This is a genomic window from Ideonella livida (genome assembly GCF_010499455.1).
Classification (GTDB): domain Bacteria; phylum Pseudomonadota; class Gammaproteobacteria; order Burkholderiales; family Burkholderiaceae_C; genus Ideonella; species Ideonella livida.
In genome coordinates this window covers 1-52,495 of sequence record NZ_JAAGOH010000030.1, presented here as the reverse complement: position 1 = coordinate 52,495, position 52,495 = coordinate 1, and the positions used below count along the sequence as shown (strand labels likewise).

48 protein-coding genes are annotated in these 52,495 nt (G+C 71.8%); 25 read left to right on the top strand and 23 right to left on the bottom strand.

The annotated features are described in order from the left end of the window. Positions 1-713 precede the first annotated feature (713 nt). The gene (locus G3A44_RS18760) at positions 714-1,808 is read left to right on the top strand and encodes a GlxA family transcriptional regulator (protein WP_310734415.1); all 1,095 of its coding nucleotides are present in this window, start codon (positions 714-716) and stop codon (positions 1,806-1,808) included. A gap of 18 nt (positions 1,809-1,826) precedes the next feature. On the opposite strand, the gene G3A44_RS18755 is transcribed toward G3A44_RS18760, so the two are convergent. The 8 genes from G3A44_RS18755 to G3A44_RS18725 all read right to left on the bottom strand — a co-directional run bounded on the left by G3A44_RS18755 (position 1,827) and on the right by G3A44_RS18725 (position 8,843). Further along, a complete protein-coding gene (locus G3A44_RS18755; RefSeq protein WP_203561470.1) occupies positions 1,827-2,513 on the bottom strand; it encodes a LysR family transcriptional regulator in 687 nt (228 codons plus the stop codon). Between the two features lie 48 nt (positions 2,514-2,561). Next, complete coding sequence (locus tag G3A44_RS23985; protein WP_259373018.1) at positions 2,562-2,687, bottom strand: hypothetical protein; 126 nt, start codon at positions 2,685-2,687, stop codon at positions 2,562-2,564. Between the two features lie 109 nt (positions 2,688-2,796). Beyond that, positions 2,797-3,081: a CBU_0592 family membrane protein gene (locus G3A44_RS18750; protein WP_163459286.1), complete on the bottom strand. Its 285-nt coding sequence runs from the start codon at positions 3,079-3,081 to the stop codon at positions 2,797-2,799. Positions 3,082-3,088: 7 nt separating this feature from the next. Then, positions 3,089-4,072, bottom strand: a complete 984-nt coding sequence (locus G3A44_RS18745; RefSeq protein WP_163459285.1) for a porin — start codon at positions 4,070-4,072, stop codon at positions 3,089-3,091. Between the two features lie 77 nt (positions 4,073-4,149). After that, positions 4,150-5,409 carry a serine hydroxymethyltransferase gene (gene glyA / locus G3A44_RS18740; RefSeq protein ID WP_163459284.1) on the bottom strand — a complete coding sequence of 420 codons (1,260 nt, stop codon included), beginning with the start codon at positions 5,407-5,409 and terminating at the stop codon, positions 4,150-4,152. Positions 5,410-5,542: 133 nt separating this feature from the next. Then, the gene (locus tag G3A44_RS18735; RefSeq protein ID WP_163459283.1) at positions 5,543-6,535 is read right to left on the bottom strand and encodes a GlxA family transcriptional regulator; all 993 of its coding nucleotides are present in this window, start codon (positions 6,533-6,535) and stop codon (positions 5,543-5,545) included. A 41-nt stretch (positions 6,536-6,576) separates the two neighbouring features. Further along, positions 6,577-7,473: a dihydrodipicolinate synthase family protein gene (locus G3A44_RS18730; protein WP_163459282.1), complete on the bottom strand. Its 897-nt coding sequence runs from the start codon at positions 7,471-7,473 to the stop codon at positions 6,577-6,579. A gap of 47 nt (positions 7,474-7,520) precedes the next feature. Further along, positions 7,521-8,843 (bottom strand): NAD(P)/FAD-dependent oxidoreductase, encoded by a 1,323-nt coding sequence (locus tag G3A44_RS18725; protein WP_163459281.1) that lies wholly within the window; start codon positions 8,841-8,843, stop codon positions 7,521-7,523. A 216-nt stretch (positions 8,844-9,059) separates the two neighbouring features. Between G3A44_RS18725 and G3A44_RS18720 the strand changes: the two genes are divergently transcribed. Further along, a complete protein-coding gene (locus G3A44_RS18720; protein WP_163459280.1) occupies positions 9,060-10,187 on the top strand; it encodes an ABC transporter substrate-binding protein in 1,128 nt (375 codons plus the stop codon). A 186-nt stretch (positions 10,188-10,373) separates the two neighbouring features. Here G3A44_RS18720 and G3A44_RS18715 read toward each other — a convergent pair whose 3' ends face one another. After that, positions 10,374-11,198: an IclR family transcriptional regulator gene (locus tag G3A44_RS18715; protein ID WP_163459279.1), complete on the bottom strand. Its 825-nt coding sequence runs from the start codon at positions 11,196-11,198 to the stop codon at positions 10,374-10,376. A gap of 294 nt (positions 11,199-11,492) precedes the next feature. Here G3A44_RS18715 and G3A44_RS18710 point away from each other — a divergent pair, with 294 nt between their 5' ends. The 13 genes from G3A44_RS18710 (at position 11,493) to G3A44_RS18650 (ending at position 25,135) form a co-directional block, all read left to right on the top strand. After that, complete coding sequence (locus tag G3A44_RS18710; protein WP_163459278.1) at positions 11,493-12,335, top strand: cyclase family protein; 843 nt, start codon at positions 11,493-11,495, stop codon at positions 12,333-12,335. A gap of 15 nt (positions 12,336-12,350) precedes the next feature. Continuing rightward, the gene (locus G3A44_RS18705; RefSeq protein WP_163459277.1) at positions 12,351-12,722 is read left to right on the top strand and encodes a cupin domain-containing protein; all 372 of its coding nucleotides are present in this window, start codon (positions 12,351-12,353) and stop codon (positions 12,720-12,722) included. Further along, the gene (locus tag G3A44_RS18700) at positions 12,719-13,537 is read left to right on the top strand and encodes an SDR family NAD(P)-dependent oxidoreductase (protein ID WP_163459276.1); all 819 of its coding nucleotides are present in this window, start codon (positions 12,719-12,721) and stop codon (positions 13,535-13,537) included. The genes G3A44_RS18705 and G3A44_RS18700 overlap by 4 nt, the downstream gene beginning before the upstream one ends. 4 nt (positions 13,538-13,541) lie before the next feature. Then, positions 13,542-14,516 (top strand): 3-hydroxyacyl-CoA dehydrogenase family protein, encoded by a 975-nt coding sequence (locus tag G3A44_RS18695; RefSeq protein WP_163459275.1) that lies wholly within the window; start codon positions 13,542-13,544, stop codon positions 14,514-14,516. A 28-nt stretch (positions 14,517-14,544) separates the two neighbouring features. Continuing rightward, on the top strand, positions 14,545-15,486 hold the full coding sequence (gene kce, locus G3A44_RS18690; RefSeq protein ID WP_163459274.1) for a 3,5-dioxohexanoate:acetyl-CoA acetone transferase: 942 nt from the start codon (positions 14,545-14,547) through the stop codon (positions 15,484-15,486). A 141-nt stretch (positions 15,487-15,627) separates the two neighbouring features. Next, positions 15,628-17,010, top strand: a complete 1,383-nt coding sequence (locus G3A44_RS18685) for an outer membrane beta-barrel protein (RefSeq protein WP_163459273.1) — start codon at positions 15,628-15,630, stop codon at positions 17,008-17,010. Positions 17,011-17,028: 18 nt separating this feature from the next. After that, on the top strand, positions 17,029-18,237 hold the full coding sequence (locus G3A44_RS18680) for an amino acid ABC transporter substrate-binding protein (protein ID WP_163459272.1): 1,209 nt from the start codon (positions 17,029-17,031) through the stop codon (positions 18,235-18,237). 25 nt (positions 18,238-18,262) lie between these two features. Continuing rightward, positions 18,263-19,138: a branched-chain amino acid ABC transporter permease gene (locus G3A44_RS18675; RefSeq protein WP_163459271.1), complete on the top strand. Its 876-nt coding sequence runs from the start codon at positions 18,263-18,265 to the stop codon at positions 19,136-19,138. Then, positions 19,138-20,133, top strand: a complete 996-nt coding sequence (locus tag G3A44_RS18670; RefSeq protein ID WP_163459270.1) for a branched-chain amino acid ABC transporter permease — start codon at positions 19,138-19,140, stop codon at positions 20,131-20,133. Before G3A44_RS18675 ends, G3A44_RS18670 begins: the two co-directional genes overlap by 1 nt. Further along, a complete protein-coding gene (locus G3A44_RS18665) occupies positions 20,130-21,920 on the top strand; it encodes an ATP-binding cassette domain-containing protein (RefSeq protein ID WP_163459269.1) in 1,791 nt (596 codons plus the stop codon). The genes G3A44_RS18670 and G3A44_RS18665 overlap by 4 nt, the downstream gene beginning before the upstream one ends. 71 nt (positions 21,921-21,991) lie before the next feature. Further along, positions 21,992-22,678: a DAPG hydrolase family protein gene (locus G3A44_RS18660; protein WP_163459268.1), complete on the top strand. Its 687-nt coding sequence runs from the start codon at positions 21,992-21,994 to the stop codon at positions 22,676-22,678. 499 nt (positions 22,679-23,177) lie between these two features. Continuing rightward, positions 23,178-24,260 carry a nitroreductase family protein gene (locus G3A44_RS18655; protein WP_163459267.1) on the top strand — a complete coding sequence of 361 codons (1,083 nt, stop codon included), beginning with the start codon at positions 23,178-23,180 and terminating at the stop codon, positions 24,258-24,260. After that, a complete protein-coding gene (locus G3A44_RS18650; RefSeq protein ID WP_163459266.1) occupies positions 24,242-25,135 on the top strand; it encodes a class I SAM-dependent methyltransferase in 894 nt (297 codons plus the stop codon). The genes G3A44_RS18655 and G3A44_RS18650 overlap by 19 nt, the downstream gene beginning before the upstream one ends. 3 nt (positions 25,136-25,138) lie before the next feature. On the opposite strand, the gene G3A44_RS18645 is transcribed toward G3A44_RS18650, so the two are convergent. The 8 genes from G3A44_RS18645 to G3A44_RS18610 all read right to left on the bottom strand — a co-directional run bounded on the left by G3A44_RS18645 (position 25,139) and on the right by G3A44_RS18610 (position 36,769). Next, the gene (locus G3A44_RS18645; protein WP_163459265.1) at positions 25,139-27,457 is read right to left on the bottom strand and encodes a putative bifunctional diguanylate cyclase/phosphodiesterase; all 2,319 of its coding nucleotides are present in this window, start codon (positions 27,455-27,457) and stop codon (positions 25,139-25,141) included. A gap of 112 nt (positions 27,458-27,569) precedes the next feature. Next, the gene (locus G3A44_RS18640) at positions 27,570-28,364 is read right to left on the bottom strand and encodes a transporter substrate-binding domain-containing protein (RefSeq protein WP_163459264.1); all 795 of its coding nucleotides are present in this window, start codon (positions 28,362-28,364) and stop codon (positions 27,570-27,572) included. Further along, entirely contained in the window at positions 28,361-31,036 is a 2,676-nt protein-coding gene (gene acnA / locus G3A44_RS18635) for an aconitate hydratase AcnA (RefSeq protein WP_163459263.1), read from the bottom strand. Before acnA ends, G3A44_RS18640 begins: the two co-directional genes overlap by 4 nt. A 55-nt stretch (positions 31,037-31,091) precedes the next feature. After that, positions 31,092-32,198: a lactonase family protein gene (locus G3A44_RS18630; RefSeq protein WP_163459262.1), complete on the bottom strand. Its 1,107-nt coding sequence runs from the start codon at positions 32,196-32,198 to the stop codon at positions 31,092-31,094. A gap of 256 nt (positions 32,199-32,454) precedes the next feature. Then, positions 32,455-33,540 (bottom strand): porin, encoded by a 1,086-nt coding sequence (locus tag G3A44_RS18625; protein WP_163459261.1) that lies wholly within the window; start codon positions 33,538-33,540, stop codon positions 32,455-32,457. A 151-nt stretch (positions 33,541-33,691) separates the two neighbouring features. Further along, positions 33,692-34,684, bottom strand: coding sequence for a Bug family tripartite tricarboxylate transporter substrate binding protein (locus G3A44_RS18620; RefSeq protein WP_163459260.1), 993 nt, complete (start codon positions 34,682-34,684; stop codon positions 33,692-33,694). 19 nt (positions 34,685-34,703) lie between these two features. Beyond that, positions 34,704-35,702, bottom strand: coding sequence for a Bug family tripartite tricarboxylate transporter substrate binding protein (locus tag G3A44_RS18615; RefSeq protein ID WP_310734414.1), 999 nt, complete (start codon positions 35,700-35,702; stop codon positions 34,704-34,706). 137 nt (positions 35,703-35,839) lie between these two features. Further along, positions 35,840-36,769: a LysR substrate-binding domain-containing protein gene (locus G3A44_RS18610; protein ID WP_163459258.1), complete on the bottom strand. Its 930-nt coding sequence runs from the start codon at positions 36,767-36,769 to the stop codon at positions 35,840-35,842. Between the two features lie 230 nt (positions 36,770-36,999). On the opposite strand from G3A44_RS18610, the gene G3A44_RS18605 reads away from it, so the two are divergent. The 5 genes from G3A44_RS18605 (at position 37,000) to G3A44_RS18585 (ending at position 42,292) form a co-directional block, all read left to right on the top strand. Next, positions 37,000-37,422, top strand: coding sequence for a cupin domain-containing protein (locus tag G3A44_RS18605; protein ID WP_163459257.1), 423 nt, complete (start codon positions 37,000-37,002; stop codon positions 37,420-37,422). 77 nt (positions 37,423-37,499) lie between these two features. Continuing rightward, complete coding sequence (locus tag G3A44_RS18600; protein WP_163459256.1) at positions 37,500-38,486, top strand: Bug family tripartite tricarboxylate transporter substrate binding protein; 987 nt, start codon at positions 37,500-37,502, stop codon at positions 38,484-38,486. Between the two features lie 74 nt (positions 38,487-38,560). After that, on the top strand, positions 38,561-39,628 hold the full coding sequence (locus G3A44_RS18595; protein WP_163459255.1) for an isocitrate/isopropylmalate dehydrogenase family protein: 1,068 nt from the start codon (positions 38,561-38,563) through the stop codon (positions 39,626-39,628). Between the two features lie 89 nt (positions 39,629-39,717). Continuing rightward, a complete protein-coding gene (locus tag G3A44_RS18590; RefSeq protein WP_163459254.1) occupies positions 39,718-40,698 on the top strand; it encodes a GntR family transcriptional regulator in 981 nt (326 codons plus the stop codon). A 127-nt stretch (positions 40,699-40,825) separates the two neighbouring features. Beyond that, positions 40,826-42,292 (top strand): aldehyde dehydrogenase family protein, encoded by a 1,467-nt coding sequence (locus G3A44_RS18585; protein ID WP_239061961.1) that lies wholly within the window; start codon positions 40,826-40,828, stop codon positions 42,290-42,292. A 2-nt stretch (positions 42,293-42,294) separates the two neighbouring features. Here the strand turns inward: G3A44_RS18585 and G3A44_RS18580 are convergent, their stop codons facing one another. After that, positions 42,295-43,377, bottom strand: a complete 1,083-nt coding sequence (locus G3A44_RS18580) for a lactonase family protein (protein ID WP_163459253.1) — start codon at positions 43,375-43,377, stop codon at positions 42,295-42,297. A 178-nt stretch (positions 43,378-43,555) separates the two neighbouring features. On the opposite strand from G3A44_RS18580, the gene G3A44_RS18575 reads away from it, so the two are divergent. From G3A44_RS18575 to G3A44_RS18560, 4 genes are all read left to right on the top strand, one after another. Then, positions 43,556-44,560, top strand: coding sequence for a tripartite tricarboxylate transporter substrate binding protein (locus tag G3A44_RS18575; protein WP_310734413.1), 1,005 nt, complete (start codon positions 43,556-43,558; stop codon positions 44,558-44,560). Between the two features lie 106 nt (positions 44,561-44,666). Next, positions 44,667-45,767 carry a porin gene (locus tag G3A44_RS18570; protein ID WP_163459252.1) on the top strand — a complete coding sequence of 367 codons (1,101 nt, stop codon included), beginning with the start codon at positions 44,667-44,669 and terminating at the stop codon, positions 45,765-45,767. 82 nt (positions 45,768-45,849) lie between these two features. Continuing rightward, on the top strand, positions 45,850-46,884 hold the full coding sequence (locus G3A44_RS18565; protein WP_163459251.1) for a Bug family tripartite tricarboxylate transporter substrate binding protein: 1,035 nt from the start codon (positions 45,850-45,852) through the stop codon (positions 46,882-46,884). Positions 46,885-46,952: 68 nt separating this feature from the next. After that, positions 46,953-47,867, top strand: a complete 915-nt coding sequence (locus tag G3A44_RS18560) for an amidohydrolase family protein (protein WP_163459250.1) — start codon at positions 46,953-46,955, stop codon at positions 47,865-47,867. A 511-nt stretch (positions 47,868-48,378) separates the two neighbouring features. Here G3A44_RS18560 and G3A44_RS18555 read toward each other — a convergent pair. Next, complete coding sequence (locus G3A44_RS18555) at positions 48,379-48,738, bottom strand: DMT family transporter (protein WP_239061960.1); 360 nt, start codon at positions 48,736-48,738, stop codon at positions 48,379-48,381. Further along, positions 48,735-49,349, bottom strand: coding sequence for a TetR/AcrR family transcriptional regulator (locus tag G3A44_RS18550; RefSeq protein ID WP_163459249.1), 615 nt, complete (start codon positions 49,347-49,349; stop codon positions 48,735-48,737). The genes G3A44_RS18555 and G3A44_RS18550 overlap by 4 nt, the downstream gene beginning before the upstream one ends. Positions 49,350-49,585: 236 nt before the next feature. Between G3A44_RS18550 and G3A44_RS18545 the strand changes: the two genes are divergently transcribed. Then, a complete protein-coding gene (locus tag G3A44_RS18545) occupies positions 49,586-50,617 on the top strand; it encodes an NUDIX hydrolase (protein WP_163459248.1) in 1,032 nt (343 codons plus the stop codon). 15 nt (positions 50,618-50,632) lie between these two features. Here the strand turns inward: G3A44_RS18545 and G3A44_RS18540 are convergent, their stop codons facing one another. From G3A44_RS18540 to G3A44_RS18530, 3 genes are all read right to left on the bottom strand, one after another. After that, entirely contained in the window at positions 50,633-51,310 is a 678-nt protein-coding gene (locus tag G3A44_RS18540) for an arylsulfatase (protein WP_163459247.1), read from the bottom strand. A 7-nt stretch (positions 51,311-51,317) separates the two neighbouring features. Beyond that, the gene (locus tag G3A44_RS18535) at positions 51,318-52,046 is read right to left on the bottom strand and encodes a class II aldolase/adducin family protein (protein ID WP_163459246.1); all 729 of its coding nucleotides are present in this window, start codon (positions 52,044-52,046) and stop codon (positions 51,318-51,320) included. Then, positions 52,043-52,495 (bottom strand): nucleotide-binding domain containing protein (locus tag G3A44_RS18530; protein ID WP_310734412.1); only part of this gene is annotated, 453 nt, incomplete at its 5' end. The genes G3A44_RS18530 and G3A44_RS18535, both read right to left, overlap by 4 nt.

The following is a 52,495-nucleotide window of genomic DNA, read 5'->3' as shown; positions in this document are numbered from 1 at the left end:
CCCGGGCCACCGGCACCGCCGCGCCCGCCCGGCAGGCCGGGCAGGTCGTGCATGGCGCGCCCGCCGAGCAGGCCCGCGCCCTGCTGGCCCACCTGCGCGGCCTGGCCCTGGTGCCTGGCGGCGCGGGCGGCTGAAACCCTGGGGGGATATTCCTCCCATACCCGTCAATCTCCCTTTGATCAGGCCGGTCCGGCACGCTGCGGCGTGCTGGACTGGCCTTTTTTCGTCCGGGTTTTGGACATGCGCGTAATCACCGGGTTGCAGGTTTTTGAAACTGTTGTGAAATAGGGCACTGAAAAGGCACTGTGTTGGTGCCGCATGCACCGGGTCCTGGCCGGTCAAACCCCGGTGTGCACGGTTTCAAGCGGGGTTTTGCGCCAGGGGCCGGCCGGCTGGCCCCACCGGCCCCGCGGGCCGGGCGCCGCCCGGTCGCAAGGCTTGGCACAGGTTCTGCTTTCCATCGTTCAAGTCCTGTCGGCGGCGCCCCTGTGCGCCCCCGGCAGACGCGCAGCACGAGCGTTCTGATGACCCCATGGCCAGGCCTGTTCCCGTCCCCCGCGCCGCGATGGCGCGGCGCGCGCGCACGGGGGTCGGCCGCCGGGGTCCGGACCTTGCCCGCCTTACCTGCCGTCGAGGTGTAGTCCATGGTTTCGTCGTCCCACGTCCATCCCCAGGTTCGCCATATTGGGTTTCTCCTTCTGGAGAATTATTCGATGATCGCCTTTGCCAATGCGGTGGAGGTGCTGCGCATGGCCAATCTCACCAGCCGGCGCGAGCTCTATACCTGGACCGTGGCCCATGTGGAGGGACGACAAACCCCGGCCAGCAACGGCCTGGTTTTGGCCGGGGCCGCCGAGCTGGCGGCGCTGGACCGCTGCGACATGGTGTTTGTCTGCGGCGGGGTCGAGGTGCAGAAGGCCATCTCCGACACCGTGGTGGCCGACCTGCGCCGGCGTGACGGCCTGGGCCAGACCCTGGGCGGCCTGTGCACCGGCACCCACGCGCTGGCCGTGGCCGGCGTGCTCGACGGCTACCGCTGCGCCGTGCATTGGGAAAATCTCACCGCCCTGCGGGAGTCCTATCCCCATGTGGATTTTGCGCAGGAGGTGTTTGTGATCGACCGCCGGCGCATCACCGCCTCGGGTGGGGTGGCGCCCCTGCACATGATGCTGCACCTGGTGCGCCTGCATCACGGCCACAAACTCGCCTTGGCCATTTCCGAGCAGTTCATCGTGGACCGGCTGCGCGACCAGTCCGACCAGCAAAAGCTGCCCCAGCCCGAATTTGTCGGGCCGGGTTATGAGCACCTGGTCGAGGCGGTGGAGCTGATGGCCGCCAATGTGGAGGAGCCGCTGCCGCTCTCAGAGATCGCCGAGGCCGCGGGCATCTCGCTGCGGCAGCTGGAGCGCCTGTTCCACCGCTACTACCAGGTCACGCCGGCGCAGCACTACCTCTCGCTGCGCCTGCGCCGGGCGCGGGAGCTGCTGTCGCACACCAGCGCACCCATCATGCAGATCACGGTGGCCTGCGGCTTCCAGACCGCCTCGCACTTCTGCAAGGCCTACCGGGCGTTGTTTGGTCACTCGCCCAGTGAACACCGCCGCCAGGGCGGCGGCCAGGGCGCGGTGCATGTGGGCAAGGGCCGCAGCCGCACGCCGGCCGAGCGGGGCGGCCTCATCGAGCTGGGCGAACGGCGTGAGGCCCCCGTGCCCGCCCCGGTGCCGATGCCCATGCCCATGCCGATGCCGATGCCCATGATTCCGCTGGCCGACATGGCGCGCGGGGCGGCCATGTACGCCTGGGCCTGAGGCCGTGGGCCGGGCGGGTCAGCCTGTGGGCTGGCTCAGCCGCCCGGCCAGCCACTCCACGAAGATGTCGCGCATGGGGTGGGTCTTGCGGCGGGTTGGCAGCAGCAGGTTGTAGCGTCCCTCGGGGAAGACGCTGGCCTGGCCCAGCCGCACCAGAGAACCGTCTGCCAGGTGGTTCTGCACCAGCAGGTGCCAGCCCAGCGCCACGCCGTGTCCGGCGCGTGCGGCCTGCAGCACCTTGGTGTAGTGGTTGAAGCGCAGCGCCGGTTCGGCGTGGCGTGGGGTCAGGCCGGCGCGGTCGAACCAGTCGGCCCAGGTGTACCCGCTGCGGTCCGGAATGTCCTGGCCGATCAGCTCACAGCGCCCGTCGTCAAAGGGCGGAACGCCAAAGCGCACCAGCGCATCCACCTCGCCGGCGGCCAGATTCAGTCGCGCGTCTTGCGAGACGATGCGGATCTGCGCTGAGGGGTAGCGCTCGCGGAACTCGGCGATGCTGGCAAAGCTCAGGGCCAGCGACGCCGCCAACATCTGGCAGGCGGGCGTGGGCTCGACCGCGCGGTGGCGACGCACGAACAGCACCGTGCCGAGCTCGCGCTCCAGCAGTGCGATTTGGCGACTGATCGCTGCCTGGGTGACGCCGCAGCTCCTGCGCGGCTGCAGTGAAGCCGCGGTAGTGCACCGCGGCCTCCAGCACCCGCAGGGCATTCAGAGAGGGGAGATGGCGCAGACGGGTCATGCGGCAACAGGCCCGCTTCAGCGGTCGGGAGATCGAGCGCTGAACACGCCGGCGGCGGCGATGAGCGCGCCGCCGGCCACGCTCCAGGCGTCGGGCACCTCACCCAACAGCAGCAGGCCGCCCACGGCCGAGCAAGCCGCCACGGCCGCCAGGATCAGGGCGGTGTCCGGGGTGGGCAGGGTCCGGTCGCTCAGGACCAGGGCGGCCGATACGGTGGCAAAACCCAGGCCGCTGGTCAGCCGGCGGCGCGGCTCACGGCCGGGGCTGCGCCGTGGGGGCGGCCTCAGGCCGGCCGGCGCTGCCGGGCCGGTCGCGGCGCCACCAGCCCACCACCGTGAGCAGGAACCAAAAGGCCTGCGACAGCGCCGAGGCCAGGTTGAAGTCCTGGCTCAGCGAGATCAGCAGGCACACCGGCCCGATCAGGTTGAGCGAGGTCACCAGGTGGCTGCTGGGCGGGTGCCGCAGCACCTGCACACAAAAGTAGGCCACCATGTAGACGGCCACGCCCAGCAGCCCGATGAGGTCGGTGATCGCCATGCGTGACTTAGAACGAGTAGGCCACGCCCACGCCGTAGACGGTGGCGCTGTCGCTGGTGAAGGTCTTGCGGGCGGCGTCGCCATAGACCGTGGTGCGGGCGTTGACGGCATACGAGACCCCGGTGCCGATCACACGGGCGGCGCGCACCTCGTCCACCTTCACTTCACCCCAGCCGGCTTTGAGCGTGGTGGCGCCCAGGCTGTATTCCAGGCCGGCCGTGAGGGACTTGGCCTTGGCGCTGCCGGCTTCGCTGACGTTGTAGGCCACCATCACCGCCACCGGGGCCAGGTTCAGGCGGGCACCGGCGAAGGAGTCGGTGTCGTCGGCGCTGTTGCGGCTGCGGGCCAGCATGAAGGCGGTGCGCTCGTGGTTGAAGTTCAGCGACACGCCCAGGGGCCGGGTCTTGGCGGTCTGGGCCTTCTCGGGCGAGGTGCTCAGGTGCACGGTGAAGCCGTCCAGGCTGGGCGAGTCGTAGAACACGCCGCTGTTGAGGCGGCCGTATTCGGCCGAGCCGCTGTTGCCGGTGGGGTCGGAGGCGTAGTGGTAGTGCCAGGTCTCCCAGGCGGGCGAGGCCACGCGGTCGAAGTTGCCCCAGGGGTCGAACTGCCAGTCCTGGCTGTTGACGGCGTCCAGGCGGCGGCCGGCCTGCACCGAGCCGAAGGCGCCCTTCAGGCCCACGGTGGACTCGCCGTGCCAGAAGGGCTTGCTGGCCGATTCCTGGCTGCCGTCGTCCGGGTTGAAGCGGTGGCTGAGCTTGAAGGTGGCCTTCAGGCCGTCACCCAGGTCTTGGCTGCCGCTGAAGGCGATGTGGCTGCGCTGGACCGGGCCCAGGTTCCAGCGCTGGTCGGCGCTGCTGCGGTACAGCCCCAGGTCGATCATGCCGGAGAGGGTCAGGCTGGCGGGCTCGGCGGCCTGGGCGAAGGGGGCGGTCAGGGCCGCGAGGGCCAGGGCCAGGGCCAGGACACGGTGTTGGCGAGGGCTTGCTTGCACGAGGGAACTCCTAGGAGGGCAGGACAGCGTGACGGCCCGACCGCCGGGGCGGGCGGGGCCGGATCCGGGTGTTGCGGTCACCCGTAGACCGGAAAGTCGTGGACCAGGTTGGCGACCTGGTGGCGCACCGCGCTGAGGGTGGCCGGGTCTTGCGGCCGGTCCAGCAGGTCGGCGATCAGGTGGCCCACCAGGCGGGCCTGTTCCTCGCGGAAGCCCCGCGTGGTCATGGCCGGCGAGCCCAGGCGCACGCCGCTGGTGACCATGGGCTTCTCGGGGTCCTGCGGGATGGCGTTTTTGTTGACCGTGATGTGGGCCTGGCCCAGCAGGGCTTCGGCAGCCTTGCCGGTCAGGCCCTTGGCGCGCAGGTCCACCAGCATCAGGTGGCTCTCGGTGCGGCCGGAGACGATGCGCAGGCCGCGCTCGGTCAGGGTCTGGGCCAGGGCGGCGGCGTTGGCCAGCACCTGGCGCTGGTACTGGCGGAACTCCGGCGACAGCGCCTCTTTGAAGGCCACCGCCTTGGCGGCGATGACATGCATCAGCGGGCCGCCCTGCAGGCCGGGGAAGACGGCGCTGTTGATGGCCTTCTCATGTTCCGGCCGGCACAGGATGATGCCGCCGCGCGGGCCGCGCAGGCTCTTGTGCGTGGTGCTGGTGACGATGTCGGCGTGCGGGATGGGGTTGGGGTAGACGCCCGCCGCGATCAGGCCGGCGTAGTGCGCCATGTCCACCATCAGCAAGGCGCCCACGTCCTTGGCCACCTTGGCAAAGCGCTCGAAATCGATGCGCAGGGCGTAGGCCGAAGCGCCGGCGATGATCAGCTTGGGGCGGGATTCGTGCGCCTTGCGCTCCATCTCGTCGTAGTCGATCTCTTCCTTCTCGTTCAGGCCATAGCTGACCACGTTGAACCACTTGCCGCTCATGTTGAGCGCCATGCCGTGGCTGAGGTGGCCGCCTTCGGCCAGGTTCATGCCCATGAAGGTGTCACCGGGCTTCATCAGCGCCATGAACACGGCCTCGTTGGCCTGGGCGCCGGAGTGCGGCTGCACGTTGGCGGCCCAGCCGTGCTGGTCGGCGCCAAAGAGCTGCTTGACGCGGTCGATGGCCATCTGCTCGGCCAGGTCCACGAACTCGCAGCCGCCGTAGTAGCGCCGGCCGGGGTAGCCCTCGGCGTACTTGTTGGTGAGCTGGCTGCCCTGGGCGGCCAGCACCGCCGGCGAGGTGTAGTTCTCGCTGGCGATCAGCTCGATGTGCTGTTCCTGGCGCTGGTGTTCCTGCTGCACGACGGCCCAGAGATCGGGGTCGACGGCCTTGAGGGTCTGCTTGCTGTAGCTGAACATGATGGGAGGACTCCGTGGAGGCGGTGGGGGAATGGCCTCATGTTGTCGGGGCAGGCGCGGCGGCGCGGGGCCGTTTGCGTCAGGAAGCAGGCCGGTCGAGACATGTCCGGACCCGGCCTGGGGGGCTGCCCGCTCAGTTCATGGCGCGGGCCTGGCGCAGCTGGCGCGGGCTGAGCTGGAGCGACTTGCGCACAAAGCGCGAGAAGCTCGCCCCGTCCTGGAAGCCGCACTCGAAGCTCACCTCGGTGACGTCCAGGTCGGTGTTCTGCAGCAGCCAGCGCGCGCGCTCCAGCCGCAGCTTGCTGCGGTATTCCGCCGGGCTCAGGCCCACGTCCTGCTGGAAGCGGCGCTCCAGCTGGCGCCGGCTGATGCCCAGCGGCTCGCACAGCTGCTCGATGGGGGCCGGTGCGTGCAGCTGTTGCTCGATGAGCAGCATGGCCTTGCGCACCACGGTGTCGCGCGAGCCCACCGAGACCACCTGTTCGGGCTGCAGCGTGCGCGAGGGCAGGGGCTGCTCCTCGATCATGATGCGCAGGGCTTTGACGGCGCTGGCGCGGTTGATGCGCCGCTCGATGATGTGCGCGGCCAGGTGGACCACGCTGGTGCCGCCGGCGCAGGTCAGGCGGTCGCGGTCGACCACGAACATCTGGTTGGTGATCAGGCTGGCGCCGGGGAACTCGGCGCGGAACTCCTCTTGGTGGAACCAGCTCACGCAGGCCACGTAGCCGTCCATCAGGCCGGCCCGGGCCAGCACGAAGGAGCCGGTGCACAGGCCCACCAGCTGCACGCCGGCGGCGGCGGCCTCGCGCAGGAAGGCGGTGAGCCGGGCCGGCACGCGCTGGCCGCCGTGCAGCAGGCCACCCACCACCACGAGGTAGTCGTAGCGGCCCGGCGACTCCAGCGGTGCGGTGGGTGCCACCGAGGCCCCGCAGCTGGAGACCACCGGCCCCTGGGCGGTGTCCAGGATGTCCCAGCGGGCCAGCAGCGCGCGGCTGCGGTCGCCTTCGTCGGCGGCCAGGCGCAGCGCGTCGACGAAGCCCGCGAAGGCGGTCAGCGTGAAGCGCGGCGCCAGCACAAAGCCCACGCGCAGCCGGGGCGGGGTGGCGTCGGGACACGGCGGTCTCATGGCGGGATCTCCTGGCGACGGGCCCGGGGCGGTGTGCCGGCTCAGCCGGTGATGGCGGCCACGTCGCGGCGCAGCGTGGCCACGACCTGGGCCAGGTGGTCCTGCTCGGCGGCCGTCAGGGCCTGCAGCGGCCGGCGCACGCCACCGGCCTTGAGCCCGACCAGGGTGCAGCCGTGCTTGATGGACTGCACGAACTTGCCGCCTTCGAGCGCGTCCATCAGCGGCATCATCGCCGCCATGAGGCGGCGGCCCTTGTCGAAGTCGCGCTCCAGCACGCAGGCGCGGTAGAGGGCCACATGCTCGCGCGGGACGAAGTTGGAGCCGGCGCACACCCAGCTGCGCGCGCCCCAGGCGAAGAACTCCAGCGCCTGGTCGTCCCAGCCGCAGGACAGGGCGATCTGCGGGTGGCGGCAGGCCAGGCGGTGCACCCGGCCCATGTCGCCCGAGCTTTCCTTGATGGCCGCCACGTTGGCGCAGCCGGCGATGGCGTCGAAGTACTCGTCTTCCATGTGCACGCCCATGCGCGCCGGGTAGTTGTAGAGCATGATCGGCAGGCCCGCGGCGGCGTCCACCGCCAGGGTGTGGGCGGCGTTCTCGGCGGCGGTGGGCAGGGCATAGGGCGGCGAGCCCACCAAGATGGCGTCGGCGCCCAGCTCGCGGGCGGCGCGGGCATAGGCCACCGACTCCTCGGTGCGGATGGCGCCGGTGCCCACCACCAGCGGCAGGCGGCCGGCCAGCACCGCATGGGCGCGGCGGGCCAGGGCGATGCGCTCCTCAGCGGTCTGCGCGTAGTACTCGCCGGTGGAGCCGCCGATGACGATGCCGTGCACGCCAGCCTCCACCAGCGATTCCAGCACCTGGTCAAAGGCGTCCAGGTCCAGGGCGCCGTTGGCGTCCAGCGGGGAGATGGCGGGGGTGTAGATGCCTTCGAATTGCATGGTTTGGATTCCTGAGGTCAAGGGGGAGGAAGGGGCGCGGGGCGGGCTCAGCATTCGCGGCCGGCGCGCTGCTGGCCCCACATCAGGCTGAGGTTCACGCCCAGGGAGAGGAAGGGCTGCGGCGGGTTGCGGTTGGGGCCGTCGGCGCCCAGGAGGAAGTCGATGAGGCCGCCGCGCTCGCCGGCCAGCCAGTCGGCCAGCAGCTTGCCGGTGGCCGTGCCCCGGGTCACGCCCAGGCCGTTGCAGCACAGCGCACCCGAGACACCCGGGCGCAGCGCGCCGAACTGCGACTGGTGGTTGCGCGCCAGGCTCAGGGCGCCGCCCCAGGTGTAGTCGAACGTCACCTCCGGCAGCATCGGAAAGCGCTGCGCGAAGGAATGCAGGTGGCGGTGCACAAAGCGCGCCGCATGCCGCGGCCGCGAGCGGCCGTCGGGGTTGAAGCTGAAGCTGTTGCGGATCAGCAGGCGCTGGTCCACCGTGCGCCGCACCGTGGTGCCGAAGGGGTCCGCCGGGATCACGCCCCAGCAGCGGTGGCCCCCCAGGCGGGCCTGCTCGGCAGGGGTCAGCGGGCGGGTCAGGCTGGCATAGGTGAACACCGGCAGCATCGCCCCGGGCAGGAAGCCGAAGCTCATGCCGAAGGCGTTGTTGGTCAGCACCAGATGCTGCGCGGTGAGGCTGCCGCCGGCGTGGCGCAGCACGGTGGCGCCGCTGCCGTACTCCACCCCGGTGATGGGCGTGTGCTCGTACAGCGTCACGTTGGGCGGCAGGCTGTCGGCCAGGCCCTTGACCAGCGCCGCCGGCTGCACCAGCACCGTGCCGGGGGTGAACAGCGCCTGGCGGTAGAAGCGCGTGCCCAGGTGCTCGGGCAGCTGCTGGCCGCCGATCATCTCGTAGGGCTGGCCCAGCTTGTCCAGGCCGCGCCGGTAGGCCTCCAGCACCGCCACGCCGCGGTCCTCCACCGCCGCCTGGTACTTGCCCACGGCGCGCATCTGGCAGTCGATGCCGTGGCGCTCCACCCACGCCTTGAGCAGCGACTGGCCGGTCAGGTTCAGGCGCAGCACCGTCTTGGCGGTCTCGATGTCCCCGATGTAGTCCTCCGCGCCGATGTCGTGCGGCAGGTCGATGGCAAAGCCGGCGTTGCGGCCCGAGGAGCCCCAGCCCACCTCCTGCGCCTCCACCAGCACCACCTCCTGGTCGGGAAAGTGCAGGGCCAGCTGGCGTGCGGCGGCCAGGCCGGTGAAGCCCGCGCCCACCACCACCCAGGGCGCATGGCTGTGACCGGTGTGGGCAGGCCGGGCCTGGCGCTTGGGGCTGAGGTGGAACCAGCCGCAGGTGGCGTCGTCAGCGGGCAGGGAGGTGACAGCGGGCATGGGGTCGTTTCAGGCTGTGCGGGCAGCCCCGCCGAAGGGCGGTGGGCGGCCGCCCGGAGAAGGGGTGTCCGTCAATGTCTACAAACAATAGACATATTGTATTTAAAATGGACGACGGGTGTGCAAGCCCCTGATGACCCCTGCAAACCCTTGCACGCAACGCCTGTCCCGCCGCCCCTGCCGCCGGCGGTGCCCGCCCGCAAGAAAGGACGTCCCATGACCCTCCTGTCGCCGCAGCCCCTTGGGGCCTGCGTCCGCCGGCGCCGCCCTGGCGCCACCCTGCTGGGCTTGGCCCTGGCCCTGGCCGGCCTGGCGCCCGGCGCGGCCCGGGCCGCGGGCGAGGCCGCCGCCGACCTCACCTTCACCTCCTGGGGAGGCAACTTCGCCCAGGCGCAGATGAGCACCGTGGTGCAGCCCTACATGGCCAAGACCGGCCTGAAGGTGCAGATGGCCGAGTACGCCGGCGGCCTGGCGCAGCTGCGCCAGCAGCGCGCCGCCGGGCGGGCAGAGTGGGACGTGGTGGACCTGACCATGACCGACGCCCTGGCCGCCTGCAAGGAGGGCCTGCTCGAGCGCCTGGACCCCGCGCAGCTGGCGCCCGGCCTGGGGGGCGAGAAGCCGCAGGACGACTACATGCCCGGCGGGCTGACCGACTGCCTGGCCGGCACCATCGTCTGGTCCACGGTCATGGTCTACAAGCGCCAGGCCCGCACCGAGCGCGACCCAAACTCCATCGCCGACCTGTTCGACGTGCAGCGCTTCCCCGGCAAGCGCGGCCTGCTGCGCTCCCCCGAGGGCAATCTGGAGTGGGCCCTGCTGGCCGACGGCGTGCCGGTGGACAAGGTCTATGCCGTCCTGTCCACGCCCGAGGGGGTCAACCGGGCCCTGCGCAAGCTCGACACGCTGCGCCCGCACATCCGCTGGTGGGACACGCCCATGACCCCGCTGCAGTGGCTGGCCGACGGCGAGGTGGTCATGGCCAGCACCTACAACGGCCGCGCCTACGGCGCCATGCTCAAGGGCGCGCGGTCCCTGCGCTTCATGTGGGACGGGCAACTGCTCAACATCGCCGGCCTGGGCATCGTCAAGGGCACCCGGCGGCCCGACGTGGCCCGGGACTTCGTGCGCTTTGCCACCCGCCCCGACGTCATGGCGGCCATGGCACCGCTGATGGCCTATGGCCCCACCCGCACATCGGCCAGCACGCTGATCGACCCGGTGCTGGCCCACCTGCTGCCCAGCGCCCCCTGGTACCGCAAGCGCTCGATCCAGGTGGATGCGGCCTGGTGGGCGCAGCACGGCGACGCGCTGCGCCAGCGTTTTGAGGCCTGGCTGGCGCGCTGAGCGCCACAAGCGCCTGCAGCGCTTGTGGCGGATGCCGCGCCTGCTGCGCCGGCCATCGGCGGACGCCGTGTTCCCCTGAACCCTGCCCGGGAGGGCAGGCGCAGGTGGCGGCCATTTCAGAGGACGCGAAGGACGGGCGCCGGCGGGGCGCCACCTGCCGCGGTCTTCACCCGCCGGCGCGGGGTCTCAGCGCCCGTTGAGCTGCTGCTGCAGGCGTCCGCCCAGGCTGAGCAGCAGCTCACTCACCTGCCCGCGCATGGCCTCAAAGCGCTGGGTGGGCACGGGCACCGAGAGCGCGGCCATCTCACCGCCGGGCAGCACCAGGGCGGTGGCCAGGGCGCAGATGCCCAGGGAGTTTTCCTCCAGGTCGGTGCCCAGGCCGGTCTCGCGCACGCGGGCCAACTCGGCCTCCAGCACCGGCCAGGCGGTGAGGGTGTGCGCCGTCAGGCGCAGCAGCTTCAGGCGCGGCCGCAGGTTGGCCAGGGCGCCCGGCTCCAGGGCCGCCAGCATGGCCTTGCCCGGGGCGGTGGCGTGCAGCGTGAAGGACACGCCAATGGCCGATTCGGCCCGCAGGCGGTGAACGCCGGCGATCTGGTCCACGAAGACCAGCTTGTCTCCGTCCAGCACCGAGAGGTCCACCGTCTCGCCGCACAGGCGAGAAATCTCCTGCAGCGTGGGCCGGGCGATCTCGGCGATCTCAAAGCGCGTGGCCGCAGCCAGGGCCAGCAAGGCCGGGCCTAGGCGCACGCCGCGCGTGGGCGAGGCGGCAATCACCAGGTTCTCTTCGTCCAGCGCGTCCACGATGCGCTGCACCGTGGAGCGCGGCAGCTTGAGCAGCTTGGCCAGCTCGCCCAGTGACAGGCCGGCCGGATGGTCTTTGAGCGCGCGCAGCACGGCCGCGGCGCGGGCGATCACCTGAATGCCGCCCTTGTCGGGCGTGGCGCGGCCCTCGTCGGGGCGCTTGTCGTCGTCGGGGCCGCTGGGGGTGGCGGTGGAGTCCTCGGCCTTCATGGGTTTTGGGGCACTTTTCTGCGATGGGGTCTGGCGCCGGGCGCGGTGCCGCGCGGCATGTCGGCCGCAGTGTGCCAGCCCATCGGCCCGGTCGGCCCGGGTGGGTTTCCACCAGTGCGCAAGGTGGTTTTCTTCCCACACACTCCGCTCCCAATGAATCGCATTGCGATACAGCTGTACCGAATAACGATACAGCAAACGCGGCGAATCAGACCCACATCGGCTTCCGCCCCGCAGGCGGCGGCCATCCCCGTTCGGCCGCTCGCCTGGGCGGCACCCTGCAAGGAGCGCGACATGACCCTCGATATCCGCGGTACGCAGTACCAGGAGAACCTCAACAACGACATGGGGCTGGAGTTCTATGACCTGAGCCACCCCTGGGGCCTGGGCCAGCCTTGCTGGCCTTACTTCGAGGACGTGAAGATCGAGCGTCTGCACTCCATGGCCAAGAGCGGCGTGCTCACGCAGCGCATCACCACCGTGATGCATTCGGGCACCCACATTGACGCGCCGGCGCATGTGGTCGAAGGCACCGCCTTCATGGACGAGGTGCCGCTGCCGCACTTCTTCGGCACCGGCGTGGTGGTGAGCATTCCCAAGGGCAAGTGGGAGGTGATCACCGCCGAGGACCTGGAGAAGGCCAGCCCGCAGATCCGGGAGGGCGACATCGTCATCGTCAACACCGGCTGGCACAAGACGTATGGCGACAACCGCCAGTACTACGCCTACTCCCCCGGCTTCTACAAGGGCGCGGGCGAGTGGTTTGCCAAGAAGAAGGTCAAGATGATCGGCACCGACACCCAGGCGCTGGACCATCCGCTGGGCACGGCCATTGGCCCGCACGGCCCGGGCTGGCCCCACGGCCTGCTGCCGGACGTGAACCGCGAGTACGAGCGCGAGACCGGCCGCAAGGTGATCGAGGACTTTCCCGAGTGGGAGCCCTGCCACCAGGCGATCCTGAAGGCCGGTATCTGCGGCATTGAGAACGTGGGCGGCGACATCGACAAGGTCACCGGCATGCGCGTCACCTTTGCCGCCTTCCCGTGGCGCTGGAAGCAGGGCGACGGCTGCATCGTGCGCCTGGTGGCCATCGTCGACCGCCAGGGCGGCTACCGCCTGGCCAACGGCCAGGACTGAAGCCAAGGCGCCGCCATGCACATCAAGCGATTTGGTCAGGCGGCCCCTTACGAGGCGCCAAACCACTACGACATGCGGGCCCTGCGCCTGCAGGGCTTCGAGGCCGGTGGTCCCGGGCAGTTCTGGGTGGGCCTGTCCCACCTGCTGCCCGGTGGGGGCGCCGGCCCCGACAGCTCGGCCCTGGAGAAGGTGTACGTGGTGCTGGCCGGTGCGGTGAACCTGAAGACCGCTGGCGAGGAGGCCGTGCTGGGCCCCCTGGACAGTGTCTGCATCCCGCCCGGCGAGGTGCGCGAGATGCGCAACCACGGCAACGAGGTGGCCACCCTGCTGGTGGTCATGCCGTACCCGCCCGGGGGCGCGCCCCAGGGCCAGGAGAAGCGTTCATGAGCACTGCCGAGACTTCAACCCAATGGCTGCGCCAGCCCCAGGACCTGTTCAGCGTGCGGGGCAAGGTGGCCGTGGTCACCGGCGCCTCGGGTGCCTTTGGCAGCCTGGCGGCCCAGGTGCTGGCCGGCGCCGGCGCCCGCCTGCTGCTGGCCGCCGGCAATGCCGCCGCGCTGGAGGCCACCGCCGCCGCCTGTCGCGACCTGGGCGCCCAGGTGGTCACCGTGGCGCGCCGGCCCAGCACCGACGCCGACTGCGCCGCCATCATGGACGCCGCGCTGGAGGCCTGGAACGCGCTGGACATCCTGGTGGTGGCCTCGGGCCTGAACGACCCGTGCCCCATCATCGACATGCCCCTGGCGCGCTTTGAGGGCGTGATGGAAGGCAACGTCACCAGCCCCTGGCTGCTGTGCCGCGCCTTTGGCCAGCGGGTGGTGCCGCGTGGCACCGGCGGCAAGGTGGTGCTCACCTCCTCGGCCCGGGGCAAGTTGGGCCACCCGGCCGGCTACAGCGCCTACTGCGCCAGCAAGGCCGCCACCGATGGGCTGACCCGCGCCCTGGGCTGCGAGTGGGGCCGGCACGGCATCACCGTCAACGCCATCGCGCCCACCGTGTTCCGCTCGCCGCTCACCGCCTGGATGTTCGAGGACACCGAGAAGGCGCGCACCGTGCGCGAGGGCTTCCTCTCCCGCGTGCCGCTGGGCCGCTTGGGCGAGCCGGAAGACCTGGCCGGCCCGCTGCTCTTCCTGTGTTCGCGGGCCAGCGACTTCCACACCGGCCACACCGTCTATGCCGACGGTGGCTACACCGCGGGCTGACGCCATGGCTGATCTTGCACACATCGCCGTCGTGGGCGCGGGCCTCATGGGCCACGGCATCGCCCAGGTCTTCGCCGTGGCCGGGCACCCCGTCACGGTGACCGACCCCAGCGCCGAGGCCCTGGCCTCGCTGCGCGGGCGCATTGCCGCCAACCTGATCGACCTGGGTCAGGACGCCGCCGCCGCCCAGCAGGTGGCCCAGCGGGTGACGCCCCTGGCCGACCTGGCCCCGGCGGTGGCCCGGGCCGACGTGGTCTTCGAGGCCGGGCCGGAGAACCTGGGCTTCAAGCAGCGGCTCTTTGCCGAGCTGGAAGCCCTGTGCCCGGCCCACACCCTGCTGGCCAGCAACACCTCGGTCATCCCCATCACCGCCATCATGCAGGGCCTGAAGACCGGCCACCGCGCCCTGGGCACCCACTGGTGGAACCCGCCCTACCTGGTGCCGCTGGTGGAGGTCATCCGCACGCCCGAGACCGACCCGGCGCTGGCCCAGCGCATGGCCGACCTGCTGGCCGCCGTGGGCAAGACGCCGGCCCTGGTGGCCAAGGACGTGCCGGGTTTCATCGGCAACCGCCTGCAGCATGCCCTGTGGCGCGAGGCCGTGGCCCTGGTGGCCGACGGTGTGTGCGACGCCGCCACCGTGGACACGGTGGTCAAGGCCAGCTTTGGCCGGCGCCTGCCGGTGCTGGGCCCGCTGGAGAACGCCGACCTGGTGGGCGTGGACCTGACCCAGGCCATCCACCAGACCGTGCTGGCCGACCTGAACCGCGACACCGCCCCCAACGCCTACCTGCAGCAGCTCATGGACCAGGGCCGCCTGGGCATGAAGACGGGCCAAGGCTTTCGCGCCTGGACGCCCGGCGAACAGGCTGCCTTGCGCGCCCGGGTGCTGGCGCACCTCAAGGCCATGAACGCGGCTGAAGCCGCAGCCGAGAGGGTGGCCGAACACCCTGCTGACGTCACAGCCCCGCCCCGCTGATCCTCCCCCTACCCAGGAGCACGCCCCCATGGCACGCCCAGCCCAGAAGGTGATCATCACCTGCGCCGTCACCGGCGCCATCCACACGCCCAGCATGTCGCCGCACCTGCCGCTGACGCCCGCCCAGATCGCCGAGCAGGCCATCGAAGCGGCCCAGGCCGGCGCCGCCATCCTGCACCTGCATGCCCGAGACCCCGCCGACGGCCGCCCCAGCGCCGATCCCGAGGTCTTCGCCCAGTTCCTGCCGGCCATCCGCGCGGCCACCGACGCGGTCATCAACATCACCAGCGGCGGCAGCACCAAGATGACCCTGGCCGAGCGCCTGGCCCCGCCGCTGCGCTTCAAGCCCGAGATGGCCTCGCTCAACATGGGCTCGATGAACTTCTCCATCCATCCGGCCGCAACCCGGATCAAGGACTGGAAGTACGGCTGGGAGCAGGCCTATGTGGAGGGCACTGAAGACATCATCTTCCGCAACACCTTCCGCGACATCCGCCACATCCTGCAGGACCTGGGCGAGGGCTGCGGCACGCGCTTCGAGTTCGAGTGCTACGACGTGGGCCACCTCTACAACCTGGCGCACTTTGTGGACCAGGGCCTCATCAAGCCGCCGTTCTTCATCCAGACCATCTTTGGCATCCTGGGTGGCATCGGCCCCGACCCGCAGAACGTGACCTTCATGCGCGAGACGGCCAACCGGCTGTTCGGGGCGGACAGCTACCAGTGGTCGGTGCTGGGCGCGGGCCGCCACCAGATGGGCCTGCTCACCGCCGCCGCGCTGCAGGGCGCCCATGTGCGCGTGGGCCTGGAGGACAGCCTGTACCTGGGCCGCGGCCAGATGGCCCGCAGCAACGCCGAGCAGGTGCGCAAGATCCGCCACCTGTTGGAAGAACTCGGCTTTGAGATCGCCACGCCGGCCGAGGCGCGGCAGATGCTGGCCCTCAAGGGGGCTGCCCAGGTGGCGTTCTGACGCGGCCGCCAGCGCCTGAGCACACCACGCCAAGTCACCGCCTGTCCCTGCTTTCCACCGCCGCCGGCGCACCCTAGCCGAGGGGGCTCAAGCCCCCCACCTGCCGGCACCCGCACCCCACCGCTCGAGGAGACACCCGAGATGAACGCACTGCCTTTGCCCACGCCTTCGCCCACGCCCCTGGCGCGGGCCTGCGTCCTGGCCTGCAGCCTGCTGGCCGGCGCCCCCGCCCTGGCGGGCGAACCCGAGGACGACGGCCCCCCGGCCGCGCCCTACGCGCTGTTCGAGCGTTTCAACGCCGCCACCGGCTGGAACGCCAGCGGCTACTTGCAGCTGGGCTGGTCGGCCAACGATGCCAGCACCCACAACCAGGCCGCGGCCGGCCACTCCAACTTCCCCGTGGTGGGCCCGGCTGACGAAGGCCTGCAGCTCAATGCGCTGGCCCTGGTGCTGGAGCGCCCCATGGCGCGCACCAACCTGCTGCCGCGCATCACCCCCACGCCGGGCCCGGTGCCCTGGGAGTTTGACTGGGGCGTGCACGCCGAGCTGACCTATGGCCGCAACGGCCTGCCCGCCGGGATGCTGGGGCTGGATGCCGAGTGGGGCCTGAACCGCACCCCCGCCGGCACCGCCCCGGGCAGCACCCGCCAGAACTACCTGGCCCTGCCCCAGGTCTTCGCCCAGGCCTACCTGCCGGTGGGGCTGGGGGTGGCCTTCACCGTGGGCCGCTTCGGCTCCGGCGTGGGCAGCGAGATTCCGCCCGACTGGCGCCCCGGCCCCAACTTCTTCTACTCCAAGGCTTATGCCATGGTGGCCCAGCCCGACCAGGTGGCGGGCGTGCTGGCCTCGGCCAACCTCATGCGCAGCGACTGGGGCCTGCTCATGGGTGAGGCGGGTGTGGTCAATGGCCGCCAGAACTGGCAAGACAACAACGGCGACAAGAGCTGGGTGGGCGCCCTGCGCTGGCGCAGCGGCGACATGGCCACCTGGGTGGACTACAGCTTCATGCGCGGCAACGAGCAGAACGAGCCTGGCGGTGTGGTGCAGATGCCCGTGGCCCGGCTGATCTCGCCGCGCGGCCAGCTGCGCCAGCACCACAGCCTGTCCTTCACCAGCCATCCGGCCAACGATGTGGAGCTGCATGGCGAGCTGCTGTGGGGCCGGCAAGACGGCGACGGCCGTGCCGACACCATCGACGTGCTCACCGGCCCGGGCTTTGCCGGCGGCAGCTGGCGCGGCGCCAACGCCCGGGTGCTGTGGCGCACCGCGCCCGACCGCCAGTGGGGCGCGCGGCTGGAGACCTTCCAGGACCGCCAGGCCCAGGCCCTGTTTCCGGTGACCGCCGTGGCCGGGGACTTCAACGCCCTGACCCTGGGCCTGCGCCAGGACCTCACGCCCAACGTGGTGTTGCGCCCGGAGATCCGCCATGACTGGCAAAGCCACCACGGCAGCGCCCAGGCCTTTGGCGGCGGCCGCGCCAGCCGGCAGACCACCCTGTCGGCCGACGTGCTGGTGTTTTTCTGACAACGAGGAGACAAGACCATGGCCAACTCAAACTTGAAGCAACTGGCATCCGCCACCGTGGCCGCCGCCCTGGCCGCCACCCTGATCAGCCCCGCCGCCCAGGCGGCCGACGAGGTGCTGATCGGCGCCTCCCTGCCCCTGTCGGGCCCGTTGGCCGGTTTCGGCCTGTACCAGAAGTGGGGCTACGAGACCGCCGTCAATGACCTCAACAAGGCCGGCGGCCTGCTGGTGGAGGGCCGCAAGCTGCCCGTGCGGCTGATCGTGCGCGACGACAAGACCGACCCCAACGTGGCCGCCAGCAACACCCAGACCCTCATCACCCGCGACGGGGTGGTGGCCATGCTGGGCTCGTGCACGCCGGCGCTGGTCAATGCCGGCGCCCTGGTGGCCGAGCGTCGCAAAGTGCCCCTGGTCACGGGCTGCGCGCCGCTGGGCGCCTTCAAGATGGTGCGCAAGTGGCAATACGCCTGGGCCCTGTTCTTTGACGAGGTGGACCTGTCCTCCGCCCCCTTCAAGCTGCTGGCCGACTACAGCCTGGCCACCAACAAGCGCCTGGCCATCCTGGCCGACAACGGCCCCGACGGTGTCGTGGTGGGCGGTCAACTCTGGCCCATGCATGCCCAGACGCATGGCTACACCGTGGTCCACAACAGCAGCTTTCCGGTGGACGCGCAGCAGTTCACCGCCATGATTGGCGAGTCCCGCGCCGCCGAGGCCGAGGTGGTGCTGGTGGACGCCATTCCGCCGCAGGCCATGGCCATCCGCAAGCAGATGGCCTCGGCCGGCTTCCAGCCCAAGCTCCTGGTGATGGAAAAGGGGGCCGAGCCGGAAATGTTCGCCCAGGGCCTGGGCAAACTGGCCGAAGGCGTGCTGGTGGGCGGCTACTGGGACCCCAGCTTCCCTTACCCCGGCGCGGCGGAGCTGGCCAAGCGCTTTGAGCGCGAGACGCGCCAGACCCAGAGCCAGCACATCGCCGACAGCCATGCCGCCGCGCAGGTGCTGCTGGACGCCATCGCCGCCGCGGGCACCCTGGACCGCGAGAAGATCAACGCCGCCATTGGCCGCACCGACAAGTCCTATGTGGTGGGCCCGGTCAAGTTCGACGTCAACCACACCTCGCGCATTCCCATCACCCTCATGCAGTGGCAGGGCGGCAAGCCGGTGGTGGTGTGGCCCAAGGACCGCGCCAACGGCAAGCTGATCTTCCCGCTGCCGGTGGCGCAGTGAGCGCAAACGACGCAAGGAGATGACCATGCCTCATCCTGAGGTGGTCGCCAGCAGCCTGGCCTCGGGCCTGCTGCTGGGCGGCATGTTGGCCTTGACCGCGCTGGGCCTGTCGGTGGCGCTGGGGGTGATGCGCCTGGTGAACCTGGCCCACGGCGAGTTTCTGGTGCTGGGTGCCTACCTGGGCTTTTACCTGCTGGCCTTCACCGGGCTGGATCCGCTGCTGGCGCTGCCCCTGGTGGGCCTGGCCATGGCGGCCCTGGCCTGGCCGCTGCAACGCCTGCTGGTGGCGCCCCTGGCCGGCAAGGGCATGGAGGCGCCCATGATGACCATGTTCGGCGTGTCCATCATCCTGCAGAACCTGTTCGTGCAGGTCTTCAGCGCCGACAGCCGCAGCATCGACCTGCCCTACGCCGCCCGCGCCCTGCACCTGGGCCCGGTCACGGTGCCCTGGCTCTACCTGCTGGGCTTTGGCCTGTCGGCGGCGCTGGTGCTGGCCGTGCATGGCCTGGTGGCGCACACCGGTTTTGGCCGGGCACTGCGCGCCAGTGCGGCCGACCCCGCTGCCGCGGCGGCCTGCGGGGTGGACGTCCGACGCGTGCATGCCTTGGCCTTCGCCCTGGGGGCGGCCTGCGCCGCCATGGGCGGGGTGCTGCTGGGCACCGCCTTCTCGTTCAACCCCAGTGGCGGCGCCACCTACCTGCTCATCAGCCTGGCGGTGGTGGTGTTGGGCGGCATCGGCCACATCCTGGGCACCCTGCTGGCGGGCATGGCCATGGGCCTGCTGCAAAGCGCCGGGGCCCTGTGGTGGGGCGACGGCTACCGCGACCTGGTGGGCCTGGTTCTGTTCCTGGTGGTGCTGGCGCTGCGGCCCACCGGTCTGGTGTCGAAAGGAGGCCGCTGATGGCCACGCATCTTCCGGGCGGCGCCGTGCTGGCGCCGGCCGCCTCATCCCAGGTCCCGATCTGGCGCGGCCCGGCCGGCGCCCTGCTGGGCCTGGCCCTGGCCTGGGCCGCACTGGCCCTGGGCGCCACCCAGGCGTCGGACTACGTGGTGGAGCTGGGTTTTCGCCTGGCCCTGCTCATTGTGTTGGCCGAGGCCTGGAACCTGCTCGCCGGCTACGGCGGCCTGGTCTCGCTGGGCACGGCCTCGTTCTTTGGTGTGGGCGCCTATGTGCTGGTGGGCCTGTGCAACCAGGCTGGCTGGCCCTGGCCGGCCGCCTGGGCGCTGAGCGCGCTGGGCGCCGCCGGGCTGGCGGCACTGGTGTCACGGGCGGTGTTTCGCCTGCGCGGCCTGTACTTCACCGTGGGCACCCTGGCCCTGGCCGAAGCGCTGCGCCTGTTCATGGTCAATTTCGCGCCCTTTGGCGGGGCCACCGGCCTGTTCCTGGCGGCCGATCCGCCCGACAGCCGCCACCTGCTGCAGTGGGCGCTGGGCCTGCTGGCCGCCACCACCCTGCTCATGAGCGGCTTGACCGCCTCGCGCCTGGGCCTGTTGCTGCGCGCCGTGCGCGATGACGAGGACGCGGCCTGCCAGATGGGCGTGCGCCCCTTCCGCATCAAGTTGCTGGTGTTCATGCTGGCCAGCGCGCTCACCGGCCTGGCCGGCGGCCTGCAGGCGCTGAAGCTGGGCACGGTGGAGCCCTACGCCACCTTTGGCATGGGCTGGACGGTGGCCGTGCTCTCGGTGGTCATCATCGGCGGGCAGGGCCGGCGCGCCGGGCCGGCGCTGGGCGCGGTGTTTGTGCTGGCCCTCTCCGAGCTGCTGGCCGACGCCCCGGCCCTGCACCTGGCCATCACCGGGTTGATCCTGATCGTGGTCATCCGCCGTGCGCCCCAGGGCCTGGCCGGCCTGCTGGAGCAGGCGTTGGCCCGGCGTGCGCGAGGAGGGCGGCCATGAACACCCCCCTGGCGGGCGCCGCCCGCCGTGACCCGATGACCTTGCCCCCTTCTGCCATGACGTCCCCTGCCTTGACCACCCCCGCCACCCCCACCGGCCGCCCCCGGCCCGCCCCGGGCACCCGCCTGCTGCAGGCCGAGGGCCTGGTCAAGCGCTATGGCGGGGTGGTGGCCACCGACCAGGTCAGCCTGCAACTGGATGCCGGCGAGGTGCTGGGCATCATCGGCCCCAACGGCGCGGGCAAGTCCACACTCATCGGCCTGCTGGGCGGGGCGCTGGCGCCCAGCGCCGGGCGCATCGTGCTGGCCGGTGAGGACGTCACCGCCCTGGCCGCCTCCGAGCGGGCGCGCCGCGGCGTGGGCCGCACCTACCAGATCCCGCGCCCCTTTCTGGACATGACCGTGCGCGAAAACCTGCTGGCCGCGCGCTTTGCCCTGCACCCCTGGGGCTCCCGCGCCGAGGCCGAGGCCGCCTGCGACCGCATCCTGGCTCGCTGCGGCCTGGCCGACGCCGCCCACGGCCCCGCCCGCAGCCTGCCCCTGCTGCGCCGCAAGCGCCTGGAGGTGGCCCGCGCCCTGGCGCTGGAACCCCAGCTGCTGCTGCTGGATGAGGTGGGCGCCGGCCTGGTGGACGCCGAAGTCAGCGAGCTCATCGCCCTGATCCGCAGCCTGCGCGCCGAAGTGCCCGGCATCATCCTCATCGAGCATGTGCTGCGGGTGGTCAAGGAATGCTGCGACCGGCTCATGGTGATCCACTTTGGCAAGCTGTTCGCCCAGGGCCCGGTGCAGCAGGTGCTGGCCAGCGATGAGGTGGCCGCGGTCTACCTGGGCACAGGGCAAGGCGGGGCGGGCAACACGGCGCCTGCGGATTCTGCAAGCCCTGGCGCCGCCGCTGGCGGATCCGCCAGTGGATCCGACGCGGGATCGAGCGGCTGGGTGCCGCTGCCCGGCGAGCTGCCCGGTGAGGTGCAGCCCGGCGCCAGGGCTGTACCGGGCAACCCGGCCGCCGCCCGCCTGGCGGGGTTGCAGGGTCTGGTGGCCCCGCGCCCGGCGCCTGGCGTGCCGGCCGCCGACACGCCGCTGCTGGCACTTCAGGGCGTGCACGCCGGCTATGGCCAGGCGCGGGTGCTCAACGGCATCGACCTGCAGGTGCGGCCCGGGCAGGTGGTGGCCATTTTGGGCACCAACGGGGCGGGCAAGACCACCCTGGCCCAGGTCATTGGCGGCGCGCTGGCACCCAGCGCCGGCCAGCTGTGGGTGGACGGGCAGGACGTGACCGGCCGCCCCGCCCACCACATTGCCCGCCTGGGCTTGGCCCAGTGCCTGGAGGGTCGGCGCATCTTTCCCAACCTGAGCGTGCAGGAGAACCTGCTGCTGCCCGCGCGCAAGCTGCCGGCGCCTGAGCGCCAGGCCCGGCTGGCGCAGGTGCAGGCGCTGTTCCCAGACCTGGCCGAGCGCGCCCACCAGCCTGGCACCAGCATGTCGGGCGGGCAGCAGCAGATGCTGGCCATTGGCCGCGCCCTCATGGCCCGTCCGCGCCTGGTGGTCTTTGACGAGATCAGCCTGGGCCTGGCCCCGGTGATGATGGATCGGCTCTACCAGGCCCTGGCCCAGCTCAAGGCCGCCGGTTTGACCATGCTCATCGTGGAGCAGGACGTGGAGCGCGCCCTGGCCCTGGCCGATGAGGTGCATGTCATGGAGCATGGCCGCTTCGCCCTGTCGGGCCCGGCGCGTGCCGTGCGCGAGGACCCACGCCTGCGCCACCTCTACATCGGCACCGCCGATTGACGATCTTCCAGACTTCCCAACCCGGCGCGTCGGCATTGCGCCGCACGACAACCCAAGACGGAGACAAGCCCATGCGACTCGACGAAGTCAATGCCCTGCTGCACCCCGAGCCCCTGCGCCTGGAGACTGGCTACGAACGCCTGCCCGACGGCGTGCTGCACGTGGCCTGCCGCACCGACCTGCACCGCTGCAACGGCGCCATGTTCGAGTGGTGGTTCCGCTCCCGCCCGGACACCGAGCGCTACATCTGGTGGCACCCGGTGGACCATGTCTCCAGCGCCTGGGAGGGGGGCACACCCGACACCCATGTGGGCAGCACCCATGTGGTGGAGGAATTCTTCACCGGTGAGCCCAAGGCCCAGCTGCTCATCCAGTTCCGCGACGAGACCGAGTTCTTCGACCCTCAGGCCGTGCAGCAGGCCCGGGCCGAAGGCCGCATCAGCGGCGCGGTGTGTGGCCGCACCGGCATGGGCTGGGACGCCCCGCGCCTGCCCGACGGCCGCCTGCTGGGCGGCCGGCTGCTGCACATCGTCCGCGACACGCCCTGGGGCTGCGCGCTGCGCAGCCACTTCTTCATGGGCCAGGACCTGCCTGCCGCCGGCCACAGCCCCGAGGCCATTGAACAGATGCTGCCCGACCGTTTTGGCACCGCCCTGCTGCAGCACTGCTACAACGAGTTCACCTTCCTTTCACGCTTCCTGCCTTCGCTCTACATCGCCCAGCACCGCGATGTGCAGAAGGTGGAGGTGCCCTGGTGAGCGCGCGACAGTGCGGCGCCATGGCGGGATGATCACCTTCGGCCACGTCGCCCACTGCGCGTGGCCCGCCCCATGCCTGGTTGCCGCTTTCCTCTTCCCCGGAATGGCTTGCGCGCCTTGGCCGTGCCGGTCACGTTGACCGGGCTGGCCCCAACGTTGCCGGGCGGCTGGAACGGCCCGGGCCGGACGGGCGTGTGGAACCCCACATTGGGAATGCCGGCCGGTAGACCCCAGTTGAGGGGCGTGGAGACAGGACTGAGCCGATGAGCGTCGAAGTCGAAGCGTTGTCCACCTGCGCACCGGCATTGCACCGGCCCTGGGGGGTCGAGGACGTCAAGCTCGACACCACCGCTCGTGGCGGCACCTAGATGTCTTCCAGTACGCCTGGAAGTGGGACGGGCAGCTGCTCCACATCGCCGGGCGGTGGTTCAACAAACTGCCTCTGGCGCTCGACAGGCGGCGGCGCAGGCGCTGGCGCGGCCTGCGGCATGCTCGGCACATGGCCTTTTCGCTTCCCGCGGCCCTGGATTCCCTTGCCGCGCTGAACCCCCTGGACGCGCTGGTCGAGGCCGTCCGGTGCAGCCCTTCGGCCGAGAACGCCCAGCCCTGGCGCCTGACCCTGCAAGGCGGCACGCTGCACCTGAAGCATGCCGCCCTGCCCGAGGTCGCCGGACCCTGGGCCCATGAGACCCTGCTGGCCGCCGGCACCTTGCACGAGAGCCTGCATCTGCTGGCCGGGGCCCGGGTGACCCGTCAGGCCGACTGGCATGCCCCCGAGCCCCGTGCGCCCTGGCAATTGACCGTACACGATGTGCATGCGCCCGTGGCGCTGCCGGTCCTGCACGAGTTGCGCCAGCGCCAGACCAATCGTCACCCGTTTGCCCAGCCCGCGCCGTCTGCGCCGGACCTGCCGCCGGTCCTGCCGCAGGGCCCCATCTCTTTGCAGGTGGCCGCGCCGGCCGCGGCCCCCGCGGTGGTGCGGGCCCTCACCACCTGCGAGGCCCTGCGCCTGGCCGAGCCGGAACTGCAACGGCGCCTGTTCACCCACCTGCGCTGGACCCGCGGGCCGGTGCCACCGCCTGACGGCATTGGTCTGGATACCCTGCACCTGCCCCCGGGCGGCGGTGCGCTGCTGCGCTGGTTGGGCCGCGGGTGCCGCCTGCGACGGCTGGCGCCGCTGGGACTGTGCCGTCTGCTGGCGCTGGGCGGCAGCTGGCCCCTGCGCCGCGGTGCCACCTGGGTAGCCCTATGTGGCCCGCAGGCCGAGGATGCCGCCTGGGACGCCGGCCGTACCCTGCTGCGCCTGTGGCTGGCCTGCCAGCGGCTGGGCCTGGCGGTGCAGCCCTGCTATGCCGGGGTGGACCTGCCTTTGCGGGCACAGCAGGGCCTGACGGTGGGCCCGGCGGCCCACCGCGCCTTGCGGGCCGGCCAGGCCCTTGCCCAGGCCATGGGCCTGCCAGCCGACCGCATGCTGCACCTGCTGCTGCGGGTGGGCCATCCGACCCGCATCGCCGCCCGTTCTGGCCGGCGCCCCACCCCTTCTTTTCTGGAAGTTGCTGACCCATGCTCCGCCCCGCCCTGATTCCCGTCCTGCTGCGCGAGACCTTGGGCCCACGCCATCTGGTCCGTCAATGTGAGCCTGACCGCGTGATGGAGGACCCGGCGCAGGTGCGCGACTACGCCCATGCCGGCCGCATCGACGGCGTGATGGCCGCCTCCTACCTGTTTCACAGCGCCCACCTCAGTGCCACGCTGGCCGGGGCGCGCCAGGTGCTGGACCTGGCCTGCGGCCCGGCCACCCAGCTGGCCCAGGTGGCTCGGCTGAACCCGGACACCCGCTTTCTGGGGGTGGACCTGTCGGCCCCCATGCTGGACGTGGCGCGGGCGCATGCGCGGGCCCAGCGGCTGGACAACCTGGACTTCGAGGTGGCGGACATCACCGACCTGCGCACCGTGCCCACCGCCAGCCAGGACGCCGTGGTCAGCACCATGGCCCTGCATCACCTGCCGACCTCGGACCACCTGGCGGCCTGCTTGGCGGAGGTGGCCCGGGTGCTGTGCCCGGGGGGCGCGGTCTACCTGTGCGACTTTGGCCGGCTCAAGAGCCTGGCCTCGGTGCGCACCGTGGCCTGGATGAACGCGGTGCATCAGCCACGCCGCTTCTCCCAGGACTTCGAGGACTCGTTGCGGGCCGCCTTCCTCAAGGAGGACTTTGCCGAGCTGTCCCGCCGCCTGCTGCCAACAGACGTGCGCCTGCACAGCACCTTCGGCGTGCCCCTGCTGGTGCTGCTCAAGACGCCGTACCGCGGTCTGTCCCCACGCCAGCTCGCCACCCTGAGCCAGTGGCGCCAGGGCCTGGCGCCGGCCTGGCGTCGTGACCTGGACGCGCTGCGCCGCTTCATGGCCCTGGGGGGGCTGCGGCCGGACCCGTTCGCGGCGCCCGGCCGCGGGCACTGACGCTCAGGTCGGGCCGGGCGGCGGCGCGGCCGTGACGCCCCTCAGCAAGGGGTGCGGCCCCTGGGCCCAGCAGTCGGCCAGCGCCGGGGCCGGCAGCGGCCGGGCCAGCAGAAAGCCTTGTGCCTGGTCGCAGCCCAGGTGGCGCAGCATGTCCAGCTGTGCCTGGGTCTCGATGCCTTCGGCCACCACGGTCAGCGCCATCGCCCGGGCCAGGCTTTGCACGGCCTGCACGATGGCGCGATCCGTGGCCCGTTCATGCAGTTGCTGCACAAAGCTGCGGTCGATCTTGAGCAGGTCGAGCGGGAAGTCCCGCAGGTAGCTCAGGCTGGCGTAGCCGGTGCCAAAGTCGTCGATCGCCAGTCGCACGCCGCGGGCGCGCAGGGCCTGCAGCGTGTCCGCCACCACCTCGTGGCGCTGCATCATCAGGCTCTCGGTGATTTCCAGCTCCAGCTGGTGCGCGGGCAGGCCGGTCTCGGCCAGGGCCTGCTCCACCGTGCGCCGCAGGTCATGCTGGCGGAACTGCCGCGCCGACACGTTGACCGCCACGCTCAGCGGCAGATCGGGGCCGCCCTGGGTCCGCCACAGGCTGGCCTGCCGGCAGGCGGCCTGCAGCACCCACTGGCCGATGGGCACGATCAACCCGGTCTCCTCGGCCACCGGGATGAAGACAGCCGGCGAGATGAGGCCCTTGTGCGGGTGGCGCCAGCGCAGCAGGGCTTCGGCCCCGGTCATGCGGCCGCTGGCCAGGCACCAGCGCGGCTGGTAGTGCAGCTCGAACTCCTGGCGCTCCAGCGCCTGGTGCAGCTCCTGGGTCAGGGCCTCGCGCTCGCGGGCCTCCTGGCTCATCTCGCCGCAGAAGTACTGGAAGGTGTTGCGGCCCTCGGCCTTGGCCCGGTACATGGCGATGTCGGCATGCATCAGCAGCTGCTCGGGGTCGTGGCCATCCTGCGGGAACAGGGCCACCCCCACGCTGGTGCTGGCGCGCAGGGCATGGCCCTGCGCCAGGATGGGCGTGGACAGGGCGGCCAGCACCTTGCGCGCCACCGTGCCGGCATCGCCCTGCCGGTGGATGCCGGGCAGCAGCAGCACAAATTCATCGCCCCCCAGCCGCGCCACCGTGTCCGAGGCCCGCACGGCTGACTGCAGCCGCTGCGCCAGCCCCTGCAGCAGGGCGTCGCCCACCGCATGGCCCAGGCTGTCGTTGATGTCCTTGAAATGGTCGAGGTCCAGCCACAGCACCGCCAGGCCGGTCTGCTCGCGCCGGGCCTGGGCGATGGCGTGGCGCAGCCGGTCTTGCAGCAGCACCCGGTTGGGCAGGCCGGTCAGGGCGTCGTGCTGGGCCTGGTGCGCCAGGGCCTGGGCCTGGGCGCGGGCCTCGGTCACGTCGTGCAGGATGCCCACGAAGTGCGTGGCTTGGCCGTGCTCGTCGGGCACCGGGGCCAGGCGCACCTGGTTCCAGAACAGGCTGCCGTCGCGCCGGTAGCTGCGCAGCAGCGCCTCGCCTTCCCGGCCACGGGCGATGGCCCGACCCAGGCCGTGCAGGCCGGCCTGGCCCGTCTCCTGGCCCACCAGGAAGCGCGGGTGGCGGCCCAGCACCTCGTCCGGCGTGTAGCCCGTGACCTTGTGGAACGCCGGGTTGGCGTAGCGGATGGTCAGGCCCTCTTCCACCGGGCCGGTGATGAGGATGGGGTCCAGCGCGGCCTCGACCGCGCGCTCGTGCACCCGCAGGGCCTGGGTGCGCTCGGCCACCGCCTGCTCCAGCCCCTCGCGTGTGGCGTTGGCCGCCCGCGCCAGCGACCATTTGTGCACCAGCGCCCGCGCGGCCTGCTGCACCTCGATGGCATCAAAGGGCTTCTTGACCACCAGCAGCCGGTCGTTGGCCTGCAGCTGCTGCATCACCTGGGCCCAGGAGTGGTCGGTGTAGGCGGTGCAGATCACCACCTGCAGCTGGGGGTCGGCCTGCCACAGGGCCTGGATGGTCTGCACCCCGTCCCATCCCGGGGGCATGCGCATGTCCACAAAGGCCATGGCAAAGGGCTGGTCTGCCGCCAGGGCGTCGTGCACGCAGCGCAGCCCTTCCTGGCCCTGGTGGGCCGAGTGCAGCTCAAAGTCGGCGTCCAGCGGCACCGCCGGCGCCGTGCTGGCGGCGGCCCGCGTCGGGGCGTCACCAAACAGCCAGGCCTCGTCATCGTCCAGCGTACTGGCGGCGGCCGTCGCGGCCGGCCGGCCCGCGTGCGGGGCCAACAGTTTGCGGAAGTCCTCATGGATCGACGGCATGTCGTCGATCAGCAGGATGCGGCGGTTGGCAGTCGGCAGGGGCATGGCGGCGCGATGGCGGGGCGGGCGCCGCGCGACGCGCCGGCGATCTCGCTGAAGCTATCGGCCGGGGCGGCGCGGGCTTGAGCCGGTGGGCTGGCGGCGCCGTGCCCAGGCCTCAGGCGGTGCCGGCCGCCGGCGCCACCCCGGCACCCTGGATGCCATGCCGCGCCAGCGCAGCGGCCACGAAGCCGCTGGCCTTGGCCGCTTCCACAAAGCGCGCCAGCAGGGTGGCGGCTGCGGCGCCCCGGCTGCGTGGGCAGCCCATGGCCTGCTGGATCACCATGAAGCGGCCGGGCAGCAGGCGCAGGGCCTGGGGCGGGGTGGCGGCTGCGGCGGCGGCCGCGTCGGCCTGCAGCTGCTGCTTCACGCCGGCGGCCACCTCGGCGCCTTCGGCCAGAAAGTGCGCCACCACGGCCGGTGAGGTGGGGGCGCGCCGCACGGTGGCCTGGGTCAGCGCGCGGCTGAGGTACAGGTCGTAGGCGCTGCCCAGGCCCACCACCACGGTGCGGCCGGGGGCGTCCACCTCGGCGTTGTCCTGCAGGGGCGAATCGGCGCGCACCAGGTAGCAGCCCTCGATCAGCACATAGGGCGCGGTGAAGGCGATGCCCTCGCCGCGCTGCGGGTCGATGGCAAAGAAGCCCACGTCCGCCTGCTCGGCGCGCACCGTCTCCACCGACAGGCCGGCGGCGGGCACCACCACCGGCTGCAGCGCCACGTCCAGGCGCTGGGCCAGGGCGGTGGCCAGGTCCACCGACACGCCGCAGGGCGCGCCGGCCGCGTCCAGCCCGGCCAGGATGGGGTTGCCCAGGTTGATGCAGGCGCGCAGGGTGCCCTGAGGGGCCAGGGCGGTGCGCAGCGTGGCCGCCTCGGCGGGGGTGAACAGGGTGGGGGGCAGGGCAGGCAGGGTCATGACAGGGTCTGGAGGGTCTTGTGCAGGATGGCCGGCATCACGCCGCCGGCGCGCAGCAGGGCCACCTCGCCTTGCGTTTCGACGGCGGCGGTGGCGGTGAAGGCCTGCTCGCGGCCATCGGCGCGGCGCAGGGTCACGGGCACCGGGCTGCGCGGGGCCAGGGTGTCGGCCGGGGCGTGGACCTCCAGCGTGTCGCCCGGCTGCAGGGCCAGGGTGTCGGGGTGCAGCCCTTCGGGCAGGCGCAGCGGCAGGATGCCCATGCCCACCAGGTTGGAGCGGTGGATGCGCTCGAAGCTGCAGGCCAGCACCGCGCGGATGCCCAGCAGGCGCTGGCCCTTGGCCGCCCAGTCGCGCGAGGAGCCGGTGCCGTAGCGCTCGCCGGCCACCACCACCACGGCGGTGCCGGCCTGGCGGTAGCGCTCGGCCACCTCCCACAGCGGGGCCACGGTGCCGCTGGGCACGTGCAGGGTGTGGGCCACGGGCGCGCCAGGGGCCAGGCGGTTGCCCAGCGTCTTGCTGTGGAAGGCGGCGCGCAGCATCACCTCCCAGTTGCCCCGGCGCGAGGCGAAGACGTTCAGGTCGTCGCGCCGCTCGCCACGGGCCACCAGGAAGTCGGCCACCCTGCTGTCGGGCGGGATGGCGCTGGCCGGCGAGATGTGGTCGGTGGTGATGTCGTCACCCAGCACCAGCAGCGGCTGTGCGGTGTAGTGGCCCAGCTGCGGGCCCCACTCGGGCGCCGCCGAGGCAAACGGCGGGCGGCGCAGCTGGGTGGAGGCCGGGCTCCAGGGAAAGCGGGCGGCCTGCGGCGCCTGCAGCGCCTGCCACACCGGGTTGGCGCTGGCCTGGGCAAAGGCGCGGCCAAAGTCTGGCGCGGCCAGGCCCTGGGCCAGGTGGGCGTCAATCTCGGCGTGGCTGGGCCACAGCTCGGCCAGCATCACCGGGCGGCCTTCGGGCGTGTGGGCCACGGGCTCGGCGCTCAGGTCGCGCTCGGCGTCGCCCCCCAGGGCGAAGGCCACCACCAGCGGGGGCGACATCAAAAAGCCCAGGTCCAGGTCCGGGTGCACCCGGCCGGGGAAGTTGCGGTTGCCCGAGAGCACGGCCACCGGGTGGATGGCACCGGCCTCGCGGCCCCGGCGGATCACCTCCAGCATGGGCCCGGGGTTGCCGATGCAGGTGGCGCAGCCAAAGCCGGCGATGCCAAAGCCCACCGCCTCCAGGTCGGCCAGCAGGCCGGCGCGGGCCAGGTAGTCGGCGGCGGCCGGCGAGCCCGGGGTGAGCGAGGTCTTGACCCAGGCCGGCGGCTTCAGGCCCAGGGCCCGGGCCTTGCGTGCCAGCAGGCCGGCGGCCACCAGCAGCGCGGGTGAGGAGGTGTTGGTGCAGCTGGTGATGGCGGCCACCGCCACCGGGTGGCGCGGCAGGGCGGGCAGGGCCTGGGCACCGTCGGCGGTCGTGGTCGCGGCCTGGGCCTGGGGCGCAAAGCCCAGCGCCGCCAGCGTGGCGCGGGCGGCGCCCAGGGGCAGCAGGTCTTGCGGGCGGCGCGGGCCGGCGATGTGCAGGCCCACGGCGCCCAGGTCCACCTCGATCACCTGGGTGTAGGTGGGCTCGGAGGTGGCCTGCGGGTCGGCCCACACGCCCAGGCGCTGCAGCACGGCGCGGGCCAGGTCCACCTGGGCGGCGGGGCGGCCGGTGCGCAGCAGGTACTGCATCACCGCCTCGTCGGGGGCGAAGAAGCCGGTGGTGGCGCCGTATTCGGGCGCCATGTTGGCCAGCACGCAGCGGTCGTCGGCGCTCAGCGCGGCGGCGCCGGGGCCGAAGAATTCGACGAATTCACCCGACACCCCGATGGCCCGCAGGCGTTGGGTGACGGTGAGCGCCAGGTCGGTGGCCAGCACGCCGGCGCCCAGCCGGCCGACCAGGCGCACGCCGATCACCTCGGGGATGCGCAGCAGTGTGGGCAGGCCGAACATCACGGTCTGCGCCTCCAGCCCGCCTACGCCCCAGCCCAGCACGCCCAGGCCGTTGACCATGGGGGTGTGGCTGTCGGTGCCGATCATCATGTCGGGCACGAACCAGGTGGCGCCGTCGCGGGCCTCGGTGGTGGCCACGGTGGCCAGCTGCTCGATGTTGAGCGTGTGCATGATGCCGGTGCCCGGCGGGTTGACGCGCACGCCGCGCAGGTTGGCCGCCGCCCAGCGCAGGAACTGGTAGCGCTCGCGGTTGCGGCGCATCTCGTGGCCCAGGTTCACCGCCACCGCATCGGCCTGGGCGAAGACCTCCACCGCCAGCGAGTGGTCCACCGACACGTCCACCGGCAGCACGGGGTTGAGCCGCGCGGGGTCGGCGCCGGCCTCGGCCAGGGCGTCGCGCAGGCCGGCGATGTCCACCAGCGCCGGGGTGCTGGTGGTGTCGTGCATCAGCACGCGGCCAGGCTGGAACTCGATCTCCGCCTCGCTGCGGCCGGTGTCGGCCCAGTCCAGCAGGGCCTGCACGGCGGCGGCGCGCTCGGCGCCCTGCATGCAGCGCAGCACGTTCTCCAGCAGCAGGCGGTGGGTGACGGGCAGGCGCCGCAGGCGTTCACCAAACAGGGCCGGCAGGTCATGCAGCCGGCCGGGGGTGCCGGCCAGCGTGAGGTCCAGCGGGGTGAACGTGGCGGGCAGGGCGGGGGTGGTCATGGGCGCGGGCAAGACAGGCGGTGAAGGCAGAGGGTCAGAGAAGAGGCGGGCCGGTTCAGGGCCGGAACACCAGGCACACCGGGCTGCCGGCGTGCAGCACGGCGCCGGTGGGCTGCAGGGTGCCGTCGTCCGGGTGCACGGTGAAGGTGGTGACGGTGTCGCTGTCCTCGTTCAGGGCCAGCAGCCAGCGGCCGCAGGGCGAGAGCGTGAAGGCCCGCGGCGTGCGGCCGCCGGTGGCCTGCACCTGGCGCAGGCTGAGCCGGCCGGTGTCGGGGTCCACCGCAAAGACGGCGACGCTGTCGTGCCCGCGGTTGCTGGCGTAAAGGAGGCGGCCGGCGGCGTCCAGGGCAATGGCGGCGGCGCGGCTGTGGCCGCAGAAGGTGTCGGGCAGGGTGCTGACGACCTGGCGTGGGCTCAGGGTGCCGGTGTCGGGGGCCTGGGTGCACAGCAGCACGGTGGAGTCCAGCTCGTTGACCGTGTAGACCCAGGGCTGCTGCGGGTGGCCCACGGCGTGGCGCGGGCCGGCACCCTCACGCGCGGCCACGGCGGTGGCGGCTTCGGGGCGCAGGCGCTGGCCGTCCCAGGGCAGGCTCACGATGCGGTCCAGGCCTTTGTCGGGCACCAGCACGTGGCGGCCGTCGGGGGTGAACGGGCATTGGTGCGGTTTGGCCTGCGGCTGCTCCACCCGGTGCGGGCCCAGCTGGCCGGGGATGGGGCCGCCGAGCCTGCCACCAAAGGGCCGGCCTTCACCGGCGCCAAAGTCCACCTGCTGCACCACGTCGCCCAAGCGGCCGTCGGCCTGCACGGGCAGCAGCACCAGGCTGGCGCCCAGGTGGTTGCACACCAGCAGGTGGCCTTCGTCGGGCGACAGCGCCAGGTGCACCGGGTTGCGGCCGCGCGTGTCCACGGTGTTGAGCGGGCTGAGCGTGCCGTCGGCCGCGATGGCAAAGGCGCTGGCGCTGAAGCCGTCGCCATGCACGCAGTACAGGCGCGAGCCGGCCCGGTTCACCGCCAGGTACGACGGGTTCACCAGGTCAGCCAGCAGCTGCACGCGCTGCAGGGCGCCGGTGGCGGGGTCAAAGCGCAGCACGCTCAGGCCTTCACCACGGGCATTGCGCTCGCGGGTGGTGCGGGTGCCGAGGTAGGCGGTGAGCAGGTTCATGTTCTGCAGCGGAAGGGGCCAGCGGACGCCATGCTAGAAGGGGCAGGCGGGCTTGGCCATTGAAGACTGGTCAGGCCAGCGTTTCCCGGAAGAGAACGTTGGCTCCGCGTACGGCGCCATCGACGCCAACCGGTGACGCGCCTGGGATCGCCACCGGTTTTGCCGGTTTGCCGGGAACGAGGGCCACCCCAGGTTTCTGGATCCCATTGGGACCGGAGAAGCCGTGGGTGGCCGGCTGGTGGTCGGTTGGTGGCGCTCAGAAGCGGTGGCGCACGCCCAGGCTGGAGCCGGCGGCGGCTTCACGGGTGCCCATGAAGTCGGGCTGGCTGTAGGTGCCGGTCAGGGTGTTGCGGTCCAGCAGCACGTAGACATCGGTGGTGCGGTGCAGCTGGTGGATCAGGCCCAGGGTGGTGGAGGTGCGGGTGCCTGCCTTGGCGCCGCTCTGGGTGTCCTTGATGAGGGCGGTGGTGAAGGTGGTGGCGGGGGTCAGGCTCCAGTTCAGGCCCAGGCTGCGCACCTTGTGGTCGCGGGCGGTGGGGGCGTCATCGTGGCGCTTCATCCAGCCCAGGAAGACCTTGGCCGGGCCGAAGCTGGCGTTGCCGCCGGCGCCGGTGATCTCGCGGGTGGTGGCGCCGTCGGCGCTGGTGATGTCCTGGCGGTAGGCCAGCAGTTCAAAGGCGCTGGCCTTGTAGGCCAGGCCCAGGCCACGGCCCTTGCCGGCCTGCTCGTCCAGGCTGGCGGCGGCCAGCACCTCCACCGGGCCGAAGGTGTTGCCGTAGCGCAGCATGTTGTCTTGGCGCGCGACGTGGTGGCCGGAGTAGACCGACAGGGCGTCGGCGTTGGCGTTGCCCTGGGCCTGGAAGCGGCCCGAGAGCACATGGGCCACGGTGTACTGGCGGCCCAGGCTGAGGGTGCCGGCGGCGGTGTGCGACAGGCTCAAGGACACCTCACGGCCAAACAGGCGGCCCGAAGGGGCGGCGGCGTTGCCGTTGTTGCCGCTGGCGGTGGACTGCTGGGAGACGCCGGTGGAGGGGTCGTAGCCGGCCTCCAGCAAGAAGGAGGCGGACAGGCCATCGCCCAGGTCCTGGGTGCGGCGCAGGCCAAAGCGAGAGGAGGAGTAGGCGCCGTCGGTCAGCGAGTTCTGGGCGGAGCCGTCGGCGCGGACGTTGGAGGCGTGGCGCACGGTGAGGTCCAGCAGGCCGTAGACGCTGGTGCTGGCCACGGCAGGGCCAGCGGCCGGGGTAGCCTGGGCCTGGGCATTGGGGGCCAGCAGGATCATGGCGGCGGCGGCCAGCGGGGCGCCCGTGGCCAGGCTGATGGTGCGGCGGGGGAAGCGGTTCATGCGTTGTCTCCTCTTGTTGGGGTAAGGGCGGTGCCTGTCGCGTGGCGAGGGCAAAAAAATGGCCCGACCCCGTGGGGCGGGCCCGAACAAGTCCCTCTGGTGGGACCCGGAAGAATGGGGTGAGCCGTGGCCGGTGGCCGCGGCGGGGGGATCACTCCAGGCGGATGCCCTTGGCCTTGATGAGCGCGGCCCAGCGGGTGCGCTCGGCGGCGATGAAGGCCGCGAACTCCTCTGGGGTGCCGCCGCCCAGCTCATTGCCCGGGCCGGTGATCTTGGCGGCCAGATCGGGTTGGCGCAGCACGGTGTTGAAGACCTCGTTCAGGCGCTGGATGACGGCCGCAGGCGTGCCTTTGGGGGCGATCAGGCCCAGCCAGTTGCTCACCGTGGCCTGTGGGTGGCCCAGCTCGGCCAGGGTGGGCACGTCGGGCAGGCTGGGCAGGCGCTTGGCCGAGGTGACGGCCAGGGCGCGGGTCTTGCCGGCCTGGATGGAGGGCAGGGCGGCGTAGGTCTGCTCGAACATCAGGTCGATCTCGCCGGCCAGCAGGGCGCCGGCGGCCGGGCCGCCACCCTTGTAGGGCACCGAGAGCATGTCGATGCCTGCCGCGTCCTGGAACAGCTCGCCGGCCAGGTGGTGCGCGCCGCCGTTGCCGGCGTTGCCCAGGGTCAGCGCGCCGGGCTTGGCCTTGGCCGCCGCCACCACGTCCTTGACCGAGCGGAAGGGCTTGTCCGCGCGGGTCACCAGCACCAGGGGCGCCTTCTCGATCAGCAGCACCGGCGCGAAGGCCTGGGCGGGATCGAAGCTCATCTTGGGGAACAGCGAGGGGTTCACCGCCAGCGGGCCCATGGCGCCAATGCCCAGGGTGTAGCCGTCGGCGGCGGCGCGGGCCACGAAGTCGTGGCCGATGTTGCCGCTGGCGCCGGGCTTGTTCTCCACCACCAGGGTCTGGCCCAGCAGGGCGGCGGCGGGCACGCCCAGTTGGCGGGCGCGCAGGTCGTTGTTGCCCCCGGCCGCAAAGGCCACCACCAGGGTAATGGGCTTGGCGGGCCAGGCGGTGGATTGGGCGTGGGCGGAGGACGGGGTCAAAGAGGCCAAGGGGGCCAGGGCGGCGCTGGCGCTGGCCTGCAGCAGGGTGCGGCGTTGCATGGTGGGGGGCTTTCAGGGCTCAGTTGTCGGGCGTGATGCGGGCGGCTTCGACGATCTTGGCGAAGCGGGCCGATTCGGCCTTGATGAAGGCGCGGAAAGCGTCTTGTGTCATCGGGGCCGGGTCGCCGCCCAACTCCTGCAGGCGCTTGGCCAGGTCAGGCTCCTTCAACGCGGCGTTCACGGCGGCGTTGAGCTTGGCCTGCACGGCCGCGGGTGTGGCCGCCGGGGCGTAGAGCCCGAACCAGTTCTCCAGCGCGTAGCCTTCCAGGCCCTTGGTTTCGGCGATGGCGGGCAGCTCCGGCGCCAGCGGGGTGCGGGCGGGGCTGCTCATGGCGACGGCGCGCACGCGGCCGTCTTTGATGAAGGGCCGAGCACCGCCCAGGCTCACGAAGGTGAAGTCGAGGTTGCCGCCGGCGGTGTCGGTGAGCTGGTTGGACGCGCCGCGGTAGGGGATGTGGGTCAGCCCCACGCCGCTCAGCTGCTCCAGCAGCTCACCGGCCAGGTGCTGCGGGTTGCCCACCCCGGAGCTGCCGTAGCTCACTTTGCCCGGATGGGCCTTGGCATGCGCCAGCAGCTCGGCCACGGTTTTGACGGGCAGCTGCGGGTTGACCACCAGCACATTGGGCACCTTGACCATCAAGGTGATGGGCGCCAGGTCCTTCTCGGGCTGGTACTGCATCTTGGCCTTGAAGACGTGCGGGTTGATGGCGATCTCGCCGGCCGAGGCCATCAGCAGCGTGTGGCCATCGGCGGGCGCCCGCACCACCGAGACGGCGCCGATCATGCCGCTGCCACCGGCGCGGTTCTCCACGTTCACCGGCTGCTTGAGCGAGACCCGCAGCTTGTCGGCCAGCAGGCGCGTCATCACATCGACGCCACCACCGGCGGAGAAGGGCACCACGAGGGTGATGGGTTTGGTGGGCCAGGCGTCTTGCGCCCAGCTGGGGGCAGACCCTGCGGCGCAGACCGAGGCGGCCACGCCAACCAGGGTGCGGCCGAGCAAGCGGCGGGTGTTCACGGGGATGTCTCCTTGTGGCGGCCCTTGACCGGGCCTGATGCCGCGGCATTCTGGGCAGGCGCCCCCCGCCGGAGAAGTGAAGTCTGGCCATGCCAGCGTTTCCGGTTGGAGAACGCTGGCCATTGCCAGCGCCCCGTTCAGCCGGCTGCCGGACCCTCTGCGGCCCCCACCCCCCAGGTGCCCGCCGCCCGCTGCAGGTGTTCGATGAAGGTGCGCGCGATGTGGCCGCACTCGTCCAGGTCGCGCACCACCAGCATGAGCTGGCGCTCGGCCCAGGGCTCGCGCAGCGGCACCAGGCGCAGGCGGCGCGCCTCGGCGGCGCGGCGCACGGTGCCCTCGGGCAGCACGGTCACGCCCAGGCGGGCCTCCACCAGGCGCGCCATCACCTCAAAGCTGCTGGCCTGCACCCGTTGGGGCAGCGGCAGGCCGGCGGCGCGGGCGCCGTCCTCCAGCAACTGGGCCAGGGCGCTGCCGGGCTGCGGGCCCACCAGCGGGTAGGCCAGGGCCTCGGCCAGGCGCACGCCGCGCCGGCGCGCCAGGGCATGGCCGGGCGGCACGGCCAGCACCAGGCGGTCGCGGTGGTAGGGCAGGGCGGTCAGGCCCTGCAGCGCGGTGTGGCCGGTGATCACGCCCAGGTCGGCTGCGCCCTCGGCCACCGCCCGCACCACCGCCCGGCTGGTGCGCTCCTCCACCGAAAGCTGCACCTGCGGGTAGCGCGAGAGAAAGCCCTCGATCTCCTCGGGCAAGAACTGGGTGAGCGCCGAGGCCACCGCCTGCAGCCGCACATGGCCCTTGATGCCGCTGGCGTACGCGGTGAGCTCGGCGTCCATCTCGCGCATGACCTGCAGCAGCCGGCGCGCATGGTGCAGCAGCGACTGCCCTGCCGGCGTCAGCCCCACACCGCGCGCAAAACGCTGCAACAGCGGCGTGCCGGCCTGTGCCTCCATCTCGGCCATGCGCTTGCTGATGGCCGACACGGCCAGGTGCGCCCGCTCCGCCGCGCGGGTGAGGTTGCCGCACTCGGCCACGGTGACGAAGAGCTGCAGGGAGGTGAGGTCGTGGTGCATGAGGGCGTGAGGCGCTTGGCCGTGGCGGCGGACATTCCATCACACCGATCGGGTCAAGCGCTTGCGTGTGGAGTTGGATCTTTGGGTTTCCAAAAGACCACTTCTTCGATGCTGTTGACGCGAATTTTGGTTTTGTGGTTTCTGCGTATGGCGTAAAAATGGCGCTTTGGCATCATAAAAAACCAAGCAGCAAGACGTATCGGTCTTGTCGCCACCTCCGGAGCCCCACCATGTCCATCGCCCCGTCTCACCCCCCGCAGCCCGCCGTGCTGCGCCCCTCCGACATCGGCAGCCACGACCGGGGCGGCGGTGCCGCCACCATCCCGCTGGTGGGGCCGCGCATTGGGGCGCAGGGCTTCATCAACGGCATCACCACCTTTGCGGCGGGCGCCAAGATTCCGTTCCACAGCCACAACTGCGAAGAGAGCGTGGTGCTGCTGGAGGGCGAGGCCATGCTGGACATCGAAGGCCGCGAGCCAGTGCGCCTGCAGCCGCTGGACACCACCTGGCTGCCCGCCGGCCTGTCGCACCGCTTCCGCAACCTGTCGGACACCCAGCCCATGAAGATCCTCTGGATCTACGCCCGGCTGGACGCCACCCGCACCCTCACCGAGACCGGCGCCACCCGCTTCGTGTCGGCCGAGCACGGCTGATCACGGCTGATCGGCGCCTGGCCGTGCACGCAGCGGCCCAGCGGTTCACCTCACACCAACACCCGGAGACAACGTCCATGCAACGACGCACGCTGTGCCAACACGCGCTGCTGGCCACGGCCACCGCCGCGCTCGGTGCCCTGGCTGCCCCCGCCGCCTGGGCCCAGGCCTACCCGGCCAAGCCCATCACCGTCATCGTGCCCTTCGCGGTGGGCGGCGGCAGCGACAACGTGGCCCGCCTCATCACCACCCGCATCACCGAGCGCACCGGCAAAACCTTTGTGATCGACAACCGCGGCGGCGCGGGCACCAACATTGGCCACGAGGCCGCCGCCCGCGCCAGCGCCGACGGCTACACCGTGCTGCTGGGCCAGTTCACCCTGCCGGTCAACGCCCACCTCTACCCCAAGCTGCGCTACGCGCCGGAGAAAGACTTTGTGCCGGTGGTGCACATTGCCACCGCGCCCACGGTGCTGGTGGTGCCGGCGGGCTCGGTGCTCAAGGACGTGGCCGGCCTGCGCGCCGCCGCCAAGGCCAAGCCGGGCAAGCTGAACTTTGGCTCGGGCGGGGCAGGCACCTCGGTGCACCTGGCGGGCGAGTTGTTCCAGCAGCAAACGCAGACCGACCTGACCCATGTGCCCTACAAGGGCAGCGGCCCGGCCATGGTGGACCTGATCGGCGGCCAGATCGACATGATTTTTGACACCGCCACCTCGGCCCTCTCGCACCTCAAAGTCGGCAAGATCCGCGCGCTGGGCGTGACGGGTTCGCAGCGGCTGAAAGACTTGCCGCAGGTGCCCACCTTTGCCGAGCAAGGCATGGCCGACTTTGATGTGCCCGCCTGGTACGGCGTGGTGGCGCCAGCGGGCACACCGGCCGCTGCCGTGCAGTGGCTCAACGCCGAGGTCAACGCCGTGCTCAAGGAGCCGGCCATCGTGGCCCGGCTGGACGCCTTGGGCGCCGTGCCCGTGGGCGGCACGCCCGCCGCGCTGGGCGATTTCATGAAATCCCAGTCCACCCGCTGGGGCCAGGTCATCCGCAAGGCCGGCATCACGCTGGAGTGAGCGCCCGCCAGTCCCCACCGCCAGCCCCTTTTCACGCTTTCCATTCCCCTCTTCCTTCTTCAGAAAGACACCCCATGAAGTTCCTCGTGTTGCCCGGCGACGGCATCGGCCCTGAGATTGTTGACGCCTCGCTGGCCGTGCTGCGCGCCGCCGACGCCCGCCACGGCCTGGACCTGCAGTTCCACACCGAAGACATCGGTTTTGCCAGCCTGGACAAGCACGGCACCACGCTGCGTGAGGAGGTGCTGCAAGGCGCCCGCGCTTTTGACGGCGTGATCCTGGGCACCCAGTCGCATGCCGACTACCCGGCGCCGTCGCAGGGCGGGCGCAACATCTCGGCCGCCTTCCGCGTGGGGCTGGACCTGTACGCCAATGTGCGCCCGGCGCGCACCCGGGCCTTTTTGCCCTCCAACCTGCGCCCGGGCAAGACCATGGACCTGGTCATCATGCGCGAGGCCACCGAAGGCTTCTACCCCGACCGCAACATGGCCCAAGGCTGGGGCGAGATGATGCCCAGCCCGGACATGGCCCTGTCGGTGCGCAAGATCACCCGCCACTGCAGCGAGCGCATCGCCCGCCGCGCCTGCGAGCTGGCCGTCAAGCGCCGTGGCAAGGTCACGGTCATCCACAAGGCCAACAGCTTCCACATGACCGACGGGCTGTTTTTGGAATCGGCCCGCAAGGTGGCGCGTGAGGAGTTCCCTGGCGTGCAGCTGGACGACCTGCTGGTGGACGCCAGCACCGCCTACCTGGTGCGCAACCCCGAGCGCTTTGACGTGCTGGTGGCCGAGAACTTCTATGGCGACATCCTCTCGGACCTGGCCAGCGAGCTGAGTGGCAGCCTGGGCCTGGCCGGCTCGGTCATGGCGGGTGACGCGCTGTGCTGCGCCCAGGCCCAGCACGGCTCGGCCCCCGACATCCAGGGCCAAGACAAGGCCAACCCCAGCTCCATGATCCTCTCCGTGGCCATGCTGCTGGACTGGCTGGGCGAGCGCCGTGGCCTGCCGGCCTTCCAAGCCGCCGGCCGTGCCATCGACCAGGCCGTGGACCGCGTGCTGGAGAACCCTGCCACCCGCACCGCCGACCTGGGCGGCCCGCTGGGCTGCCAAGCCTTTGCCCAGGCCGTGGCCGCCGCGCTCTGACCTGCACCGGGCCGACGCCACGACACGCCACACCCCGTGCCGCTTTCCCTTCGCCAGCCTCCCACCCACAGGATCCGACAATGACCGCCATGACCCGCAACATCTCCGAGTCCCTGGCCGCCAGCATCGAAGCCTGGCTGCGTGGTGAGGCCCTGGCCGCAGGCACGCCACTGCCCGAGCGCAGCATTGCCGAGCGCTTCAAGGTCTCCCGCACCCCTGTGCGAGTGGCCATGCAGCAGCTGGCGCAGCGCGGGGTGATCGTGCCCCGGCCCGAGGGCGGCTACGCCGTGGCGGCGCTGGCGCCTTTGGCAACGGCCTGGGCGGCCGAGACCCCGGCCGGGGTGGGCGGTGCGGCGCCCACCGGCCAGGCCGATGTGCAGCGCGCCCTGGCGCTGCCGGCCCTGGCCGCCGCACTGCCCCCGGCGCAGGAGGACGAGCAGCTCTACCTGCGCATTGCCGAAGACCGCCTGGCCGGCCTGCTGCCCGACCGCAGCAGCGAGAACGAGCTGATGCGTCGCTACGACGTCACCCGCCAGCGCCTGGCCGCCGTGCTGCGCCGCTGTGCGCAGGAGGGCTGGATGGAGCGCCTGCCCGGCAACGGCTGGGGCTTTCTGCCCACGCTCAGCACCGGCGCGGCCTATGACCAAGGCTACCGCCTGCGCATCCTGGTGGAGCCTGCCGCCATCCTGGAGCCCGCCTGGGTGCTGGACGAGGCCGCGCTGCGCCGCTGCCGCGCCGAGCAGCAGGCCCTGGTGGACGGCGCGGCCGCCTGGGCCTCGCCCGCCCAGCTCTTTGACGCCAACGCCCGCTTGCACGAGCTGATCGCCGCCTTCTCCGGCAATGCCTTCATGGTGGACGCGCTCAAGCGCGTGAACCAGCTGCGCCGGCTGATGGAGTACCGCAAGGCCGTGGACCCGGCCGCCACCGTGCGCCGCTGCCGCGAGCACCTCTCGCTGATCGACCTGCTGCTCTCCGGCCAGCGCGAGGCCGCCGCCGACTTCATGCGCCTGCACCTGCGCGACGCCGCCCGCGAGAAGGCCGGCGCCACCGCCCCCCCCGGCATCCGCTGAGGTCTTAAGCCGTCCAGCCTGCGGTGGACGGCCTGCCGCCACCCCCACGCCTGTTTTGCCGATCCCGGACGTCCCTTGCGGCCCCGGTTGGGCGAAGCCTTGCCCGAACGCCGCCCCAAACGTCTCCATGACCGCCCCCATGACCGCCGTCCCGACCTCCATGACCGACACCGCCCAAACCCCCGACACGCCCGACACCATCACCACCCTCAACCCCGCCACGGGTGCGGTGCTGGCCCACTACCCCAGCCAGAGCCCGGCGCAGATCGAGCAGGCCGTGGCCCTGGCCCACGCCGCCGCCCTGGCCTGGGGCCGCCAGCCTTTGGCACTGCGCCTGGCCACGCTGGAGCGCCTGGCCGCCGCCCTGCGTGCCCAGAAGGACACCTTCGCCGCCCTGGTGACGGCCGAGATGGGCAAGCCCCTGGCCGAGGCCGCCGGCGAGATGGAGAAGTCCGCCGTCACCGCCCTGTACTACGTGGCCCAGGCCCCGCGCCTGCTGGCCGACGAGCCGGTGGAGATCGCTGGCATGCAGCCGCCTGTGCAGGCCTGGGTGGCCCACGAGCCCATCGGCCTGGTGCTGGCCGTCATGCCCTGGAACTTCCCCGTCTGGCAGGTCATGCGCTTTGCCATTCCCAGCCTGGCCGCCGGCAACGGCGTGCTGCTCAAGCACTCGCCCAACGTCACCGGCTGTGCCCTGGCGCTGCAGCAGCTGTTTGTGGACGCGGGCTTTCCTGCGCACCTGGTCACCACGCTGGTGGTGGCCGAGCCCGCCGTGCCCGCCACCATCGAGCGCCTGATCGCCGATGACCGCATCGCCGCCGTCACCCTCACCGGCTCCAACCGCGTCGGTGCCGCGGTGGGCGCGGCCGCCGGCCGGGCCAGCAAGAAGTCGGTGCTGGAGCTGGGCGGCTCGGACGCCTTCATCGTGCTGGACGATGCGGATGTGCAGGCCGCTGCGGCCGCCGCCGTGAAGGCGCGCTTTCACAACGCCGGCCAGAGCTGCGTGTGCGCCAAGCGCTTCATCGTCTCGGCCGGTGTGGCCCAGGCCTTCACCGACGCCTTTGTGCGCGGCACCCAGGCCCTGGTGGTGGGCGACCCCACCGACCCGGCCACGCAGGTGGGCCCGCTGGCCCGCGCCGACCTGCGCGACGCGCTGGCGCGGCAGATCGCGCAGTCGGTGGCCGCCGGCGGGCAGTTGCTGGCCGGTGGGCAAGCGCTGCCGGGCGCGGGCTGCTACTTCGCCCCCACGGTCATTGCCGGCGCGCAGCCGGGCATGGCGGTGTTTGACGAAGAGACCTTTGGCCCGGCCGCGGCCATTGCCGTGGCGCAAGACGACGTCCATGCCCAGGCGCTGGCCAACGCCACGCCCTTTGGCCTGAGCGTGAGCGTGTGGAGCGGCAGCACTGAGCGTGCGCGCCAACTGGCCCAGGGCCTGACCACCGGCGCGGTGTTCATCAACGCCGTGACCGCCAGCGATGCCCGCCTGCCCTTTGGCGGCACCAAGAAGAGCGGCTACGGCCGCGAGCTGGCCGCCGCCGGCCTGCGCGAGTTCTGCAACACCCGCAGCTGGTGGGCGGTCGGGGCCGTGGCGTGAGCTCAGGGCGCAAACACCAGGCAGGTGGGGCTGCCGGTCTCGGTGTGCGCCTCAGGCGCGCCCAGCGTGCCAGTGGCCGGGTCCACCGGCAGGCGGGCGATGGTGTGGCTGTCTTCATTCAGGGCGAACAGCCAGCGCCCGCAGGGCGAGAGGGTGAAGGCCCGCGGCGTTCGGCCGCCGGTGGACTGGGCCTGGCGCCAGCGCAGCCGGCCGCTGGCCGGGTCCACCTCGAACACCGCGATGCTGTCGTGGCCCCGGTTGCTGGCGTAGAGCGTGCGGCCGTTGGCGTCCAGCGCGATGGCGGCGGCGCGGCTGTCGCCCAGAAAGTCGTCGGGCAGGGTGGTGTGCCACTGAAAGGGGCGCAGCAGACCGGCCGCGCCCTCACGCCGGCAGGCGGTGACGGTGGAATCCAGCTCGTTGACCACATAGCTCCAGGGCTGCTGCGGGTGGTGGACCAGGTGGCGCGGGCCGGCGCCGGCGCGCAGCCCCGTCTGGTCCAGCAGGCGGGGCAGCAGGGCGCCCTGGCGCATGCGCAGGCAGAGCACGCGGTCGGTGCCTTTGTCGGGCACCAGCAGGCTCTCGCCCCCGGGGGTGAAGGCCACGAAGTGCGGCTTGGGCTGCGTCTGCTCCGCGCGGTGCGGGCCCACCGGGCCCTGCACCGGCTGCAGCTGGGCCAGGGGGGCCAGTCGCCCGTCGGCGTCCAGCGGCAGCACCGCCAGGCTGGCGCCCAGGTGGTTGACCACCACCAGCACCCCCTCGTCGGGCGAGAGCGCCAGGTGTACCGGGTTGCGGCCTTGTGTGTCCTGTTGGTTGAGAAAGTGCAATTCACCCGTTATCCGATCCACCGCAAAGGCGCTGACTTCCTGCTGGTCGCCGTGCACCGCGTACAGCCGGGTGCCGGCGCGGTTGAGCACCAGGTAAGACGGGTTGACCAGGCCGCGCAGCTGCTGCACCGGCCGCAGGGTGCCTTGTTCGTCCAGGGCGAAGACCGAAAGGCCTTCACCTCGGGCGTTGCGTTCTCGGGTGGTGCGGCAGCCCACGTAGGCGTAGCGGCGGTGGGGGTGGGGCGGAGGGGGTGGGGGCATGGTCAGGCGGGCAGGGAGGCGGAAAGGGGGCGGTCCGGGTGGGGGGCGCAGACACCGGCGACGGTCTGGTGGAGAGGTCTTGTTGTTCTGCGTCATGCCGCAGTGCAAACCCCTATAAATGTATCAAACAATGCCTTAATACAATATTGGCTCTTGTGAGACCTCATTGGAGACGGCCGTGACCCGACACTTCTTCCCCTCCCTGCGGCGCCGCGCCCTGGCGGGACTGGCCCTGGGCCTGCTGGCCACCGCGCCGGCCACTTGGGCGGCCGATGCCGCTGCCGCCTACCCGTCCAAGCCCGTCACCCTGGTCGTGGCCTTTGCCCCTGGCGGCCCCAACGACGTGATGGCCCGCCTCCTGGCCGCCAAGCTCAGCACCCAGCTGGGCCAGCAGGTGCTGGTGGAGAACCGGCCCGGGGCGGGTGGCACCATCGGCACGGCTGCGGTGGCCAAGGCAGCGGCCGATGGCCACACCCTGCTGTTCAACAGCGCGCCCTTTGTCACCGCCCCCGCGCTGTATGGCAGCAAGCTGAGCTTTGACACGCTCAAGGACTTTGCCGGCATCACCAAGGTGGCCGAGAGCCCTATCGTGGCCATGGTGCCGGCCGGCGGGGCGCACAAGTCGCTGCCGGCCTTGCTGGCCGCCGCCAAGGCCCAGCCCAACCGCATCAACTTCGGCAGCGGCGGGGCGGCCAGCACCTCGCACCTGGCCAGCGCCCTGCTGGAGGTTCAGGCCGGCGTGCAGATGCAGCATGTGCCCTACAAGGGGGGCGGCCAGGCCATCACCGCGCTGATGGGCGGCGAGATCGACCTGCTGGTCGACAGCATCGCCGCCGGCGGCCCCTTCCTGCAGAGCGGCCGGGTCAAGGCCCTGGCCGTCAGCGGTGCCAAGCGCCTGGCCCGCCTGCCGGACGTGCCCACCTTTGCCGAGGCTGGCCTGCCCGACTACCAGCTGGTGCACTGGGTGGGCCTCTCGGCCCCGGCCAAGACGCCCGCGCCCATCCTGGACAAGCTGCACCGCGAGGTGCTGCGCGCCCTGGCCGCCGACGACGTCAAGGCCCGTCTGGCCGAGATCGGCGCTGAGCCCGCGCCGCAGCCACGCGCGCAGTTCGACCAGTTCCTGCACGCCGAGGTGGCCCGCTGGGGCCAGCTCATCCGCAAGGCCCAGATCCAGCCGGACTGATCCATCGCGTTTTCTTCCGGGGCCTCCAGGGGCTTCTTTGCGGGGTCCGGCGAGTCAGGGCCGGACCCCCTTTTTTCTCGCTCACACCACCACAGGAGACATCTTCATGACCTTCCAGACCGCCGCCCACAGCTCCACTGAAATGATGGGTATGTCGGGCCTGCGGGTGGCTTGCCGCCAGGCCACCGCCCTGGCCCTGATGGCCGCCGCCCCGCTGGCCGCCCAGGCCCAGGCCGGCGCCGCTGCCGGCACCACCGTCTACGGCCTGTTGGACCTCACCGTGCGCCACGCCTCCAACGTCCGCGCCGACGGCTCTGCCCAGAACTCGCTGACCGACGGCGCCTACACCTCCTCTCGCTTTGGCCTGCGCCGCACCCAAGACCTGGGCGATGGCCTGAGTGCCGCCTTCTTGCTGGAGGCCGGCTACGACCCCTCGACCGGCGTGTCGCAGCAGTCCACCGCCAGCGGCAACAACGGCAACGCCGCCGCCCCTTCGGGCCGCCTGTTTGGCCGCGAGGTGTCCTTGAGCCTGTCGCACACCGCCGCCGGCACCCTCAGCCTGGGCCGCCAGTACACCGTGGCCCACACCCTGTCGGGCCGTTTCCAGGCCCAGGGCAACGCCAACGCCGACGCCCTGTCGGTCTACTCCGGCCACCACGTCGCGCGCCAAGACAATATGCTGCGCTATGGCAACACCTTCGGCCCGGTGGAGGTGCTGGCCGCCGCCAGCCTGGACGAGCAGGCCGGCAAGGGCCGCGGCCTGGGCCTGGCCTACAAGGCCAGCGCCTTTGAAGTGCTGGCCTACCGCCAGGACATCACCAGCGCCGACGGCGCCACCACCCGCGAGATCACCGGCGCCGGCGGCAACGCCAGCTTCGGCCCGGCCAAGGTCTTCCTGGGCTGGATGAAGCGCCATGACGACGCCTCCACCGCCAGCGACCACAAGGTGCGCAGCCTGGGCCTGAACTGGCGCCTGAGCCCGGCCACCACCGTCACCACCGCCCTCATCAAGGACACCCAGAGCGGCGCCAAGGCAGGCACCCGCACGTCCACCACCCTGGGCCTGATCCACCAGCTGCACCGCACCACCGATGTGTACATGCTGCTGGACCGCAACACCCTGACCGGCACCACCAGCCAGCCTGACTTCATGGGCACCCGGGAGGCCGCCGCCGGCTCCAGCCTGGGCGTGCGCCACCGCTTCTGAGCGCCGCCCCTGTCCGTGACCTGACTGCGCCGGCTGGCCCGGCGCGCCCTCTCGGCCTTTGCGGCCCTCCAGGAGATTCCCGATGACCCGCACCTCTACCGCCCACCCGGTGTCCGCACGCCGCCGCCAAGCCCTGGCGGCCACCGTTGCCGCCGGCGCCTGGCTGCTGGCCCCTGCAGCCCAGGCGCAAGCCCCAGCCGCCGGTGCCGACTGGCCCAGCAAGACCATCACCCTCATCGTGCCCTACGCGGCCGGTGGCAGTTCTGACACCCGCGCCCGGCAACTGGCCGACAAGCTCAGCAACATCCTGGGCAAGACGGTGATCGTGGACAACAAGCCCGGCGGCAACGGCAACATCGGCACCGACTTCATCGCCCGGGCCACGCCCGATGGCCACACCCTCGGCATCGGCAACCTGGCGCCGCTGGCGGTCAACAAGTCCCTGTTCCCCCGGATCCCCTTCGATCCGCAGAAGGACCTGATCCCGGTGGCGTTGATTGAGCGCGGCCCGCTGGTGCTGGTGGTGAGTGCCGATCGCTCGCCCCACAAGAGCCTCAAGGAGCTGCTGGCCGCCGCCAAGGCCGCGCCCGGCAAGATGAGCTATGCCTCGGCCGGCTCGGGCGGCTCCTTCCACCTGGCGGGCGAGAGCCTGCAGGTGCTCACCGGCATCGACACCATCCACATCCCCTACCGGGGCGGCGGCCCGGCCATCAACGACCTGCTGGGCGGCACCGTGGACTACATGTTCGAGATGGTGCCCTCGTCCCTGGGCTACCTGAAATCGCAGCCGGCCAAGATGCGCGCCCTGGCCGTGGCGCACGACAAGCGCGTGCCCTCGCTGCCCGACGTGCCCACCTTCGCCGAGCTGGGTGTGAACGACATGGTCATCTCCAACTGGTTTGGCGTGGTGGCGCCCAAGGGCACGCCGCCGGCCGTGGTGGCCAAGCTCAACCAGGCCATCAACCAGGCCCTCAAGGAGCCCGACCTGGCCAAGCGCATCACCGAGCCCGGCAACGTGGTGGGTGGCGGCACGCCGGAGGACTTTGCCCGCCTGATCCAGAGCGAAACCCAGCGCTGGGGCCAGCTCATCAAGGCGCGCAACATCACGCCGGATTGAGCCCCGGGGCCGGGTGCCTTTCCCACCGCCCGGCCCAAGCCCGCGACCCCTTGACGCCACGCCCCGCCATGTCCGCACTGCCCACGCCTGTCCCGCCGCTCACCCTGCCTGCCCTGGCCACCGACACCCATGTGCACATCTTCGACCCCGAGGCCGTGCCCTATGACCCCCAGCGCCGCTACACCCCGGCGGCCGCCCCGGTGCCGGCGCTGCAGGTCCACCTGCAGCGGCTGGGGCTGGGGCGTGTGGTGCTGGTGCAGCCCAGCGTGTACGGCGCAGACAACCGCGCCCTGCTGCGGGCCATCCAGGCGCTGGGCCCGGAACGCGCCCGGGGCGTGGTGGTGCTGGACCTGGCAGGCGGCGCCCCCACGGCCCAGGCGCTCGGGACGATGGGGTCGCAAGGCGTGCGTGGCCTGCGCCTGAACTTCGAGGTGGCCCACCAGCGCGAGCCGGCGCGGGTGCTGGCTGCGCTGGACCAGGCCCGCCAGGCCCTGCAGGGCAGCGGCTGGCACCTGCAGGTGCATGGCGCGGCCAGCTTACTGCCGCTGCTGGCCCAGGCCCAGCCCACCCTGGGCCTGCCCTTGGTGCTGGACCACCTGGGCGGCCTGCTGCGTCAGCCCGGCGCGGCACATTCGCCGGACTGGGCTGGGCAGTGGGAGGCGCTGCGCCGCCTGCTCGACAGCGGCGCCGTGTGGGTCAAGCTCTCGGCCTTTTACCGCTGCGCTGACGGCGGCCCCGGCCATCCGGCGCTGGCGCCCTGGGTGCAAGCCCTGCTGGCCGGCTGGCCCGAGCGCCTGGTGTGGGGCTCGGACTGGCCGCACACCAGCGGCGGCGCCCAGCGCGACGCCCGTGACCCCCTGGCGATCGAACCCTTCCAAACACCGGACCTGGCCGCCACCCTGGCCACGCTGCAGGCCTGGTGCCCGCCCGGCGCCTGGCAGCGCCTGATGGTGGACAACCCGGCGCAGCTTTACCGGTTCTGAAGGGGCGTCGCGGGGTGAGGTCAGTCGCGCCGTAACATGAGCGCCGAAGGGGTGGGCGTGGAGCTCTCCCATCTGTGCCCGCTTTTGCGCCCTGCGCGCGCGCAGGCACGACCGGCCGATGCGCGCCGCGCGCCGTGCCGCCACCCGCGATGCCTTTCCCTCCCATGCTCACGATCCGCACCGTCTTTGATGCCCGCCCCCAGCGGACCAAGTTCAACCAACTGACGGCGCTGCTGGTGGCCACATGGCACCGCCATGCCCGGGCTCACCGCATGGAGGTGCTGGCGGTGGGCGAGGTGCCCGTCGGCTTGAAGTCATTTCTGGACGAACTGGGCGTGCACGTCGTTCTGGTGGCCCCCAGTCCCAACGATGCCTTCTCCAAAAACAGCAACAAGATGACGGCGTGCTATCCCTGCGCAAGCGGCAACCGCATGCTGCTGGTGGACAACGACACCTGCATCACCGGCCACCTGAACCCTCAACCTCGGACCGGCAGCTCACCCGCCGCCCGTCAATGCGCCAGCTTCAGCGCCACCACCCCAGCCACGATCAGCCCCACGCCCAGCGCCCGCAGCGGCGTCAGCGCGTCACCAAACACCAGCACGCCCACCACGAAGGTGCCGGCCGCGCCAATGCCCGTCCACACCGCGTAGGCGGTGCCCAGCGGGATGTGCTGCTGCGCCTTCCACAGCAGCCAGCCGCTCACGCCCAGGCAGGCCAGGGCCAGCGCGGTGCCGGGCCAGCGCCCGGCGGGGGTTTGCGCCAGCTTCAGGCCCACCGGCCAGCCGATCTCGGCCACGCCCGCCAGGGCCAGGAACAGCCAGCTCAGGCCCGTGGCGCTCCAGGTGCCGATCCAGGCGCTCCCGCTCATGCGGCCGCCTGCGGGGTGTTGTCCGTGGGGCCGGTGTCTCCGGCGTCGATGGCCGGGCTGGCGCCTGCCGGCCGGGCGCAACGTTCAAGGTCCGCAAACAGGTCTTGCCACTGGGAGTCGTCAAACCGCGCCAAGCCCAGGTAACGCAGCAAAAACGCGCCTTCGGTCGCCAGAAAGGCCAGGCGGGCGCGGCGGCCGTCGTCGGTGCCCAGGTCCAGGGGCAGCAGTTGCTCGGCGTACCAGGTGCGCAGCCACTCGGTCTGCGCGGGCGACTGCAGCACGGCGGCCAGCAGGCTGGCGGCGCGGGCGTTGAGCGCGGTTTCGGTGGCCGTGACCCGCACATGCTGCTGCACCGGCGTCAGCGGTGCGGCTCCTGGCTCCGCTGGCATCGCTGCCCTGGCTTTGGCGGCCTCCCAGGCCCCGGCCCAGCGCTGCAGCAGCGCCGTGACCAATTGGTCCTTGGTGCCAAAGCAGGACTGCACCCCGCCCTTGGTGATGCCGGCGGCGCGGGCCACCGCGTCAATGGTCAGTTGGCCGGCACCGTGCTGCACGACGATGGCTTCGGCCACGTCCAGCACCTGCTGGCGGTCAATGCGCGGAAGGCGAGGCATGGGCTTATGGAATACGGTTGTATTGAATACATCCGTATTTTATGGGGCGAGGGGCATACCTGAGCAAGCCCCGGGGCCGGTGCAGGGCCTTGCCGGGGCCGTGGTGCGGGCGCCACAAGCACCGCAGCGTCCATTCCCTGGCTCATACCCTGGGCCAGCTGGTGGTGCCCAATGCCGATATCGGCACCGCCCCACGCGGTCGCCGAACATCCAACAGCTCAGGAAGGACGCGCCTCATGTGGTTGATCACCCCCATCGGTTTCTTCAGCATTGTGCGAAAGCCGGGCGATGCGGCACACAACACCCTGACCGTGCGCGCCCGGGTGCGCGCGGACCTGGAATCACTGCGCGCCCTGCACCTGCCCGAGCTGGGCGAGATTTCAGAGAGCAGCCACAACGACTACCGCTTCCGCGCCCAGGCGCCGCGTCCGGCGGTGGAACAGGCCATGGTGAAGCTGGTGCAGACGCTGACCTACGGCAACTTCAAGTCCGCGGTGGCCAAGGTGCAAGGGTACGGCCGCGCCGGGCTGTACCACGAGGTGTGGGACGTGCTGCACCAGTTGCAAACCCAGCCCGCAAAGTTCGCGGGCCAGCCGGCGGTGCCCCTCAAGGTCGCGCCAGCCGGCCCGGTGCTGCACCCGCGCCCCGATGAACACGGCCAGCCGCTGGTGCTGAAACACCCCAGCCAGGCCACACCGCTGGCCACCTGGGGCGATCCCGCCGCGCGGGCCTGTGTGCTGCCCGACGGCCCGCTGCCGCCCACGCTGAACGGCCTGGCCCTGGCCGCCTGGGCGGCGCCGCAACACACCGCCGGCTGGGAGGCACTGGCCCAGGCGCATGCCATTGCCGAGCCCCCGTTCCAGCCCCCGGCGGGTTACAAGCGGGCCGCCGGCGTGGTGGTGCGCGAGCCGGATGGGCGCTTCTGGGTGGTGGCCCCCAGCAACCAGTTCGCCGGCTACAGCGCCACCTTCCCCAAGGGGCGGGTGGAGGCCGGACGCAGCCTGCAGGCCACGGCGCTGGTGGAGGCCTTTGAGGAGTCTGGCCTGCAGGTGCGCCTGCGGGCCCACCTGATCGACCTGAAGCGCTCGCAAAGCTACACCCGCTACTACTTGGCCGAGCGGGTGGGCGGCCTCCCGGCGGACATGGGTTGGGAAACCCAGGCGGTGATGTTGGTGCCCCAGGCGCAACTGCCGCAGGTGCTCACCCACCCCAACGACCAGCCTTTGCTGGCGGCCTTGGCGCAGCACTGGCCCCTGCCCCAGGCCTGAGGGCGCGCTGCCCCTTCAACCCCCCAGCCGCGCCCGCAGCGCCTGCACCGCCGCCTGCGGCGCGGCCAGGACCGGCACCGGCAGCAGCGCCTGCAGCCGGGTTTGCAGGCCGGCGTTGGAGAAGTGGGCCAGCAGCACGGCGTCAAACCCAGCCAGTTGCGGCAGTACGGCCAGGTGGCGTTGGTCGTGCTCGTCCCAGCGGCCGGCTTGGGCGGCGGCCAGGGCCTCGGGCAGGCAGAGGGTGTGCAGGTGCAGGCCGGTGCGGCCCTGGGCGGCGCACAAGGCGTGAAATTCTGCTTCCATGGAGGCCACGGCGCTGGGGAAGGTGGCCAACATCACCAAGCGGCCGCCGGCGGGCGGTGCGGCGGCCAGGGCCGCCTCGAACATGGCCGCGTTGGGCTTGAGCACCGGGGCGGCGTGGGCAGCGGCAGCGGCCTCAATGGCCGGGCCAAAGGCCGAGCAGGTGAACAGCACGCCGTGGCTGCCGTTGGCCAGGGCGTGCGCGGTGAGCCGGTGGATGCGGGCGTGCAGGGCGGGCGTGAGCTGGCCGGCGGCGGCCAGGGCGGGGCTCAGGCCGGCGTCCAGCAGGTGCTCGGCTTGGGCTTGGGGCCAGAGCTGGGCCAGGGCGGCCTCGATGGGCGGCATGGCCACCTGCACGGCGTGGATCAGGGTGATGCGCGGGGCGTTGGACATGGTGTCCTCAGTCGGCCGGGGTGGTGGCGTCGCACAGGTCCAGCGCGCCCGGGTCGCCGCTGCCGGGCCACCAGTGCGCGCCAAAGGCCTGGCGCAGTTCGTCCAGCGCGGCGGCGTCCAGCCCGGTGCCGGCGCGGCCGCCCAGCAGCCAGAGCTGGGCGGTTTCCTCCAGTTCGTCCAGCCGGGCCATGGCGGCAGCGGGGGTGTCGGCCCACACATTGGGGCCCAGGCGGTCCAGCATCACGGCTTGCAGGGTCACGCCCTGCGCGGCGGCGCGGGTGATGGCCTGGGCCACCAGATCGCCCACACGCGGGTCGCCGGGGCGGTGGTAGGGGATGAGCGGCACCGGGCCGACCTTCATCACCGAGTACGGCGTGAGCGGCGGCAGGATGGCGGCCGGGCGCCACACGCCCTGCAGCGTCAGCGCCACCAGGTGGGTGGAGTGGGTGTGCAGCACGCAGCCGGCCTGCGGCGCGGCGGCGTAAATGCGGCGGTGCAGCACCAGGGTTTTGCTGGCGCGGTCGCCGCTGAGCTGAACGCCGTCGGGCCCCACCTTGGCCAGGCGGGCGGGGTCCAGGCTGCCCAGGCAGGCGTCGGTGGGGGTGATGAGGTAGCCGTCGGGCAGGCGAACACTGAGGTTGCCGGCGGTGGCGTGCACCAGCCGGCGCTGGAACAGGCTGGCGCCCACGGCGCACACCTGCTCGCGCAGGGCGTTCTCGGTGGCGTGGGTTGTCATGCGGCCATGCCCGATGCCAGGTTTGCCAGCGCCGCGTCGGCCTCTGCCGCCCGCACAAAGGCGCGGGTGAAGAAGTCTTCACCCCCAAAGTTGCCGGACTTGAGCGCGATGCGCAGGCCCGCGCCACCGGCCACCGGGCTGTGGGCATGGCACCAGGGCACGCCGGGGTCGATCTGCGCGCCGATGCGCAGCTGGCTCACCTGCAGCGCCTGCACGCAGGCGCCGGAGGTTTCACCGCCGGCCACCACCAGTTGCCGCACGCCGCGTGCCACCAGGCCGGCGGCCACGGCGGCCAGCGTGGCCTCCACCTGGGCGCCGGCCTCGTGCACGCCCAGGCGGGCCTGGGCGGTTTGCACGGCCTGCGGTGCGGCGGTGGCATAGACCAGCGGCGTGGCGCCGGCGGCCAGCACCGGCTCGGCCCAGGCCAGGGCGGCGGCGGCCAGCTCGGC

Coding starts and splice junctions, on each gene's coding strand:
- G3A44_RS18760 (WP_310734415.1), top strand. CDS start 714: ATGATCGCCTTTGCCAATGCGGTGGAGGTGCTGCGCATGGCCAATCTC.
- G3A44_RS18755 (WP_203561470.1), bottom strand. CDS start 2,513: ATGCCCTGCGGGTGCTGGAGGCCGCGGTGCACTACCGCGGCTTCACTG.
- G3A44_RS18750 (WP_163459286.1), bottom strand. CDS start 3,081: ATGGCGATCACCGACCTCATCGGGCTGCTGGGCGTGGCCGTCTACATG.
- glyA (WP_163459284.1), bottom strand. CDS start 5,409: ATGTTCAGCTACAGCAAGCAGACCCTCAAGGCCGTCGACCCCGATCTC.
- G3A44_RS18735 (WP_163459283.1), bottom strand. CDS start 6,535: ATGAGACCGCCGTGTCCCGACGCCACCCCGCCCCGGCTGCGCGTGGGC.
- G3A44_RS18730 (WP_163459282.1), bottom strand. CDS start 7,473: ATGCAATTCGAAGGCATCTACACCCCCGCCATCTCCCCGCTGGACGCC.
- G3A44_RS18725 (WP_163459281.1), bottom strand. CDS start 8,843: ATGCCCGCTGTCACCTCCCTGCCCGCTGACGACGCCACCTGCGGCTGG.
- G3A44_RS18720 (WP_163459280.1), top strand. CDS start 9,060: ATGACCCTCCTGTCGCCGCAGCCCCTTGGGGCCTGCGTCCGCCGGCGC.
- G3A44_RS18715 (WP_163459279.1), bottom strand. CDS start 11,198: ATGAAGGCCGAGGACTCCACCGCCACCCCCAGCGGCCCCGACGACGAC.
- G3A44_RS18710 (WP_163459278.1), top strand. CDS start 11,493: ATGACCCTCGATATCCGCGGTACGCAGTACCAGGAGAACCTCAACAAC.
- G3A44_RS18705 (WP_163459277.1), top strand. CDS start 12,351: ATGCACATCAAGCGATTTGGTCAGGCGGCCCCTTACGAGGCGCCAAAC.
- G3A44_RS18700 (WP_163459276.1), top strand. CDS start 12,719: ATGAGCACTGCCGAGACTTCAACCCAATGGCTGCGCCAGCCCCAGGAC.
- G3A44_RS18695 (WP_163459275.1), top strand. CDS start 13,542: ATGGCTGATCTTGCACACATCGCCGTCGTGGGCGCGGGCCTCATGGGC.
- kce (WP_163459274.1), top strand. CDS start 14,545: ATGGCACGCCCAGCCCAGAAGGTGATCATCACCTGCGCCGTCACCGGC.
- G3A44_RS18685 (WP_163459273.1), top strand. CDS start 15,628: ATGAACGCACTGCCTTTGCCCACGCCTTCGCCCACGCCCCTGGCGCGG.
- G3A44_RS18680 (WP_163459272.1), top strand. CDS start 17,029: ATGGCCAACTCAAACTTGAAGCAACTGGCATCCGCCACCGTGGCCGCC.
- G3A44_RS18675 (WP_163459271.1), top strand. CDS start 18,263: ATGCCTCATCCTGAGGTGGTCGCCAGCAGCCTGGCCTCGGGCCTGCTG.
- G3A44_RS18670 (WP_163459270.1), top strand. CDS start 19,138: ATGGCCACGCATCTTCCGGGCGGCGCCGTGCTGGCGCCGGCCGCCTCA.
- G3A44_RS18665 (WP_163459269.1), top strand. CDS start 20,130: ATGAACACCCCCCTGGCGGGCGCCGCCCGCCGTGACCCGATGACCTTG.
- G3A44_RS18660 (WP_163459268.1), top strand. CDS start 21,992: ATGCGACTCGACGAAGTCAATGCCCTGCTGCACCCCGAGCCCCTGCGC.
- G3A44_RS18655 (WP_163459267.1), top strand. CDS start 23,178: ATGGCCTTTTCGCTTCCCGCGGCCCTGGATTCCCTTGCCGCGCTGAAC.
- G3A44_RS18650 (WP_163459266.1), top strand. CDS start 24,242: ATGCTCCGCCCCGCCCTGATTCCCGTCCTGCTGCGCGAGACCTTGGGC.
- G3A44_RS18645 (WP_163459265.1), bottom strand. CDS start 27,457: ATGCCCCTGCCGACTGCCAACCGCCGCATCCTGCTGATCGACGACATG.
- G3A44_RS18640 (WP_163459264.1), bottom strand. CDS start 28,364: ATGACCCTGCCTGCCCTGCCCCCCACCCTGTTCACCCCCGCCGAGGCG.
- acnA (WP_163459263.1), bottom strand. CDS start 31,036: ATGACCACCCCCGCCCTGCCCGCCACGTTCACCCCGCTGGACCTCACG.
- G3A44_RS18630 (WP_163459262.1), bottom strand. CDS start 32,198: ATGAACCTGCTCACCGCCTACCTCGGCACCCGCACCACCCGCGAGCGC.
- G3A44_RS18625 (WP_163459261.1), bottom strand. CDS start 33,540: ATGAACCGCTTCCCCCGCCGCACCATCAGCCTGGCCACGGGCGCCCCG.
- G3A44_RS18620 (WP_163459260.1), bottom strand. CDS start 34,684: ATGCAACGCCGCACCCTGCTGCAGGCCAGCGCCAGCGCCGCCCTGGCC.
- G3A44_RS18610 (WP_163459258.1), bottom strand. CDS start 36,769: ATGCACCACGACCTCACCTCCCTGCAGCTCTTCGTCACCGTGGCCGAG.
- G3A44_RS18605 (WP_163459257.1), top strand. CDS start 37,000: ATGTCCATCGCCCCGTCTCACCCCCCGCAGCCCGCCGTGCTGCGCCCC.
- G3A44_RS18600 (WP_163459256.1), top strand. CDS start 37,500: ATGCAACGACGCACGCTGTGCCAACACGCGCTGCTGGCCACGGCCACC.
- G3A44_RS18595 (WP_163459255.1), top strand. CDS start 38,561: ATGAAGTTCCTCGTGTTGCCCGGCGACGGCATCGGCCCTGAGATTGTT.
- G3A44_RS18590 (WP_163459254.1), top strand. CDS start 39,718: ATGACCCGCAACATCTCCGAGTCCCTGGCCGCCAGCATCGAAGCCTGG.
- G3A44_RS18585 (WP_239061961.1), top strand. CDS start 40,826: ATGACCGCCCCCATGACCGCCGTCCCGACCTCCATGACCGACACCGCC.
- G3A44_RS18580 (WP_163459253.1), bottom strand. CDS start 43,377: ATGCCCCCACCCCCTCCGCCCCACCCCCACCGCCGCTACGCCTACGTG.
- G3A44_RS18570 (WP_163459252.1), top strand. CDS start 44,667: ATGACCTTCCAGACCGCCGCCCACAGCTCCACTGAAATGATGGGTATG.
- G3A44_RS18565 (WP_163459251.1), top strand. CDS start 45,850: ATGACCCGCACCTCTACCGCCCACCCGGTGTCCGCACGCCGCCGCCAA.
- G3A44_RS18560 (WP_163459250.1), top strand. CDS start 46,953: ATGTCCGCACTGCCCACGCCTGTCCCGCCGCTCACCCTGCCTGCCCTG.
- G3A44_RS18555 (WP_239061960.1), bottom strand. CDS start 48,738: ATGAGCGGGAGCGCCTGGATCGGCACCTGGAGCGCCACGGGCCTGAGC.
- G3A44_RS18550 (WP_163459249.1), bottom strand. CDS start 49,349: ATGCCTCGCCTTCCGCGCATTGACCGCCAGCAGGTGCTGGACGTGGCC.
- G3A44_RS18545 (WP_163459248.1), top strand. CDS start 49,586: ATGTGGTTGATCACCCCCATCGGTTTCTTCAGCATTGTGCGAAAGCCG.
- G3A44_RS18540 (WP_163459247.1), bottom strand. CDS start 51,310: ATGTCCAACGCCCCGCGCATCACCCTGATCCACGCCGTGCAGGTGGCC.
- G3A44_RS18535 (WP_163459246.1), bottom strand. CDS start 52,046: ATGACAACCCACGCCACCGAGAACGCCCTGCGCGAGCAGGTGTGCGCC.